The following is a 57190-nucleotide window of genomic DNA, read 5'->3' as shown; positions in this document are numbered from 1 at the left end:
CCGCCCCAAGGCGGGCGAGGTCACGCTCACCCGCGGCCTCACCGAGGACAACAGCTTCGAGAAGTGGGTCAAGGACGCCCACTTCGGCAAGATGACCACGGCCCGCAAGGGCGGCGCGATCATCGTCTACGACTACGAAGGCGCCGCGATCAAGCGCTACAAGCTCACCAACGCCTGGCCGAAGAGCCTGGAGATCGGCTCGCTGAAGGCCGGCGACACGAGCGTGCTCACCGAGAAGCTCGTCATCACCTACGAGCAGATGGAAGTCGAGTGAGCCGATGCGCAGGGTGATGGCCTCGGCGCCGGAGGCTCCCGTCGCTCCGGACGAGCCGCGCGCCGAGCGGCCGAAGCTGCGGACGGAGTTCGCGTTCGAGCTCCCGCGCGGGTACGTCGACGACGAGGGCAAGGTGCACCACTCCGGGGTGATGCGCCTGGCCACCGCCCGCGACGAGCTGATCCCGCTGCGGGACGACCGGGTGCGCGAGAACTCGGCGTTCCTCACGGTGGTGCTGCTGGCCCGGGTGGTCACCCGGATCGGCGACATCACCGACGTGCACGCGGGGATCATCGAGAACCTGTTCGCCTCCGACCTGGCGTTCCTGCAGGACATGTACCGCCGGGTCAACAGCGAGGGCCACACCAGGGCGGGCGTGGCGTGCCCCGAGTGCGGCCACGGCTTCGTCGTCGACGTCGCCGGTGGCCGCCTGGGGGAATCGTGACGTACGCGGCCGACCGGCTGCACGAGGAAGTCGCGTACGTCGCCTACCACCTGCACTGGTCCCTCGACGACATCCTCGACCTCGAACACCCCGACCGGTTGACCTACGTCGCCGAGATCGCCCGGATCAACACCCGGATGAGCCAGGGACGGTGACGCTGGAATGTGGTTCCGCAGGAAGGCGCCTGCTACGCCTTCGCCTGTTTCGTTGCCCGTGACGCGGGGGGAGTGGCGGAGTGTGCCGCCGATCCAGCGGGTGCTGGCCGAGCACCCGCTGGTGAACCCGGTGCAGCGGTTCAGCGCGACGCTGACGTCGTGGCGGAGCCCGGGCTACCTGGAGCCCTTGGGGCACCGGGTGGGGCCGGCGGAGCCGGCGGGCGTCATCGGCGACCTGGTCCGGCCGGTCGGGGCGTCGGTGCAGCGGGTCGTGGCCCCGGCGGTGCAGAGGTCCGCGGAACCGCCCTCGATGCCGCTGGTGCTGCCGGTCGTGGCGAAGCGCCCGGTGGTGCAGCTGCTGACCTCGGCGGGGAGCGTGGACACCCCGCCGGTGCGCACGCTGCAGGCGATCGCGGAGCCGTCCCCTGTGGACACTCCGGCGGCCTCGGACACCTGGGACGCCCCGGTGGTGCCCGTGGCGACGCCGGAGCCGGTGGTGGCCGAACCGGAGCCGGTCGAGCCGCCGCGGCCGGAGCTGCCGCTGGTCCAGCGGACGGAGCAGGCGACACCCCGGCGGCTGGGACTCGGTGCGCCGATGCTGCCGGTCGCTCCGGGGTCGCCGCCTCGGGAGGCACGGGCAACCGGATCACCGCCGGTGAACAGCTTCCGCCCGCTGGAGCCGCCTGGGACACCGGGCGGCTCGACGAGCGTTTCCGAGCCGGTGGGTGGATCTCCGGAGCTGGTGGTTGCGGCGGAGACCTCGCTGGGGGCGGGCGAGCCTTCGATCTTGGCGCAAGGTTCCACGTCGGCGGCCGAGACACCGGGATCCTCTGGTGGGGCAGTGGTGCAGAGGTCCACGTTGCACGAGACCTCGGCGTTGCCGGTAGCGCAGGGGCCGTTGGCGCAAACGTCCTCACAGCCGGCAGCCGAGACCCAAGCTTCCGAGCTCCCGGTGGCGCAGAGGTCCCCGTCGGCCGGTCCGGTGGGGCAGGAGCCGCCACTTCCGGTGGTGCGAGCGACGGAGACTCCGACGGAAGCAACTCTCTCGGCGAATCTGCCCGGCGGGGGACCGCCGCTTCCGGTCGCTCGGGTGGACGAAGGCTCGTCCCCGGTGGGCAACTCCGAACCGCCCGCGGCCGATGACTCGGCCGGAGCGGGGACACTCCCGGTGGCCAAAGCGATTGAAACCTCGGGACTTTCCGCGGCTCGCTCGGGCGATGACTCCGCCGCGCCGATGGGCGGAGCAGGCACGCTGCCGGTGGCCAGGGTGATCGAGCCCCCTGGGCTCCCTGTTGATGGCTCGGCGACGGGAGCGACCTCGGCGCTCCCGGTGGTTCAACCCCTCGATGGCCCGGCGGCGGCAGCCTCCACGCTCCCGGTGGCGCGGGCGATCGAGACCTCGGCGCACTCCGGGGCGGGCGGCTCGGCGACCCAGGGGACGGGAGCTGCGCTGCCGGTGCTCCCGGTGGCAGGGTTCGTCGAGACCTCGGCGCACTCCGGGGCGGGTGGATCGGCCGCCCAGGGGACCGGAGCCGCACTACCGGTGGCGCGGGCGATCGAGACCCCCTCGCTCCCCGCGGCGGGCGGCTCGGCGGCCCAGGGGACGGGAGGCGCGCTGCCGGCGCTCCCGGTGGCACGGTCCGTCGAGACCTCGGCGCACCTCGCGGCTGGCGGCTCGGCCACCCACGGGACGGGAGCTGCGCTGCCGACACTTCCGGTGGCGCGGGCGATCGAGACCCCCTCGCTCCCCGCGGCGGGCGGCTCGGCGGCCCAGGGGACGGGAGGCGCGCTGCCGGCGCTCCCGGTGGCACGGTCCGTCGAGACCTCGGCGCACCTCGCGGCTGGCGGCTCGGCCACCCACGGGACGGGAGCTGCGCTGCCGACACTTCCGGTGGCGCGGGCGATCGAGACCCCCTCGCTCCCCGCGGCGGGCGGCTCGGCCGCCCAGGGAACCGGAGCCGCACTACCGTTGGCGCGGACGATTGAAACCCCGTCGCTCCCCGCGGCGGGCGGCTCGGCAATCCAGGGGACGGGAGCCGCGCTGCCGGTGGCGCGGGCGATCGAAACCCCGTCGCTCCCTGCGGCGGGCGGCTCGGCCGCCCAGGGAACCGGAGTCGCACTACCGGTGGCGCGGGCGATCGAGACCTCGTCGCTCCCTGCGGCGGGCGGCTCGGCAATCCAGGGAACCGGAGTCGCACTACCGGTGGCGCGGGCGATCGAAACCCCGTCGCACCCTGCGGCGGGCGGCTCGGCCACCCACGGGACGGGAGCCGCCCTGCCGACACTTCCGGTGGCACGGTCCCTCGATGCCTCGACAACCGCGGCGGAAACCGGACTGCCGCGGCGCGATGCCAATGGTTCGGCGCCCGTGGCGGGAGACGCAATACCGCTCACCGTCGCTCGCGCGGTCGACGGCTCGGGGCCTTCGACCAGAACCGGGCTGCCGCTCACCGTGGCTCGCGAGGCCGACGCCGCGGCCCCCGTGGCGGGAGCCGCGCTGCCGCTGCGCGAGACCGGTGGTTCCGTGGTGCCGCTCGAAACGCCAGCGGGGCTGCCGTCACGCCCTGCCACCCAGGGGACCAACGCCGTGCCGACGCGAACCCTCGCAGGCGGAGCCACTCCGCTGGCAACCGACGGGCTCCCGGTGGCGCGTTCCCTCGACAGCTCAACCCCTGCGCCCACCGCGGGAACCACACTGCCACCACTCCTGGTCACCCGGGCGACCAACACCCCCGAAGCCACCCAGGTCACAACGACGGAAGAGACCACCCCGCCGCTTCCCGTCGCCCGCGCGATCGACGTCTCACCACACAACGCCCCCGAAGCGCGGCCCCAGGCCGCCGCCGACCTGCCCGTCGCCAGGATCGCCGAACCGAGCCCACCGTCCACACCGGACCCACCACCCGCGCCGACACCCGCACCCGCACCCACCGTCACCACAGTCATCCAGCGGGACCCCACCCCAGCTCCCGCCACACCGCAACCGCCACCGCAGCCGGAAACCGAAGAGCTCGTCAAGAAGCTCTTCGACCCGCTCCTGCGCCGCCTCAAGACCGAACTTCGCCTCGACCGTGAGCGCCGGGGTGCGCTCACCGACCGCCCGCACTGAAGGAGGAGCCGCGATGCCGGACACCGAAGAGGCCGTTGCCGTCTGCTATGTCGTCAAGCTGGACGACAAGAACCTCGGCAACCTCGGCGCCTTCTCCAGCTGCGACGGCCTCGGCTGCGAATTCGTCATGGAACAGCGGGAAGAAGGCGGCAACAACGGCATGGTCTGGCAGCTGCCGACCCGGATCAAGTACTCGAACATCAAGCTCTCGCGCCCGGTCACCGAGGCCAGCTCGCAGATCACCAAGTGGTTCGCCAGCCTGGCGAGCGGGATCGAACGCAAGACCGCCACCATCGAGGCGCGCACCCTGGAAGGCAAGGTCATCGCCAGCTGGGCGCTCGAAGGCGTCGTCCCGGTGCGGTGGAGCGGGCCGCAGCTCTCGCCCGACTCACCCAAAGTCGCCACCGAGACCCTCGAACTGGCCCACCACGGCTTCCTCAGCCCGGCGAAGAAGGGCTGACCGATGTCCTCGCCCGTCACCTTCACCTCCGCCGGCTCCCAGCCGCCCGCCGCCTACGGGTCCGGGGAACCGGCGCCCAGCAACCTGCAGCGCGCCCTGCTCGAAGTGCGGAAGCCGCCGCAGTCCGGGGGGACCGGGCAGCCGCCCGGGGACAAGATGTTCGACATCAAGTTCCAGTTCAACCCCAAGGAACTGTCGGTCAGCAAGAACGCCAAGTGGGGCCGCGACGCGCAGCCGAACGCCAAGAAGAGCGCGCCGCCGCAGTTCAAGGGGTCCGATCCGGCCAAGCTGGCGCTCGAAATGTTCCTCGACGCCACCGACAAGATGGACGACGCCGTCGTCAAGAAGGTCGAGCAGCTGTTCACCTGCTGCGTGGCCACCGAGGACAGCCGCCAGCACAAGAAGCCCTCGCCGCCGTGGGTGATCTTCAAGTGGGGCGGGATGACCGGCTTCCCCGCCTACGTCGCCTCCGTCACCGCGAAGTACACGCTGTTCACGCCGTCGGGCACGCCGGTGCGCGCGGTCTGCACGGTCAACCTGGAGGAGATCTCCGGCGAGCTGGGCGGCCAGAACCCCACCTCCGGCGCGCTCGCCGCGCGGGACACGCACGTGCTCGTCGCCGGGGACTCGCTGCCCTCGGTCGCGTTCCGCGCCTACGGCGACGCCGGGAAGTGGCGCGAGATCGCCGACGCCAACGACATCGACGACCCGATGCGGCTGCGGCCCGGCACCCGGCTCCTGGTGCCCGCGCTGGAGGAGCTCGATGGCTAACGAGACCTTCACGAACACCCTCCTGGTCGAGGTCGAGGGCACCGCGCTGCCCGACGACGTCAAGGTGATGCTCAGCTACGCCTACGTCGACGACAGCCGGAACCTGCCGGACACCTTCGTGCTGCGCTTTCGCGACCCCGGGACCGTCGTGCTGGAGAAGGGCAAGTTCAAGGTCGGGGCCAAGATCCGGCTCAAGGTCCAGACGTCGGACCCGGAAGGCCCGCAGGACCTGCTCTCCGGCGAGGTCACCGCGGTCGCGATCGACCTCGACAGCCACGGCACCTTCACCGAGGTCCGCGGGTACGACCACGCGCACCGGCTGTTCCGCGGCCGCCGGGTCACCGCGTACCCGAACATGACCATCGCCGACGTCGTGCGCAAGGTCGCCCAGCGCGCGAACATCCCGGTCGGCAAGATCGACAACGTCAAGGGCTTCGGCGGCCGGCCGAACACCCAGCTGTCCCAGGACAACGTCAGCGACTGGGAGTTCCTGTCCCGGCTGGCCGACGCGGTGGGCGCGCAGATCGCCGTCCGGGACGGGAAGCTGAACTTCGAACTGCCGGAGCAGCCGTCCGGCGCCCCCTCGACCACCACCAAGGCCACCGCGGACCCGCTCGTCCTCGAGGCCCACGGCACGCTGCTCAACCTGCGTGCCAGCGTCACCGCGGCCGAGCAGGTCCCGGAAGTGCGGGTCACCGGCTGGGACTACGAGAACAAGCAGCCGATCAGCGCCACCGCCACCCCGAAGAACGCGGGCACCGACGTCCCCGGGGTGGACCCGGTGGCGCTGGCGGGCAAGTTCGCCAGCCCGCCCTTCCTCGACGCCGCCGCGCCCCGGCGCGCCCAGGGCGAGGCGGACGCGACCGCGAAGGCACTCGCCGACCGGTTCGGCAGCGCCTGCACCGAACTCGACGGCGTCGCCAAGGGCAACCCGAAGCTGCGTGCGGGCACCGCCGTCACGCTCACCGGCGTCGGCCGGCCCTTCTCCGGCAAGTACACGCTGACCAGCACGCGCCACCTGTTCAACGACGAGGTCGGCTACACCACCGAGTTCGCCGTGTCCGGCCGCCAGGAGCGCTCGCTCTACGGCCTGGTCGCGGGCGGGGCGAAGACCTCGGCGTGGCCCGGGGTCGTCCCCGCGCAGGTGACCGACCTCAAGGACCCGGCGAAGCTCGGCCGCGTCAAGCTCACGTTCCCGTGGCTGGACAAGGACTTCACGAGCACCTGGGCGCGCACGGTCCAGCCCGGGGCGGGCAAGGACCGCGGCGCGGTGGTCCTGCCGGAGGTCGGCGACGAGGTCCTGGTGGGCTTCGAACACGGCGACTTCGAAGCCCCCTACGTGCTCGGTGGCCTCTACAACACCAAGGACGCGGCGCCGTCGAAGTTCACCAAGGCGATCGTCGACGGCAACAGCGGGGAGGTGGCCCTGCGCGGGTTCGTCTCGCGGAAGGGCCACAAGCTCGAGTTCGCCGAGGACGACGGCATCATCCTGTCGTCGGGGGATGCGAAGTTCGTGGTCAAGATCGACCAGAAGAACCAGGTCATCGAGGTGACCAGCGGCAAGAGCGTCACGGTCAAGGCGCAGAACGGCGTGAGCATCGACGCCGGCACCGGGCCGCTGGAGCTCAAGGGCCAGAAGGTGTCCGTGAAGTCCCAGACCGACGCCAGCATCGAGGCGACCAGCCAGCTGAAGCTCGCCGGGACGGCCGGGGTGAAGGTCGAGGGCGCCACCGTTTCGGTCGCGGGCCAGGGCCAGACGGAGCTGACCGCGAGCGGTGTCGTCACCGTGCGCGGCAGCGTGGTCAAGATCAACTGACGGGGGAGTGCGCATGCCACCAGCCGCGAGGGTCGGCGACCCGACCGGGCACCCCGGCGTCATCGCCGGCCCGGGGGTGCCGACCGTGCTGATCGGCGGGATGCCCGCCGCGAACGTCGGGACGCTGCACACGTGCTCGTTCCCGCCGCCCGCGGTGCACCCGCCGACGCCGATCGCGCCGCCGGGCTGCCCGACGGTGCTCATCGGCGGCCTGCCCGCGGCCCGGATGGGCGACATGGCCGCCTGCGGCGCGCCGATCGTCATGGGCTGCCCGACCGTCCTGATCGGAGGCTGACGTGGACTTCCTGGGCCGGGGACTGGCGTTCCCGCTGCACACCGACGCGACCGGCTCGATCGCGCTGGTCGGCGGCGAGCGCGAGGTCGTCGAGAGCATCCGGCTGATCCTCGCGACGTCGCCGGGCGAACGCCCGATGCGCCCGGAGTTCGGCTGCGCGGTGCACGACCTCGTGTTCGCGCCCGCCGACGCGGCGACGGCCGGGCAGATCGCCTACGAGGTCCGGGTCGCGCTGGAGCGCTGGGAGCCGCGGATCACCCTCGACGACGTCGTCGTCAGCTTCGACGAAGCCGACCGAGGCACCCTGCTGATCGACATCCGCTACCGGTTGCGCGGCACCAACGACCCGCGCAACCTCGTCTTCCCCTTCTACGTCATCCCGCCGCACGAGTCCGTAGCGGACGGTGCGTGATGTCCCTGCCGATGCCCAACCTCGACGACCGCCGGTTCCAGGACCTGGTCGACGAAGCCAAGTACCTGGTCCAGCGCAACTGCCCGGAGTGGACCGACCACAACGTCTCCGACCCCGGCGTCACGCTGATCGAGACGTTCGCGCAGATGGTCGACCAGCTGCTCTACCGGCTCAACCGGGTGCCCGACCGGCACTACCTGCGGTTCCTCGACCTGATCGGGGTCCGGCTGTTCCCGCCGGCCGCGGCGCGGGCCGACGTGACGTTCTGGCTCTCGGCCGCCCGCGACGTCCCGGTGGTCGTCGCGAGCGGCAAGCAGGTCGCGAGCGTGCGCAACGAGGTCGAGGACCCGGTGGTCTTCACCGTGGAGCGGACGCTCACCATCGTGCCGTGCTCGCTCGCGCACCTGGCGACCAGCACCGCCGACACCGGCCTGCCGCCGGTCGACCGCACCGACGAACTGCTCGTCGGCGGCGGCCCCGCGGCCTTCTCCGAAACCCCGGCCCCCGGCGACGCGGTCCTCTTCGGACTGTCGGACGCCGTGCCCGGCTGCGCGGTGCTGCTGCGGATGAACTGCGAGGTCGAAGGCCAGGGTGTCGACCCGCGCGACCCGCCGTGGCTGTGGGAGGCCTGGGACGGCACCGGCTGGGCGGCGTGCGAGGTCGACCGCGACACCACCGGCGCGTTCAACCGGGCCGGCGACATCGTGGTGCACGTCCCGGACGGGCACGCGATGTCGGTGCTCGCGCGGCAGCGGGCCGGCTGGCTGCGGTGCCGGCTGGTCGAGGCCAAGCAGAACCAGCCGTTCTACCAGCGCCCGCCGCGGCTGCACGCGGTCGAGGCCGCCACCATCGGCGGCACGGTCGGGGCCGTGCACGCCGAGATCATCCGCAACGAGGTCGTCGGGACGTCGGACGGCACGCCGGGCCAGCGGTTCCCGCTCGGCCGGCCCCCGGTGGTCGTCGGGGAGGGCGAACTGGTCGTCGAGGTCTCGGGCCCGGACGGCTGGCAGCCGTGGACCGAGGTCCGCTCCTTCGCCGACTCCGGCCCGGACGACCGGCACGTCCTGCTCGACCGGGTCGGCGGGCAGGTCGAGTTCGGGCCCGCGGTGCGCCAGCCCGAGGGCGGCCTCCGGTACTACGGGGCGGTCCCGGCCAAGTCCGCCGCGATCCGCGTGCCCGAGTACCGCTCCGGCGGCGGGCGGCGCGGCAACGTCGCCCGCGAGGTCCTCGAGGTGCAGCGGGACCCCATCCCGTTCGTCAGCAGCGTGGTGAACCGCCGCCCGGCGATCGGCGGGGTCGACGGCGAATCGGTCCGGGACGCGGCGGTCCGCGGCCCGCTGCTGCTGCGCACCCGCGACCGCGCGGTGACCGCCGAGGACTACGAGCAGCTCGCCCGCGAGGCGGCACCGGAAGCGGCCCGGGTGCGCTGCATCCCGGCGCACGGGCCCGACGGCCGCGAGACCGGCGCGATCCGGGTGCTCGTCGTGCCCGCCGTGCCCGACACCGGCGAGCTCGCCTTCGCGACCTTGATGCTCGAAGCCGGCATGCGCGCCCGGATCGAGCGCCACCTCGGCGAACGCCGCTGCGTGGGCGCGCTCGTGTCCGTGGAACCGCCGTTCTACCAGGGGGTGACGGTGGTGGCGCGGCTGCGCGCCCGGCGCCGGACTACGGCGGGCACGCTGGGCGCCCGGGCGAGCCAGGCCCTCTACGACTACTTCAACCCGATCAGCGGCGGCCCCGACGGCGACGGCTGGCCCTTCGGCCGCCCGGTCCAGTCGGGCGAGGTGTTCGCGGTGCTGCAACGGCTTCCCGGCGTCGAGCTGGTGGAGGACGTGCGGCTGTTCGCGGCCAACCCGATCACGCGGGAACGCGGTGAGCAGGTGGACCGGCTGGACCTGCCGCCGAACGCGCTGGCGTTCTCGTTCGGGCACCAGGTGCGGGTGCGGGAGGCGGGCGCATGAGGACGGGCATCCCCGGGCTGCCGACCCCGCACCCGATCGGCGAGCAGCTGCCCGCGATCGGGCAGTGGCTTTCGCAGGTCGCGGGCGCTGGTGTCGCGAATGACTCATTCGGGACCTCCGACGTCGCGAATGAGTCATTCGAGACCTCTCACCGCGCACCCGCACCGGGTCGACACTCGCGGCACCACCGCCTAGAAAGCAGCGAGGCCCGACCCCGGAAGCTCCCTCGCCCTTCCCCGGGAGGGTTTCGGCAAAGTCGCGGTGGCGCGTCCGATGGCGGCGCGGTTCGTGTCCCGAATGAGTCATTGGAGACTTCAGACGTCCCGGATGACTCATTCGCGACGTTCCGATGCGGCTGCCGCACTCGACAGACAGCGGCGGCGCGACGCCGACCGGTCGACGCCCGGACGTGCCACTGCGACTTTGCCGGACCCCTGGTGCGGGAGGCGGGCGCATGAGGACGGGCATCCCCGGGCTGCCGACCCCGCACCCGATCGGCGAGCAGCTGCCCTCGGTGTACGCCGAGGACCGGTTCGTGCAGGGGTTCACCGGTGCACTCGACGAAGTGCTCGCGCCGGTCATCTCCACTTTGGACAACTTCTCGGGCTACCTCGACCCGGGGGTGGCGCCCGCCGACTTCGTCGGCTGGCTGGCCCACTGGGTCGCGTTGCGCGTCGACGAGAGCTGGAGCCCGGAACAGCTGCGGCAGCTCGTGACGCGGTCGGTCGACCTGCACCGGTGGCGCGGCACGCGGCGCGGCCTCACCGAACACGTGCGGCTGCTGACCGGTGGCGTGGTCGAGGTGACCGACAGCGGCGGGGTGGTCGCCGACCCGCAGCCGGGCGCACCCCTGCCGGACCCGGGGCCGCCGTGGGTGCGGGTGCTCGTGCGGGTGCCCGATCCGGCGCGGGTCGACGTGCGCCGGCTGACGGCGACGGTCGTGGATGCGGTGCCCGCCCACGTGCGGGTCACGGTGGAAGTGCTGGAGGGCTGACGGAGATGGTCATCTACGCGGAGTGCGGGCACCAGGGGCCCGCCGACGTCGAGTTCTGCGGCGAATGCGGCCGCTACTTGAAGTGGGACGACGACGGCCCGGTCGCGGTCAAGGCCCAGCCGGTGGTGCAGCAGCAGGTCGTGCAGCCCGCGGAGCCGATCGCTCCGGTCCGCCAGCCGGTGCAGCAGACCGTGGAGGAACAGGTCCTCAACCCGGGCGACCTGATCTGCGGCCGGTGCGGCAAGGGCAACGCGCCGACCCGCAACTTCTGCAACCGCTGCGGCGCGTCGCTGGCCGAGTCCGAGGTCGTCAAGACGTCGTGGTGGCGGCGGCTGTTCGGCCGCAAGCCGAAGGAGCACAAGGCGGGGGCGCGGCCGGGCAAGGACGGGGTCCGCCGCCGGACCGGCCGGGCCGGGGCCGCGCGCCGGACGGTCGGCAAGGTGATCCGCCGGGCCGTCGCGGTGGCGCTCATCTTCTCGGCGCTGATCTACGCGCTCTACCAGCCGTTCCGCAGCGCGATCAACACCGCGGCGGTGGGCCTGTGGAGCCAGGTGACCGGCATCTTCGAGGCCAAGCTGAACCCGGTCCACCCGATCAAGGTGACCGCGACCGCGCAGGCGAACGGCCACGCGGCCCCGCTGGTCGCCGACAACGCCAAGAACACGTTCTGGGCAGCCCCGGCCGACAAGGAACAGGTGCTGGTGTTCACCTTCGACCACCCGGCGGACCTGCGGAAGGCGATCGTGTACTCCGGCGACGCGGCGAACTTCCCGGCCGCGCACCGGCCGGAGAAGCTGCACCTGGTGTTCTCCACCGGCAAGACCTACGACATGGTGCTGGCCGACACGCCGGACTCCCAGGAAGTCCCGATCGAGAACAGCGAAGGCGCCACGAGCGTCGAGCTGCACGTGACCGGGCTGTACCGCTCGCTCGACGGCACCGACGTCGCGATCTCCGAGATCGAGCTGTTCGAAGCCGGCTGAGCACTCGAAGTCTTTTGGGGAGGACCGACCATGCGCGCGAACCGAGCGGTGGCGGGCATCGCGGTCGTCGCGGTGCTCGGCGGCTGGGCGATCAGCGGAGCGCTCTCGCCGACCGAAGCACAGGCACCGGCGCCGGTGGCCGCGCCGTACCGCGTGGGGTACGTCAGCGACGCCACCACCGGCCTCTACCAGGCCACGGGTGAAGGCGCGGCGCCCGCGTTGCCGGCCGGTGCCGGCAGCGTCGATTCCGACGCGTCCGCGAGCACCGGCGGCCTCGTGTGGGTGAGCCACCGCGCCGCCGCCGGGGGTGCCGAGCGGGACGGCGAGCTGTACTACCTCCCCGACGGCGCCCGGACGGCCGTGCCGCTGACGAACGACGACGCCGTCGACCTGCACCCGGCGCTGTCCCCGGACGGCCGCACGGTCGCGTTCGCCTCCGAACGCACCGGCAGCCGGAAGCTCTTCGTGATCGGCGTGGACGGCCGCGGCCTCCGCCAGGTGACGTCCGGCCCGGCCGCCGACGACTCCCCGAGCTGGTCGCCCGACGGCACCCGCCTGGCCTTCAGCAGCACCCGCGACGACCCGGCCGGGGACATCTACACCGTCCCGGCCGCCGGCGGGACGCCGACGCGCCTGACCGCCGACCCCGCCGCCGACACCCAGCCCGCGTGGGGCCCGGCGCGGATCGCGTTCACCACCACCCGCTTCCACCCGGCCGGCGACGTGGCGCTGGTCGCCGAAACCGGCGGCGCGGTCACCCGCGCGGTCCCCGACCCCGGGGACTCGGCGGAGCCGGCGTGGTCGCGCGACGGCGCCCGGCTGGCCTTCACGACCCGCGCGCAGGACCCGCTCGGCGACGTCAAGGAGATCGCGGGCGGCCGGATCTCGATCATCTCGGCGCTGCCGGACACCGGCGAGACCGAGCCGGCGTTCCGCCCCGACGGCCGTCCGGTGTTCACCGAGCTGCGCACGGGCAGTACCTCGGACATCTGGAGCGCGGACGCCACCGGCGGCGACCGCCGGGACATCACGAACCGCCCCGGCGCCGACGAGTTCGATCCCGCGTTCTCCGCCGACGGCTCCCAGCTGGCCTACTCCCAGGCCGATCCGGGTGAGTCCGTGCAGACCGAGGTCGTCGTGGCGAACGCCGACGGCAGCGCACCCCGCGCGCTGACCGGGCCGCGGGACGGGACCAAACGCGAACAGCACCCGGCCTGGTCGCCGGACGCCACGATGATCGCGTTCACCACCACCGCCATCCGCGGCGAAACCCGCTCCGACACCGTGCGGATCGCCCGCGTGGCGGACGGCCGGATCCTCGGCGAGATCCCGATTCCGCCGTACCTGACCGGCCGCGACACGCAGCCGGTGTGGTCGGCCGACGGCACGAAGATCACCCTGACGCGCGCGGCTTCGCGGATCGCGCCGCCGCCACCGGGGCGGGTGCAGCCGACGGTGGTGGACATGCCGGTCGGGCAGGGCAGTTCCGGCTCGGTGCCCAAGACGGTCCCGACGGACAAGGTCCCGGCGCAGCCGGACATCGTGCTGCTGATGGACCAGACGGGGTCGATGAGCGGGGTCATCGAGAACGTCAAGACGAACCTCGGCAAGGTCGTCGAGGAAGTGCAGAAGGTGCAACCGTCGGCGCACTTCGCGGTGGCCGCGTACGGCGACCGCGTGGACGACCACCCGGTCGAAGGCCCGCCGCCGAACCCGCCGCGGTCGTTCCACGTCCAGCAGCCGCTGACCCCGGCCGACACCGACGAGCAGCGCAAGCTGCTCACCGACGCCTTCGGCCGGATCACCGCCACCGGCGGCGACGACACCGCCGAAGACTGGTACGACGCCCTGGAGAAGGTCTCGACGGGCGCGATCGGTTTCCGCGACACCAGCAACCGGATCGTGGTGCTGGTCGGCGACGCCGCCAGCCACGAGTCGCCCGCCGACGACGAGCGGGGCACGTTCCCGACGACCGCGGCCGTCGTCGACGCGCTGAAGGCCGCGAAGATCCGGGTGGTCGCGGTCCCGGCCGTGACGAGCAGCGGCGGCTCGGAAGGCAGCCTCGCCGGAGAGAACGACGGAGCCCTCGACGGCCGCGGCCAGGCGAGCGCGATCACCAAGGCCACCGACGGCGTCCTGACCGAGAGCACCGACGTCGGCCAGATCAGCACCGCGATCGTCAAGGGGATCACCGATCTCCAGGTGAAGGTGCAGCCGGTGCCGTTCTGCGATCCGGGCCTGACGCTCACGTTCGACCCCGACGGGACGCCGCAGGTGCCCGGCGGCACGGACGCGCACTTCGTCGAGACCGCCACGGTTTCGCCGACCGCGCCGATCGGCGCTTTCCTGCACTGCCGGGTCGAGTTCCGGCTGAACGGCGAGTCCGCCGTCCGGCCCGGCTACACCGAAGACGTCACCGTGCGCGTCAAGGATCCGCGGCTGCCGCTGATCACCGTGCACGACCGGACCGTCACCGGGACCGCGCCCACGGTCATCGAGTACCCGGCGACCGCGATCGACGCCGACCGCGAAACACCGCTCACGCCGTTCTGCACGCCGTCGTCCGCGAGCCTCTTCCCGGTCGGCGCCACCACGGTGACGTGCACGGCGACCGGACGCGGCGGCACCGCGACCGAGACCGCCGTGATGTCCGTCGACCCCGGCGGGGACCGGCAGGAGCTGTGGCAGGTGTCGCTGACCGCCGGACCGGACAGCGTCGTCGCCGGCACCCAGCGGGACCTCTCGCCGTCGTTCGGGGAGCCGTGCGGCACCGGGCGGCAGGGCTCGGCGGACGTCTCGCCGGACGGCGCCGCGCTGGTGTTCCACAACGACCGCCGCCGGCTCTGCGTGGCCCCCGCCGACGGCGGGCCCGGGCGGGTTCTGGTGCAGGACACCGGAACCGTGGACGACCCGGCCTGGTCGCCGGACGGCACGCTCGTCGCCTTCGACAGCGCACCGCCGGAGTCCCGGCCGAGCGTCCGGACCGTGCCGTCGGCCGGCGGTGCGTCGACGGTCCTGATCGCCGGGCCGGGCGGCGCGTCGCAGCCGGCGTTCCAGCGGATCGCCGACGTCGGGGTGACCGCCACCGCCGTCCCGGCCACCATCCCGTTCTCCGGGCTGACGACGTTCGAGTTCGTGGTCACCAACCACGGCGTCGCCGCTTCGCCCGGTGTCGGGCTGTTCGTCCGGCTGACCGCCGGCCTGCGGCCGCAGGCGCCGATCACCAGCGCCGGCACCTGCACGCCGGACCTCGTCTGCAGCTTCGGCGCGCTCGCCCCGGGCGCGAGCGCGCGGGTGCGGTTCAGCGCCACCGGCACCGAACCGGGGGCCCAGGCCGCCACCGGCACGGTCACCACGGCCGGCCAGGACGCCGGCGCGCAGGACGACTCCGCCACGGCTGTGGTCACCGTCGGCCCGAAGCCGGTGCCCCCGGTCACGCCGGGCTCGCTGTCGGTGGGCCTGGCGGTGTCGGCCGTCCCGCTCTTCGTCGGCGGCGACGACGTCGTGCTGACCTTCCTGATGCACAACGGATCCGGGGCACCGATGCCGGACGTCCGCCTGATCACCCAGCTACCGCCGCAGCTGCCGGCCACGTCGGTGGCGACCGGGTGCACGCCGGGCGGCGGCAGCTGTGCGCTCGGGACGCTGGCCCCCGGCCAGACCGTCGAGATCCGGATCTCCCTGGCGGCCAAGGCCGCGGCCGACGCACCGGTGTCCGGCACGGTCGGCACCAGCGGGCCGGACAACAACCCCGGGGACAACACGGCCAGTGGGCGGGTGGTGTTCCGCCAGCCGGTGGTCGCCGTCGATCCGGGCATCGCCCCGCTGGGCTCGGTCCCGCGCGTGACGGGCACGGACTTCCCGCCGGGCGCGACGGTCCGGCTGGCCTGGTCGGACGGGATCTCCGAGACGCCGGGCCTGGCCACCGTGGGCGTCGACGGGCGGTTCGAGGCGCAGTTCCTGGTCTTCCACCACGACCTGATCGGCCCGCGCACGCTGTCGGTCACCTCGGTGAGCGGCCCGAAGTTCGGGACGGCGCAGTCGAGTCCGATCCTGGTGGTGCTGCGCACGGAACAACCACCGTTCATCTCGCGCGGCTGAGCCGCGCGGCGGCCCGCTGCCCGTAGGGGCAACCACCGGCGCACGAGCGCACACCCGTCCGCTGGTGCCGGATCCGCGACACGAAAGGGAGACTTCCGCGCATGGGAGCAACGGCGACGCTGTCCGAGGCCGGCCTGGTCGCGGAGCCCGGCCAGGAGACGAGCTGCACGGTGACCATCCGGAACGCCGGGCAGGTCGTCGACCAGTTCGCGATCGACGTCGTCGGCGACGCGAGTGGCTGGGCCACCGCGGAACCGGCGACGGTCAACCTCATGCCGGGGGAGACCGGGACGGTCACCGTGCGGTTCGCGCCGCCGCGGTCCTCCGACGTGCCCGCCGGGACGATTCCCTTCGGGGTGCGGGTGTTCTCGAGCGAGGACCCGGCCGGCTCGGTCGTCGAGGAAGGCACCGTCGAGCTGGGCGCCTTCACCGAGGTGACCGCCGAGATCGTGCCGGCCAAGGTCGAGGGCGGCTCCAAGGCCGACTTCGAGGTCGCCGTCGACAACCGCGGCAACCGGCCGGTGGCCGTCGAGCTGAGCCCGCTGGACCCGGAGGACGAGCTGGACTTCCGGCTCGAGCGCGACCGGGCCGAGCTGGCGCCGGGCACCGCCGCGTTCATCCGGATGCGGGCCAAGCCGCGGAAGCGCTTCCTGCGCGGGCAGTCCGTCCGGCACCGCTTCCAGGTGTTCGTCACCGCCGAGGGGGCCGAGCCGCTCAAGACCGAAGGCACCATGGTGCAGCGGCAGCTGCTGCCGAAGTGGCTGCTGCCCGCGCTCGCCGCGCTGCTCGTCCTCCTGCTGGCCCTGGTGACGCTGTGGTTCACCGTGTTGCGGCCCGCCGTGAAGTCGGCCGCCCGCGAGGCCGCGCAGGAACAGAACCAGGAGATCGTGAAGGCGGCGCAGGACGCCGGCGCCGGGGCCGACCAGGCGAAGAAGAACGCCGATCAGGCCAAGCAGAACTCCGAGCAGGCGATGAAGGCCGTCGGCCTCACCCCGCCGGGCGACAACCCCGCGCCGCCGGGCTCGGGCCCGGGCGGCACGCCGCCGACCCGCGTCTCGAACGCCGCCGCCGACGGCACGCCGACGGACTTCCGGGTGGCCGCGGACGCGAAGATCGACTCGAACGTCAACCGGTTCGCCGAGTTCCCCTACACGCTGCCGGACCCGGACAAGACGCTGGTGGTCACCGACCTGATTCTGCAGAACCCGCGTGGTGACACCGGAACCCTGCGCCTGCTGCGGGACGCCGGTGGCACCAAGACGGTCCTGCTGGAGGTCGGCCTCTCGAACTTCCGCGACCTCGACCACCACTGGCTGCAGGCCTGGCGGTTCCAGCCGGGGGAGAAGATCGTGCTCGCGGTCAGCTGCCAGAACCCGCCGGACCGCGGCCGCTGCACCCCGTCGGTCTCCTTCTCCGGCCGGGTCGAGTAGACCGTGCCGGCCGCGGCAGACCATCTGGCCGGGCCGCGGTCGACGCGGTTCGGCCACGCGGCACTAGATGAGCCCTTCGCGCATGGCGAACGCCACCGCGTGGGCGCGGTTGCGGAGCTGGAAGCGGTTGGTGATGTCGTGCAGAATCGACTTCACCGTCCGCTCCGAGTAGCTGAGCTGGTCGGCGATCTCCTTGGTCTCGAAGCCGTCGGCGACCAGCCGCAGCACCCGGGTCTCCCGCTGGGACATCCCGGCGAGGTCCCACCCGTTCGGGCGCAGCACGTCCCGCTGCAGCCGGGACACCCGCGACAGCAGGCGGCCGAGCAGGTCGGGCGGCAGCGCACCTTCGCCGACGGCCGCGGCCTTCACCAGCCGCACCAACGTGTCCGGGGTGGCGTCGGCGCGGCGGATGATCGCCGAGACGCCGTTGCCGACGACGTCCAGCAGTTCCGAGTCCTCCACCTCGCCGGCGACCAGGACGACACCCGCGTGGCCGGCGCACTGGAGGCTGCGCAGGAGCTGCCGGGCCTCTTCGTTGAGCCGCTCCACGATGACCAGCACCACCGCGGGCTCGCCGGACTCTTCGTCGGCGAACCGGATTTCGGGACGTGACCGCAGCGCGGCCGTGACGCCCGCGTGGGTGATGGTGTCGGTGGCGTGCAGCAGCACCGGAACCTGGTCGGTGATCATGGGTGTGGCCCTCCCTCGAACGACGTCGGATCGCTCCACCCCCAAGGATCGGGGTGCGGACGCTCGCCGAACAGGGACACGGAGTCCCGATTCGTCCCGCTTTTCGTTACTCCGATCGGGCAATGCCGGCCTCTTTGGCCTTGGCGATGGCCTGGGTGCGGTCGGTGACCCGGAGCTTGCGGAAGATGTGGGACACGTGGTTGCGCACGGTCTTCTGGCTCAGCACCAGCTCTTCGGCGATCGAGGCGTTGCCCATACCCTGGGCGACCAGCCGCAGGATCTCCTTCTCCCGCAACGTCAGCCGCGGGAACGACTCGTCACGCGGGGTCGCCGTCCCGAGCAGCGACAGCACCCGGGTGGCGATCGCCGGGCTGAAGATGGCCTCGCCGTCGCCGATCACCCGGACCGCGCGGATGATCTGCTCGTTGCGCGCGCCCTTGAGCAGGTAGCCGCGGGCGCCCGCGCGCATGGCGGCGAACACCGCGGCCTCGTTCTCGAACATGGTCAGCATGAGGACGCCGGTGTGCGGGCTCGCGCTCACGATCCGCCGCGTCGCCTCGACGCCGTCGAGGTCGGGCAGGTTGAGGTCCATCAGGATGACGTCGGGCTCCAGCCGGCCCGCGTCGGCGACCGCGGTCAGGCCGTCGGCCGCTTCACCGGCGACCTCCAGCCCATCGGTGGCGTCGATCATCGCGCACAGCGCCGCCCGGAAGACGGGGTGGTCGTCCACCACGAGGACGCGCACGGACCCGAACACGGCTCACTTGCCCGCGGCGAGCGGGAGCCAGGCGGCGATCCGCGTGCCCCCGGAGGAAACCGGCTCGACCCGGCAGCCGCCGCCGAGGTCGCCGGCGCGTTCGCGCATCGACCGCAGCCCGGTCCCGCCCACCGCGGGCAGGGCTTCACCGTCGGTGCCGACACCGTCGTCGACGATCTCCACGTGCAGGTCGCCGTCCCGCGGCCAGAGGTGCACGGTGCACTCGCGGGCCCCGGAGTGGCGGGCGACGTTCACCAGTGCCTCGCGGATGATCCGGTAGGCGGTCACCTCGACCTCGGCCGACAGGGGCGGCAGCTCGCCGCGCACCTCGACGGTCACGCGCAGCGGCCCGTGCTCGGCGGGCACGCGCCCGGTGAGCGTGGCGGCGTACCGGCGCACGGCCAGCACCAGCCCGGCCTCGTCGAGCGCGGGCGGCCGCGCGTCGGCCACGATCCGCCGCAGGTCCGTGATCGCGCCGTAGAGCTCGTCTTCGAGCCGGGCCAGCAGGTGCTCGGTGCCCGCCCGGTCCCGCGCGATTAGGTCCCGGGCGGCGCGCAGGCCGAGCACGGCGGCGGTGAGCGTCGGCCCGAGCCCGTCGTGCAGATCGTGGAGCACCCGTTTCAGCCGGTCTTCGTACCCCGCGGGACGACCGAAGTCGGCGACCACGAATGTCCGGCGCATTTTCTCCCCGTCCGCCAGAAATGGTCCGGAACCCCCTGGTGAACCGGGGGAACCAGTTCTCGTGCGGGTAGCCCAGCCGGCTGCTCCGTTTCGTGTAGCGGGATGGTCACCCGCTGTACTAATCGCCGCATCCGGCCCCGGTGTTTCAGCGGGGACCCCCGCGTCAGGTAACGGTATGGTCCCGATGCGGAAACGCTCGTAACGGCGCTGGTCGCGGGGATGATCCGTTCGGCTCAGCAGGTCCGGCCCGGGAACAACGATTCATGAACTGCGCGGTGAACCGGTGGAAATTCGACAGAGCCGAGACGCTGCACTTTCGGGAAGTCGCACGGCGGATGGCGCAAAAGGGCGATGACAATTGGCGGAATGGCAACAGCGCCATTCGCTGTCGTCGTGGTTGAGCCTGTCGCAGGGAGTGCCGGCGTGGCTCAGAGGCCCAGGTCGAGCAGGGCGCCGAGCAGTTCTTCGGGCGTTTCGACCTGCGGCAGGTGGCCGGTCCGGGGGAGCAGGGTGAAGGTCGAGCGCGGGATCGCGGCGGCGTAGGCCTTCCCGTACTCCGGGCCGGCGATGCCGTCGCTCTCGCCCCAGATCACGTGCACCGGGATCCCGATCTCGCCGAGCCGCCCGGCGAGCGCCGGGTCGGCCATCGTGGGGCCGGTGTAGCCGATCAGGGCGCGCACGTCCGGGCTCGGCCCGGTGCCCCCGCCGGCCGGCGGGACCGGGGCCTGGCCGGGGTCGTGGAAGGACAAGGCCCGGATCTCGGGGAGGGACATGCCGCTGATGTCGGTGATCGGGTGCCCTTCGACCTCGATGCCGATCCCGTCGACGATCACCGCGCCGCTGACGCGCGGGCTCTTGAGCAGGGCGATTTCGGCGGCCAGCCAGCCGCCGAAGGAGTTGCCGACCACCGTGACGTCCACGAGGCCGACCCGGTCCAGCAGTTCGACGTACAGCCGGGCCAGTGCGGTCACGCCGGTGAGCGTGTCGGCCTTCGGGGTGCCGGCGAAGCCTGGGTGGGTGGGCAGCAGGACCCGGGAGTGGGTGCGTTCGGCGAGCAGGTCGGCGAACCCGGCCATGGTCGCGACGCCGCCACCTCCGTGCAGGAGCAGGAAAGTGCGGGTGCGGTCGCGGTCGGCGACGGTCACCTCGGCGGCGCCGAGGGAGTGGGTTCCGGTGCGGGTGGGCCGGAGCGAGCCGGCGGCGGGGAGAGTCGTCATGGTTCCTTCTTGGTCTCGACTACCTAAGGAACCTTATATAAGGTTCCTTAGATAAGCAACCTGACTTCGATGGGTTAGGGTGACGGCATGAAGTACCGCCCCGGCGACGTCTCCTTGGCCGTGAAGCGCCTGCAGTACCGCCACCACCGGGCGCTCACCCGGGCGCTGGCGCCGCTGGGCCTTTCGCTCGTGCAGTGGGACACCCTGCGCCACCTGCACCGCAAGCCGGACGCCTCCCTGCACGAACTGGCGGTGCTCACCTTCCAGACCGACCAGTCCTTCGGCTCGCTCGCGACCCGGATGGCGGAGCGCGGGCTGATCGAACGCGTCCCCGGACCGGGGCGGGCCGTGCGGCACCGGCTGACCGACGAGGGCGCCCGCCTGCGGGCCGAGGGCCAGGACCTCGTCGACGGCGTCGTCGAGTCGTCCTTCCGCGACCTGTCGGAGGCCCAGGTCGATCAGCTGGGCGAGCTGCTGGACCGCGCACTGGGACCCGATCCGACCGCATAGGGCGAAAGCGGCCCGGTTTCGCCGGCGGTTGTGCGCGGTGGAAGGCGAAGCGGGCGCCCAGTCCTCATCGACGGGCTGCTCGTCCACCTGCGGACCAGCATGGGCTGCCTCGCGATCGGCACGGTCGCGGGCCCGCTCCTGCCCCTGCGGACCGGCGGCTGAAGAAGCGTCGCCTTGCGGACAAGTCCTGGCCTATATCGCGGTTAGCGTGACGTCACCGACTCGCGAAAGGGACCCACGATGACTGCCAGCCCCGACGGCTACACCTCGGTCGCCCCCTGGATCGTCACCAAGGACACCGGTGCGCTGCTGGACTTCGTCACCGCGGCCTTCGACGGCGTCGAACTGGGCCGGGTGCCGCTGGAGGACGGCAGCATCGGGCACGCCGAAATCCGGATCGGCGACACCGTCGTGCTCGCGTTCGACCAGCACGACGACTGGCCGGACCTGCCGTCGCTGCTGCGCGTCTTCGTGCCCGATGCCGACGTCGCGTTCACGGCCGCGCTGAAGGCGGGCGGTCGGGAGGTGACCGCGTTGTCGGACAACGCCTTCGGCCAGCGCGGCGGCCGGATCCGCGACCCCTTCGGCAACATCTGGTGGATCACCGCGGCCGTCGAAACCGTCGCCCCGGAAGAAGGCATGCGCCGGCTGGAGGAACCCCGGTACCAGAACCAGATGCGGTTCGCCCAGGAAACTCTCGACGCCGAGCTCAGCGGCCGGGCGCGGGGACGGGCCAGCGCGGTGCTCCGGTAACGGCCCGCCTCAGCGTGGGCTGGGCGGCGGGAACGGCGGCGCGGCCACCTTGACCCGGGCCAGTGCCAGCCGCGGATCCGACCGGGCCACCGAGCGGGCCGCCTGCCCGTCCACGACGATGTGCGCTTCCCGGCCGGAATCGAGCTCCTTGGCCGCGACCCGGACGCTGTCGTCGACCTCGACGTCGATGGTCACCTCGATCCGGGGCACTCCGCGTGCGGCGGGGACGAGTCCGCCCAGCGTGAAGGTGGCCAGCTTCCGGGTGCGGGCCGCCGCCTTCCCGTCGCCTTCGTGCAGGTGGATCTGCACTTCGGACTGGTTGTCGTGCGTCGTCGTGAAGATCTCCGAGCGTTTGGCCGGGACGGTGGTGTTCCGCTCGATGAGGGTGGTGAGCTCGCCGTCGGTCGTTTCGATGGCGAGTGACCACGAAGTGGCGTCGACCAGCAACGTGTCCCGGGTCTCGCCGCGGACGATCGCGGCCTGGATCGCCGCGCCGAGGGCGACGCCGTCCGGGATCAGGCCGCGGCGCGGCACGGTGCCGGTCAGCTCGGCGACGAGGGTGCCGATCGCGGGCATCCGGCTGGCGCCGCCGACCAGCAGGACCTGGTCGAGCTCCGCGATCCGGACTTCGGCGTCGCGCAGCGCCGTCTCGATGGGCTGCTTGACGCGGGCGAGCAGATCACCGGTCAGCTGCTCGAAGTGCGCGCGCGTCAGCTGTTCCTCCAGCGAGAGACCGCCGGCCAGGTAGGGCACGCTGATCGTGGTGACCCGCGCGGCGGACAACTCGATCTTCGCTCGCTCGGCGGCCTCGCGCAGGCGCCGCATCGCCGCTTCGTCGGAAGCCGGGTCGATGCCGTGCGCGGTCCGGAAGCGGGCGGCCAGCCAGTCGGTGATCCGGGCGTCCCAATCGTCGCCGCCCAGCCGGTCGTCGCCGCTGCCGGCCGCCACGTCGGCGATGACCGTGCTGTCCGGGGACCACTCGTCGGGCGGGACGAACTCGACGCTCAGCACCGAGACGTCGAAGGTCCCGCCGCCGAGGTCGACGACCAGGACGGTCTGGCTGGTGACGTCCTTGTCCAGGCCGTACGCCAGTGCCGCCGCGTTCGGTTCGTTCAGGACCCGCCGCACGGTCAGCCCGGCCGTCCGCGCCGCGTCCACGAGCGCCCGCCGTTCGAGAAGCCCGAAGTGGGCGGGCACGGTGAGGGCGACCTCGTCGATGGTGCCGCGCAGGACGCGCTCGGCGTCCTGTTTGAGGTGGGCGAGGATGACGCCGGCGATGTCCTCGGCGGTGAGCCGGCGGCCGTCGACCTCGGTGGACCAGCCGGTGCCGAGCCGGAGCTTGATCGACGAGAACGTCCGCGCGGGGTTCGTCACGGCCTGGTTCTTCGCGCGCTCGCCGACCAGCCACTCGCCGCCCGCGGTCAGGGCCGCGACGCTCGGGGTCGTCCGGTGGCCGAATTCGTTCGGCACGATCCGGCATTCCCCGTCGGTGAAGACGGCGACCGACGAGTTGGTGGTGCCGAAGTCGATGCCGACCGCGCGGTAGTGCTCGGTCCAGGTCTCCGGCACCGACGGCAGCCGCAGTTCGCCGAGCCCGCGCTCGAACCACATCGTCCGGGCCTGCCCGGCGACCCCGGGATCGGGATCGGTGGCGAGCCGGGCGAGCAGCTCTTCGGCGGCGGAGCGGACTTCCTCCCGCCGGCTGGCGAGCAGGTTCTCCAGTTCGTGGACGACCCCGATCCGCTGCCAGGGCAGCGGGCTGAGACTCGCCTGCACGAGCTCGGCGGGCAGCCGGGCCCCGGCGACGCGAGCGTTGTGGGCCAGCATGATCGTGCCTTCGGCACTGGACACGCTGCGGGTGGGCGTCTGGTTCGGCTGCCGCGCGCGGACTTCGCGGTAGACGTAGTCGTAGAGTTCGTCGACGCTGATCCGGCCGTCGCGGTCGAGGTCGGCGTCCCCGGTGGCCAGGCCGTCCACGATCGCGCGGGTGAAGATCGACGGCTCGGCCGTGTCCCGGCTCGTCGCCATCGATTCGTGGCTGAACTGCAGGGCGTTGGCGGCGGTGATCACCACCCGGCCCTTGCCGCCGAACGCCTCGGCCACGTCGACCGAGTCGTCACCCGCGCGGGTGCGCAGGCCGCGGCTGTAGGCGCCGCTGTAGCAGCAGTCCAGGAAGACGACGACCTGACCGGACCGGCAGCTCTCGACCTGATCGCTGACGAAGGTGCAGTCGACGCCGGTCGAGGCCAGGTACTCGCGTTCGGTGTCGGACCCGACGAGGAACAGCCGGTTGTCCCGGTTCTTCATGCCGTGGCAGGACAGGTGCAGCCAGAGCAGGTCTTCGCGCTCGGCCTGCTGGAAGAAGGCCTCGATCGCACGCCGGAACGCGGTGCCGCCGGCGTCGCGCAGGACGGTGACCTCGAAACCGCCGATCCCGGGCTGCGTGAGGACGTCGGACAGCGCGGTGGCGTCCTCGGCCGCCCCGGGCAGCTCGGCGAACAGCGGGTCCTGGTAGTGCTGGTTGGCGACGATCAGGCAGCGGCGGGCCATGTCAGCTCTCGGTGTGCCGATCCAGGAACGCCCGCACGAGCGCGTCCTGCTGCGCGCGGCTCGCCGCGGTGAGTTCGATGCTGTCCTCGCCGCACTTGATGGTCACCGAGCCGCGCTTCTGCCGTTCCAGCCAGCTCTTGACGACATCGACGACCGCGCGGAGCACCACGGGCGAAGAAACGAGCCCGACGAGCGTCCCGACGGCGGCAGCGGTACCGCTGCGCGTGCCGGGCTCGGCCGCGGTGCCGGGCCGGCCGAGCCGGTCGAAGTCGAGCAGGCCCAGTTCGTCCTGGAGACGGTCACTCGCGTCCGAGATCTCCGCGAGGTCGCCGTCCCACCCACCGACGACCAGTTCGATCTCGTGCTGTGCCACGGCTGCTCCCTACGTTCCGCGAGGATCCGCTCGACGGTGAAGTCGGCCGTGTCCCGGGGGCGTTACGCCGCAGCGGTGCCGTTGCTGTCCGGCTTTCGGCCGAGCCGCTCAGAGCGCGGGCACCACCACCTCCCGGCACCAGGTCCGGAAGCTCGTCGGCGCGATCGCCGCCGTGGCCCAGTCGGCGTCGTAGATGCCCTCGTCCTGGGCCGCGAACATTTCGACCGCGTCCGCGACCACCCGCTCGCTCGCGCCCTGGGTGCGGCGCAGGGCGGCGAACTCGGCCAGGGTGAGGCGCTGGTAGGCGACCGGCCGGCCGAGCTCCTCGCTCAGCACCCCGGCCATGCCGTCGGGGGTGAGCCGGTCCGGGCCGAACAGCGGAACGTCGGTCTGCCCGGTCCAGGAGAGGTCCGCCAGCAGGCCGGCGGCGGTGGCGGCGATGTCGCGGGTTGCGATCGTGGCGAGCGGCTGGTCGCCGGCGCAGGTCAGGGCGAACGTGCCGCGTTCGCGGATTGCGGCGAGCTGCCCGAGCAGGTTCTCCATGTAGAAGGGCGGGGACACGGCCCGGTAGGCCGCGCCCGAGCTCCGGAGCTCGGTGTCCATGGCGAAGGCCGCGGAAAGGACGCCCGCCGGCTTGGGCCAGCCGTGTCCGGCGCTGCTGACCGCGACGACGTGCCTGACGTCGTGGCGGCGGACCGCCGCGGCGCCGGCCCGGGCGAAGGCGAGGTAGTGGTCTTCCGCGCTCGCCGCGGCGGGATCCGGCGGCACCAGCCAGAACAGCGCGTCGGCGCCGGACAGTGCCGCGTCGAGCACGGCCGGGTCGTCGTGGGCCCCCTCGACCACGTCGACCTGCTCGCGGACGTCGTCGTCCAGGCGGGCGGCGTTCCGGACGACGACCTCGACCTTGCTGCCCCCGGCGAGCAGGTGCCGGACGAGCCGGCGGCCGACCTTGCCGGTCGGGGTGGTCACGACGATCATGGAGGCTCCTAAGCTGAAGATGAATTCCGGTTCCGAATATAGCCTGGAAGCCGGCGTCGTCAAGTACGCTGAGGCGACCATGACCGCTTCCCGACGTGTGCTGCGCGCCGACGCCCGGCGCAACCGCGACGCCATCCTCGACGCCGCCGGCGAGCTGTTCGCCCAGCGCGGCGACGCCGTCCAGATGGAGGAGATCGCCGAGCGCGCCGGGCTGGGCGTCGGCACCCTTTACCGGCACTTCGCCGACAAGCAAGCCCTGCGTGCGGCGATCATCGGCCGCCGGTTCGAGGAGATGACCTTCCTCGCCGAGGCCGCCGAAGCAGCGGCGGACCCCTGGGCGGCGTTCGAGGCGCTGCTCTACGGCTACCTGGAAGCGGCCGAGCCCGACGCCGCGTTCCGGTTCGCCATCCTCGGCCCGGACGAACCGAGCTGGGCCGACATCGAGGAACAGAAGGCGGTGTTCTCGGCGATCGTCGGCCGCATCGTGCGACGCGCGGTCGAAGCCGGCCGGCTGCGCGCCGACTTCGGCCCCGGGGACTTCGTCCTCATCACCCGCGCGGCCATGGCCAACATGGCGGGCGACGGCCGGTGGCGCCGGCTGCTCGACCTCCAGCTGGAGGGGATCCGCGCCTGAACACGCGGCGAGGGCGCGGCACCCGCGTGCCGCGCCCTCGTGGTGTGTTACGCGTCCAGGTCCCGGGCGATCAGCTCGGCCAGCGCGTCCACCGACGTCCGGGCCTGGTCGCCCTCGGCGCTCAGCTCCACCTCGTCCCCGAAACCCGCGCCCAGTGTCATGAGGCCCAGGACACTCGCGGCGTCGACGGCGTCACCCACGACCCCGTCACTGACCTTCGCGATCCGGACCTTCACGGGCTGGTCGGCCGCGGTCCGGGCGACCAGGCCCGCGGGCCGGGCGTGGAGCCCGACGCTGCTGGCGACGAGCGTACGGCGTTGGTACACAATGGACTCCTTCACGCGTTGACGGGCTGACCGGACACAGCGGCGGAACGTTCGACAGCACGGAATCGGACCTGCTTCAGCGCGATCACCGACCCCGCCGCGACCAGCGTCCCGGCGATCAGCGCCACCAGGAACAGCAGCGGGTTGCCGATCAGCGGGAGCACGAAGATCCCGCCGTGCGGGGCGCGCAGCGTCGCCCCGAAGGCCATCGACAGCGAACCCGTGACCGCCGAACCGAGCATGATCGAGGGGATCACGCGGAACGGGTCCGCCGCGGCGAACGGGATCGCGCCCTCGGTGATGAACGACGCCCCGAGCAGCCAGGCCGCGCGGCCGTTCTCGCGCTCGGCCTCGGTGAACAGCTTCTTGCGGACCGTCGAGGCCAGTGCGAGCGCCAGCGGCGGCACCATGCCGGCCGCCATCACCGCGGCCATGATCTGCAATGAGCCCGTGGCACCGGTGGTCAGGCCGCCGACGGCGAAGGTGTACGCCGCCTTGTTGACCGGGCCGCCCATGTCGAACGCCATCATCAGGCCCAGCAGCGCGCCCAGCAGCAGGGCACTGGCGCCGCTGAGGCTGTTGAGCCAGTTCGTCAGCCCGCTCGTCGCGGCCGCCATCGGCTTGCCGACCACGACGTACATCAGCACACCGACCACAATGGACCCGAGCAGCGGGTAGACGACCACCGGCATGATCCCGCGCATCGCCTTCGGCACCTGGATCTTCTTCAGCGCCAGCACCACACCGCCGGCCAGCAGACCGGCGACCAGGCCGCCGAGGAACCCGGCACCCACGGTGACGGCGATCGCGCCGCCCACGAAACCGGGGGCGATCGCCGGGCGGTCGGCCATCGCGAACGCGATGAACCCGGCCAGCACCGGCACCAGGAAGTCGAACGCGGCACTGCCGATCTGGAACATCAGCGCGGCCCAGCCGGCCACCGACCCCGCGTCGAAGTGCTCGGTGACCTTCGGCGCGTCGACGATCTTGTAGCCACCCAGGGCGAAGCTCAGCGCGATGAGCAGGCCACCCGCGGCGACGAACGGGATCAGGTAGCTGACACCGGTCATCAGCCACTGCCGGACCTTGGTCCCGGCCTTGTCGTTCGCGCCGACCTTCGAGGTCAGCTCCGGGGCGGCCGGCGCGGCGGGCGCGGGCTCCCGGGCCGCGGCCTTGGCGCGCTCGAACAGCCCGGCCGCGTCGTTGATCGCGGCCTTGACCGGCGCCTCGACGATCGGCTTCCCGGCGAACCGGTCCCGGCCCTGCACCGCGAGGTCCGCGGCGAAGATGACGGCGTCCGCGCTCGCGATGTCTTCGGCGGACAACGGCTCGGACCCGGCCGAACCCTGCGTCTCGACGACGATCTCGTCGCCGTTGGCCTTGGCGGTCTGCTCCAGGGACTCGGCCGCCATGTAGGTGTGGGCGATCCCGGTGGGACAGGCGGTGATGGCGACGAACTTCACGAGGGGGACACCTCCTGGCGGATGTAGCCGGCGACGGCCGCGGCGTCGGTGGCGTCCAGCAGGTGCTGCTTGAACTCCGCCCGGACGAGCCGCCGGGCGAGGGCGGCCAGGACCTTGAGGTGGTCGCTGCCGCCGCCTTCCGGCGCGGCGATGAGGAAGATCAGCTTCGCCGGGCCGTCCGGCGCGCCGAAGTCGATGCCCGCGTCGCTGCGGCCGAAACCCAGCGTCGGCGCGGTGACCGCGGCCGAGCGGCAGTGCGGGATGCCGATGCCGCCTTCGAGCCCGGTGGCCATCTGCGCCTCGCGGGCGGCGACGTCCTCGAGGAACAGGTCGAGGTCGGTCACCCGCCCGGCGGAGACGAGCCGCTCGGCGAGCGCGCGGACGGCTCCGTGGGAGTCGGTCGCGGCCAGGCCGAGGTCGACCAGGTCGGCGGTGATCAGGTCTGGGGTGGTCATGCGGCGGCTCCGCTGAGGGTGAAGGTGGGATCGGCGTCGAGCACGCGCACCAGATCGGGGTGCACGTCCTCCGGCGTGGGCATGCGGCTGCCCTCCTGCGTGACCGCGGCGGTGCCGTAGGCGACCGCGGTCCGCAGGGCTTGGGGGCCGGTTCCTCCCGCGTGGAGGAACCCGGCGAGTGCGGCGTCTCCGGCGCCGACGGTGCTGCGCACGGCCACCAGCGGGCCGAGCGCGTGGTGCGTCGCGGACTCCTCGACGAGCACCGCGCCGCGCGCGCCCAGGCTGACCAGCACGCGGCCGACGCCGCCGGTGATCAGCTCCCGGCAGAAGGTGACGACGTCGCCAAGCAGCGGAAGCGGGCGGCCGGCGAGCTCGATCAGCTCGTCGAGGTTCGGCTTGAGCAGGTCCGGGCCGCTCGCGCAGGCGGCGGCGAGTGACGCGCCGGAGGAGTCGACGGCGACCTTCGCCCCGGCTTCGCGGGCGAGCTTCGTCAGCCGCGCGTACAAGTCGTCGGGCACACCGGCCGGGAGGCTTCCGCAGCACACCAGCCATTCGCCGCGCGCGGCCAGTTCGACGGCGCGGCGTTCGAGGGTGGCGAGCTCGGCGGGGGAGAACTCCGGGCCCGGCTCGTTGATCTTGGTCGTGGTCCCGTCGGCCTCGACGAGCGTGATGTTGCTGCGGGTCGACCCGGCGATCGGCACGGCGACGACCGGGACGCCTTCGGGGGCGAGCAGGTCGGACAGCCGCTCGCCGACCGGGCCGCCGGCGGGCAGCAGCGCGACGGTCGGGGTCCCGGCGGCGGCCAGCGCGCGGGCGACGTTCACGCCTTTGCCGCCGGGGTCGAGCCGGACGCCTTCGGCCCGGTTGACTTCGCCGCGGTGCAGGCCGGTCAGCCGCAACGTCCGGTCGAGGCTGGGGTTGGGGGTGACGGTGACGATCACGCCAGCACCACCTCCGGGCCCGCTTCTTCGAGTTCGGCCACCGCGCCGGCGTCGATGCCGCTGTCGGTGACCAGCACGTCGATCTCGGCCAGCCGCGCGAACCGGCTGAGCTGGTCGGTGCCGTACTTGCTGTGGTCGGCCAGCAGCACCCGCTTGCGCGCCGCGGCGACGACGGCGGCCTTCACGGCGGACTCGGCCATGTCCGGCGTCGTGCAGCCGTGCTCGGCGGAAAAGCCGTTGGCGCCGAGGAAAGCGACGTCGACGAGCAGGTCTTCGAGCGCGCGCAGCGTCCAGGCTTCGACCGCCGCGAGCGTGGTCCCGCGGACCCGGCCGCCCAGGATGTGGAGCGTGATGCCCGGGCGGGTGGCGAGGATCGAGGCGACCGGGATCGAGTTGGTGATCACCGTCAGCTCGCGGTCGGCCGGCAGCAGCGTCGCGAGCCTGCTGGTGGTGGTGCCCGCGTCGAGCAGGATGGAGCCGCGGTCGGGCACCAGGTCGAGTGCGGCCCGGGCGATCGCGTCCTTTTCCGCGGCGTTGGTCTGGTCCCGCTGCGCGACCTCGGGTTCGAAGTCGAGCCGCTCGACCGCGACCGCGCCGCCGTACACGCGGCGGACCACGCCCTGGCGTTCGAGGACGCCGAGGTCGCGGCGGATGGTCTCGGGGGCGACACCGAGTTCGGCGGCGACGTCACCGACGTCGACGCGGCCGTCACGTCGTGCGCGTTGCGCCAGGAGCTGATGCCGTTCGGCGGCGTACATGCCCGTTCCTCTCCGATGTTTGCCCGTTGCCGTTTGATTGTGCCCGTTGTTACCGTACTGTCAATCCCCAGTTACGAGATCCTTTGCTCCTGGAGGTCCTGCAATGCCGCTGTCCGGAGTCGGAGTGAGCCCTGGCCGGGTCGACGGCCCGCGCGTCCTCGTGGCCGCTGACCTGCCCGAACCCGCTTCCACACCCGCTCCGGCGGATCTCGAAGCCGAAGCGGGCAAGATCGGGCAGGCAGCGGCTTCGGTGGCGGCCGCGTTGTCCGATCGTGCCCGTTCCGTGTCCGGAGATGCCCGATCGGTGCTGGCAACGACGGCCGCGATGGCCGCCGACCCGGCGTTGACCGCGTCCGCCGAGAAGCTCGTCCGCACACGCTCACTTCCGGCGACGCGGGCCGTGTGGGAAGCGGCGGGGGAGTTCATGACGGCGCTGCAGGCCGCGGGCGGCTACCTGGCCGAACGCGCCCGGGACGTCGCCGACGTCCGAGACCGGATCATCGCGGCCCTGCTCGGCGTGGCCCCGCCCGGCGTGCCCGACCTGACGTCGCCGAGCGTCCTGGTGGCCCGCGACCTCGCCCCGGCCGACACGGCCGGCCTCGACCCCGACCTGGTCCTGGCGCTGGTGACGGCGGAAGGCGGCCCGACGAGCCACACCGCGATCCTGGCCCGGGCGCTGGGCATTCCCGCCGTGGTGGCGTGCGCCGGAGTGCTGGAGCTGGACAGCCCGGGCCTCGCGGTCGACGGGACGGCGGGCACGGTGACGCCGTCGGACGGCACGGTCCGGGCGCCGGCCCGGACGTCCCGCCCGGAGTGGGACGGCATCGGCCGCCTCGCCGACGGCCACCGCGTCAAGCTGCTGGCCAACGTGGGCTCGGCGGCGGACGCCTCGGCTGCGGCCGCGGCCGGCGCCGAGGGTGTCGGGCTGTTCCGCACCGAATTCTGTTACCTCACCGCGGCTTCCGAGCCGACGGAGGCCGAGCAGCGGGCGGCGTACGCGGCGGTGCTGGCCCCGTTCGCGGGCCAGCCGGTCGTCGTCCGCACGCTGGACGCGGGGTCCGACAAGCCGCTGGCGTTCCTGCCGATGGGCGAGGAACCCAACCCGGCATTGGGTGTCCGCGGCCTGCGCGTGGCCTTCGACCGCCCGGACCTGCTGGACCGCCAGCTGTCGGCGATCGCGGCGGCGGCCGGGGACACAGGGGTGGAGCTGTCGGTGATGGTCCCGATGGTGGCCACGGCGGCGGAGGCGGCGTGGTTCGCCACGCGCGCCCGCGCGGCGGGGATCACCCGGGTGGGCGTGATGATCGAGATCCCGGCGGCGGCGTTGTGCGCGCAGGAGATTCTCGCGGAGGTCGACTTCGTCTCGCTGGGAACGAACGACCTGGCCCAGTACGTGTTCGCGGCGGACCGCCAGCTGGGCGCGGTGGCGGCGTTGAACGACCCGCACCAGCCGGCGTTGCTGCGCCTGGTGGGAATGGTCACGCGGGCCGGAGCGGAGGCGGGCAAACCGGTGGGGGTGTGCGGCGAGGCGGCGGCGGACCCGACGCTGGCGCCGGTACTGGTGGGGCTGGGCGTGACGTCGCTGTCGATGAACGCGGTAGCCCTGGCGGGCGTGGGCGCGGCGTTGCGCGAGGTGGACCTCGAGACGTGCCGCGTCAGGTCACGGTCGGATCGCCCAGACCCAGCTCGGGTGGCCGGGCGTTCCGCGGGGTGACGACGACGGCCGCGGAACGAAGCGGTGACGCCTGTTGCGGCCGGGACAGCTCCACCCGCAACAGGCGGGCGCCGGTCACCTCCAGGTCGATGACGGCGGGTTTCCCGGCCGAGACGTCGTGTTCGGACCGCGGGGTCCCGTCGAGCACCACGCGGACCCGGCCGACCTGGAACGCGTCCGCGGCGTCGTCGAGCACCCCGGCGACGGTGGTGAACCGCCGGTAGTTGCCGCCGAGGTCCAGTTCGACGAACCCCGGGCCGGTGACCGACGGCGAACCCGGCCGCAAGACGATGCTCTGTTCGTAGCGCACGCCGCCGATGTCCGCGGCCGCGCGTTTCACGCCGTTGCTGGCGCACAGCCACGGCAGCTCGCCAACCGGAACGTGCCGTTCCTCGCGGGCCCCGCCCAGCCAGGCGCCGCGCCGGGGCATCGGATACTGGCCCTGCCCGGTGATCGCCGTCAGCAGGTCGGCCACGCCGGCCGGCGTGAATTCGGAGACCTCGTACCGGGTCGTCGAGTGGGCGTTGAGGAAGGACGGGATCTCGTCGATCGAGCGGCCGGGCAGCACGACCGGCAGCACCCGTTCGGTCTGGCGACGCAGGTCCCGGGTCAGGTTGTCCCGGATGATCGCCGCCTCGAACTGGGCGCCCCGCCCTTCGTGGGGCAGCGCGGTGCCGTCGGCGCGGCGCTTGTAGTCGGGGGAGGCGATGACCAGGATGAAGTCCGCCTTTTCGAGGTTTTCCGTGGCCCACAACGACCAATCCCGGCGCACGGAGTCGTACCATGCGTCGAGGTGCACGTCCAGGCCGATCTGCGTGCGCAGGAACGCCGCGAACCGGTGCACGAGTTCCTTGTGCTCCGGGGTGTCGTGCGAGTAGGTCACGAACACCCGGGGCGCGGAACGGTCGGGCATTGGCGCCCCTTCGCGTCGAGTCGGTGAATAACCGATTCCACTGATCGGCCATTCGGGAAGCTGCCCTGTCATTTATCGGTCACATGTGCGTTTGTCAAGCTTTTCGGAGCGGGCGGCGACATTGTCCGCCGGTGGCCAGGTATTGGCATCTTTCTGTCCGGTTTCGAGCCTTCTCGCAGCGTGCGGGACCGGCCTAGGATGGGCCGTTGCCTGGTGGGGAGCGGTGAAGGAGCGAAGGCACGCGTGTACGAGTACGACGTGTTCATCAGCTATCAACGCGCCGGCCGGGACATTTCGGCGTGGGTGAAGAATCATTTCCGGCCCCGGCTGGCCGAAGTGCTCGACAACAACTTCTACCGGGACGTCCGGATTTTCTGCGACGACCAGGTCCGCACCGGCGCGAGCTGGGCGGGGGAGGTGCGCACCGCGTTGCTGCGCACCCGGGTGCTGGTGCCGGTGTGCTCACCCAAGTACTTCCGGGACGAATGGTGCCTGGCCGAGTGGCATTCCATGGCCAAGCGGGAAGCGCTGACCACGCGCACGCGGCCGCTGATCTACCCGGTGATCTTCTGCGATTCCCGGAACTTCCCGGGGTGGGCCCACGAGCGGCGCATGCGTGACCTGCAGCAGTGGAACCACCCCTTCGAACACTTCCAGGCCGCGCCGGCGTACCTCGACTTCAACCGCAAGATCACCGAGATCGCCGACGAGCTCGAGGAACTCATCGAACGGGCGCCGGACTGGCGGGAGGACTGGCCGGTGCACACCCCGGCTCCCGAGCCGTCCCCCACGGCGCGGATGCCGAGGTTCTGACGGATGCCGGGGTCGGTGTTCACCTTCTACTCCTACAAGGGCGGCGTCGGCCGCAGCTTCACGTTGGCCAACATCGCCGTGCTGCTCGCCCGCTGGGGGCACCGGGTGCTCTGCCTGGACTGGGACCTGGAAGCCCCCGGCCTCGGCGACTACTTCCGGCCGCGGCTGCCCGGCAAGCCCCGCGGCGGCGTGGTGGACCTCGTCACCGGCTTCCGGGAAGGCCGGTTCGCCCCGGAAGCCCACGTGCTGAGACTGCGGAGGGCCGGCGCGCTCGACTTCATCGCCGCCGGGCGCGAGGACGACGGCTACATCGGGCAGGTCCAGGCGATCGACTGGGAAGGCCTGTACGACGAGGGGTTCGGCGAATACCTCGAGAAGTGCCGCGAGCAGTGGACGAACGACTACGACTTCGTGCTCATCGACAGCCGCACCGGGATCTCCGACATCGGCAGCATCTGCACCGCGCACCTGCCGGACCACCTCGTGGTGCTGTTCACGGCGAACCAGCAGAGCATCCGCGGGGCGATGGACCTCGCCGGACGCGCGGACGAGGCGCGGAACCTGCTGCCCTACGACCGCTCGCGGCTAACGGTGCTGCCGGTCCTGTCGCGCTTCGACAGCCGGGAGGAGTACGGCCGGTCGGAGGAGTGGCGGAAGACGGTCGTCGCGGAGACGGCCGAGCTGTACCGGGCGTGGCTCGACCAGGGTGTCGCACCGGAGACGATGTCGCGGCACCTGACGCTGCCGTACGTGTCGTACTGGAGTTTCGGCGAGCAATTGCCGGTGCTGTCGGAGAAGACGCCGAGCGCGGACCAGATCGGCTTCGCCCTCGAAACCGTGGCGGCGGTGATCGCCTACCGCCTCGACCGCACGGAACTGCTGGCGGAGAACCGCGATGCCTACGTGGCGGCCGTGCGCGCGAGCCATCGGAAGTTCAAGCACGAACTGCGGGTCAGCATCCCGCGGCCGTTCGTCCAGCCCGGCGGCGAGCTGATCGCGGAACTGGGGAAGCTGGGCGTCCGGGCGGTGAAGTCGCTGTCGGGCGACCAGTCGCTGCTGGAACGGACCGAGGACGACGCCCGGCACCTGTGCCTGATCGTCGACGGCAAGGTGAGCCGCTGGCAGCAGGCCGAAGTCGAGCTCTTCCTGCAGCGGTCGCTCGGCCAGGACCGCCGCGTGATCCCGATCCTGACGCCGGGCACCGAGGCCGCCGGACTCTCCGGGTACGTGGGCAACCTCCGCTACCTGCGCCTCGGCGCCCGTGGCCCGGCCGGCGTCGCCCAGGACCTGGTCGCCCAGCTCCGCGGCGGGCCCCCGCAGGCGGACGACGATTCCCCGCTTCCGGCACTCCTCGCCCAGGTCCGCGGAGCACGGCTGAGCCCATCCCGCTGGGGCCTGGTCGAAGAGCTGGTGGCGGACCTGCAGGCGACGGCCGAAGCGGGCGACGACCGCCACCTGAGCGAATTGGCCGCGGACCTGGCGGCGGCGGCCAGGCCCCGTTCCCGGGCCGGCGTCCAAACGCCGATCCTCGCGCACACCCGCGGGTCGATCGACTTGCTGCTGCGCACGCTCGCCCAGACCGCGACGAAGGCGAATCACCGGAAGGATGTCGGATGACCGACCGCTTGGGACACAAACAGACCGCGGCGATGTTCACGCTGATGGTCCTGGGCCGCGAAGTACCCAATCCGGAGCTGAAGGAGCTGGTGGGGTTCACCCTCACCGGCAAGGAACGCACGCAGCTGAAAGACGCCGGGTACATCACCAGTGAGCAGGTCGGCCGTCCGTTCGTCCACGAGCTGACCGACCGCGGCTGGGCCTGGTGCGAGAAGGAGCTCGGGGCGAAGACCCCACCGCCGCCCCGGCCGCAGAGCACCCTCTGCTCGGTGCTGTACCTCGTCCTCGGTGGCTTCGACGAGTTCCGCCGCCATCGGAACCTGCACCTGGCCGACATTTTCGGGGCGCCGACGGCGCCCGAACCGGTCGAAGACCTCGAAACCCGCATCCGGGTCGCCTACCGCGAACTCGTGAAGGAGCCGCGCGGCTGGGTCGGGCTGGTCGACCTGCGGCCGAAACTCGGCGCGCCGGCCGCGGAAGTCGATGCGGTGCTCAAGGAACTGAGCCGCACCGGGAAGGTGCACCTGGTCCCGGAGGACAACCGCAAGGCCCTCAAGCCGGCCGACCACGAGGCGGCGATCCGCATCGGCGGCGAAGACAACCACTTCGTTTCGTTCGAGGCGTGATCATGGACGAGCTCAAAGCACTCGCGACGCTGAGCTTCGACTGGGCGGACACCCCCGACCACGTCTGGCGGGACTCTCCCTACCACGTGGACGGCCTGCACGCCGAGGCGCTCGCCGCCCTCGACACGGGCATCCGCGATGCCGTCGCCAGTGACGGGCCCAGTCCGATCGGGCTCGTCATGCGCGGGCTGAAGGGAGTCGGCAAGACCCACCTGCTCGGTCTCGTCCGGCGCCAGGTCCACCGCGCGCGAGGGTACTTCTTCCTCGACGACGTCACCGCGGCCGAGGCGTTCTGGGAGAACACGGCCGAGGCGCTGCGCCGCGGGCTGGCCCGGCCGGACGACTCGGGAGAGTCGCAACTGCGGCGATTCCTGCTCAGGGTGTGCCTTCGCGCCCACGTCGACGTCGAAGTCGAGGCGAGGATCCGGCGCGGCCGCGGGCTGACCGCCGAGGACGTGGAGGCCTTCGTCGACGGGGTCGCGTCGCTGAACGAGGTGGTCGCCGACGAATGCGGGGACACCGCGCGGGCCCTCGTGCTCATCGCGAGCCGGGACCGCGGCGCCAAGTACATCGGCGAGGACTACCTCGACGGCGACACCGAACTGACCTCCGAAGCCCGGCAGTGGAACATCTACTCGCGGCCGAAGCCCGCCCGGGTCCTCGTCCAGGAGATCACGCGGCTGCTCGCTCTGACCGGGCCGGTCGTGATCGCCGTCGACCAGCTCGACACGCTGGTCGCGCGGTCGAAGCAGGGCATGCTGGGGGATGGCGTCGGCGACGATCTGCTCGTGGCGCAGATCGCCGACGGGCTGATGGGGCTGCGCGAAGTCACCCACAAGACCCTCACCGTACTGGCCTGCCTGCCGTCCACCTGGGAACAGATCCGGTCGAAGGCGGCGGGCACCGTCCCCGACCGCTTCCGGGAAACGGTGACGCTGGGCCGGATCACCGCTGCCGCACTGGGCCGGGCGCTGGTGGAGAAGCGGCTCGGGGTGGCGTACGAGTCGATGGGCTTCACCCCGCCGCACCCGACCTGGCCGGTGGCGCCGGTGGCGTTCGAGGGTCCCTGGGAACAATGGACCCCCCGGGAACTGCTCAAGCGCATCGGCGCCCACATCGACGGGTGCCTGCGGGCCGGGCAGGTCCGGGAGCTCACCTCCTTCGACGAGAAGGCTCCGGTGCCGGTCGCGCCCATGCGCACCGAGGTCGAGAACGACCGGTTCGCCGAGCTGGACGCCGAGTTCGAGAAGCTGCAAGCGGAAGTCGATCCCGGGAAGCTGCTCGGCGAGTCGATCGTGGACCGGATGATGCCGGGGCTGCTGTCGGCCGCCCTGCGGTGCTGGGTCACCGAGGTCGGCGACGACGACATGGAGTGGTCCTGTGAGCGCCAGGCCGGGCTGAGTGAGGTGCACGCCTGGCTGACCCGGACCCTCGACGAAACCGCGGACCTGCAGGAGCACTGGGTGTTCCGGGCGATCGCGGCCCGCGACCCGCGGGCGGCGCTGAGCAGGTTCCGTAAGGCGCGTTCAGAGGCGGGACAGCGCCAGGGCGTGGACAACCGGCACCTCGTCATCCTCCGGGACGCCTGGGGACGCGGGGCCAAGACCCGCGAAGAGGTCGAGAAGTTCACGGCCGCCGGCGGCCGGACGATCCGGCTGTCCGACGCCGACGTGCGGACCTTCTGGGCGCTGCAGAAGATGCTCGGCAACGGTGGCCGCGAACTGCACGAGTGGCTGTTCGACCGGCGGCCCGCCAGCCGGTCCGAGCTGCTGTCCGCCGTCTTGCCCGAGAAGCCGGGCGAAAAACAGCCCGGTGAAGCCACCCACCCGCCGCCCGCCGAAGGGGAGATCACACTCGGGACCGTCGTCGGCTCCGGAGAGCCCGTGCGGATCGAACTCTCCGCCCTGCGCAAGCACGCCGCCGTCTTCGCCGGTTCGGGATCCGGGAAAACCGTGCTGCTGCGGCGGATCATCGAGGAATGCGCCCTCCTCGGCGTCTCGGCGATCGTCCTGGACCCCAACAACGACCTCGCGCGCCTCGGGGACGCCTGGCCCGAGCCGCCGGGTGGCTGGCGGAACGGTGACGCCGAGCTCGCCAAGCAGTACCTCGCCGAGACCGACGTCGTCGTCTGGACGCCGGGGCGGGCGACCGGGCGGCCGCTGGCCTTCCGGCCCCTGCCCGACTTCGCCGGGGTTCTCGACGACACCGACGAGTTCACCGCCGCCGTCGAGGTGGCGGTGGCGACGCTGGCCCCGCAGGCGCGCCTCACCGGGAGCACCGCGAAGGCCGATATCGGGCTCGCGGTGCTCCGGCAGGCCGTCGTCCACCACGCGCGGACCGGGTCGCGCAGCCTGCCGGACCTCGTCGGGCTCCTGTCCGACCTGCCCGAGGACGTCAGCACCCTCAACGACGCCAAGCGGATCGCCGCCGACCTGGCGGAAGTGCTCAAGGCCGCGATGGTCAACGATCCACTGTTCGCCGGTGGTGGCGAGCCCGTCGATCCGGGCACGCTGCTCACCCCGGCCGAGGGAAAACGGGCTCGCGTCTCCGTGATCAGCTTCGTCGGGCTGCCCGCCGAAGAACAGCGGCAGAACTTCGTCAACCAGCTGCAGATGGAACTGTTCGCCTGGATCAAACGCCGCCCCGCGGGCGACCGGCCCCTGGGCGCGCTGTTCGTCATGGACGAAGCCCAGACGCTGGCGTCGTCGGGGAGTCTCACGGCGAGCACCCGCAGCACGATCGTCCTCGCCTCCCAGGCCCGCAAGTACGGCCTCGGCCTGCTGTTCGCCACCCAGGCCCCCAAAGGGCTGCACAACCAGGTGGTCGGCAACGCGATGACGCAGTTCTTCGGCCGGCTCAACAGCCCGGCCCAGATCGCGGCCGCCAACGAGCTGGCCCGCGCGAAGGGCAGTCCGGTCGCGGACATCTCGCGGCTCGAGCGAGCGCAGTTCTACGTGGCGGGGGAGGCGTTCGGGTTCCGCCAGGTGGCGACCCCGCTGTGCCTGTCCCACCACCCGGCCAGCCCGCTGCGCCTGGAGGAGGTGATCGCGCGGGCTGTCGATCCGGACGGGGCTCGTTCGACGCGTCGGTAGTGAAACCGACCCGAGGAGTTCCCGATGATCCGCCTCTACATGACCATGTCCCTCGACGGCTTCGTGGCCGGGCCGGATGATCGGCCCGGTCAGGAGCTGGGGCGCGGTGGTGGCCGGCTGTTCGACTGGCTGGACCACCGGCATGGGGACGGCGCCAGCGCGCAGATCTACCGGGAGGCACTGGCGACCGGCGCGCTCATCTCCGGCCGGCGGACCTTCGAGCTGGCCGGCCGGTGGGGCGGCGACCACCACGACGGGGTGCCGATCCACGTGCTGACCCACCACATCGATCCCGCCGACACCCCACCGGGCAGCGCGCGGTTCTTCACCGACGTCACCGCCGCGGCGGAGGAAGCCCGCACCGCGGCGGGCGATCGCGCGGTGATGGTGCACGGGGCCGGGGCCGCGCAGGCGTTGCTGGCCGCGGGTTTGCTGGACGAGCTGGAACTCCACGTCGTCCCGGTGCTCCTCGGCGAGGGACGGCGGTTGTTCGACGGCACCAAGGCGGAACTCGAGCTCGTCCGGCGCCTCGAAGACCAGGACGTCCTCCACCTGCGCTACCGGGTCCGGTGACGCGGGTGGCTCCGGCGCGGAGCCGGAGCCACCCTCAGCTCAGCCGTGGCGGAAGCACAACGTGCCCCACTGGAAGCCGGCGCCGATGGACGACACCACGTACGTGTCGCCCGGACGCACCTCGCCCGTGGCGAACCGGGCGTGCAGGGCCGTGAACACCCCCGCCGATCCCGTGTTGCCCAGGCTGTCCACCGTGATCGGGGCACGGGACCGGGACACGCCCAGTTTGTCCAGCGCCGCCTTCAGGATGTTCAGGTTCGCCTGGTGCAGGAAGAAGTGCGTGACCTCGTCCACCGGCACGTGCGCGTCGTCCAGCGCGCGCAGGATGCTGTCCGGCAGGCAGCGCGTCGCCGTGTCCCACACCGCCCGGCCGTTCATCTTCAGGTAGGCGCCGGGCGCCGGGATCTCCACCTCGTAGGACAGTTCCGCGCCGAAGTCCCAGCCCAGCAGGCCGGCGCCCGGGGCGGCCCGGGTGAGGACCGCCGCTCCCGCCGCGTCGCCGAAGAACACCCTCGTCGTGCGGTCCGCCGGGTCCGTCACGCGGGACGCGCAGTCCGCCGCCACCACCAGGACCGTGCGGGCCGCCGAGGTCTGCAGCAGGTGCGCGGCCAGGAACAGGGCCTGGACCCCGTTGGCGCACGCCGCCTGGGTGATGTCGAGGGCGAGGGCCCGGTCGGCGCCCAGCAGCTCCTTGACGATCAGCGCCGTCGAGGGCAACGGCTGGTCGGGGGTGTACGTCCCGACGATGACCGCATCGACGTCGCGGGCGGAGACGCCGGCCGCCATGAGCGCCGGGCGGGCGGCGGCCGCGCACATGTCCGAGGTCGTGCGGTCCGCGGCCAGGCGGCGGCGGGTCCGGATCCCGGTGCGGCCGACGATCCACTCGTCCGAGGTGTCCAGCGTCGCCGTCAGTTCGGCGTTGGTGACGACCTCCGGCGGCAGGTGCACGCCGGTGCCCGTGATCGCCAGCGGAACGGCCAGCGCGCTCACGCCGTCCCGCCCGCGTAGACGTTGCGCGACGGGTGCAGCTGCTGTTCGAGATCGGTGTAGAAGCGGCCGGACTCGCACGGCAGGCCCAGCAGGATGCGGCGGGCGGCCTCGCCGCACAACGCGCCGCCGAGGGCCACCCCGGACGCGAGCTGGGGCCAGCTGCTCAGCGTGCGGCCCAGTTCGCCGAACGACGCCGCCAGCTCCGGGCTGATCCGGCCCGCGTCCACCATGGCCAGGATCAGCTCGGTCCTGGCCGCCGGCGCCAGGTCCAGCAGATCGACCGACTTCACGTCGCCGAGCAGTCCGTGCAGCAGGGGCCGGTCGGGCTCGCGGTCGAAGCGCTCGACGTCGAGCATGCCGCGGTCGTTGCAGTCCATCACGACCGGGATGCCGAGGTCGCGTGCGTACTCGCGGGCCGCGACCTTCACCCACGGCGTGTCGCACTCTTCGACGAGGAGGTCGAGACCACCGGCGAAGAACCGCTCGATGGTCTCCGGGGTCAGCCCGGCCGGTTCGATTTCGACGTCGAGGTACGGGTCGATCTCGGCCAGCTGCCGGGCCGACAGCACCGCCTTGTTGACGCCGAGTTCGTGCACCCCGCCGCGCAACCGGTTCAGGTTGGACAAGCCGAAGTCGTCGAAGTCGGCGAGCCGGAACGCCCCGCCGATGCCTTCGAGCGCCAACGTCAGCGCCGCGCTGTTGCCGACCGACAGGCCGATGACGCCGATCCGCTTGCCGAACAGCCGCCGCTGGTCGGGCCGTTCGATGCGGCCCCGGTTGCGGTCGGTGCGGACCAGCCGGAACTCCTCGCGCGGCAGGAGGTGCACCAGCCGCCCCGACCACGGGTACCACGCCCACGTGCCGTACTCCCACAGCGGCGCGCCGTCCAGCTGCTCCCGCTTCTTCCGTTCGATTTCGCCGCTGTCGCGGCACGCCGGTTCGCGGCTGCGGACCAGCTCGGTGAGCTGGTCGTCGATCGTGTCGTGCAGTTCGCGGACGTTCCCGGACGCGAGCAGCGCCCCGGCGTCGGCGGCGGTGTGCAGGACCGGCCGGTACGTCTTCCGGTCGGGCGAGGCGGTGCCGGACGGGGTGACCGGTGCCGCGCGGCGCACCGGCGGCGCCGGCAGCAGCGGGGCCGCGCCCGCCGCCGCGATGACCGGGAATTCGTCGCGCAGCCGGGTGACCAGGTCGTGGTGCCGCCCGCCGCCGTCGGCGACGCGGTGCAGCATGATCACGACGTCTTCGGTGTACTGCGGGACGTACCGGCGGGTGCCGGTGACGGGCCGGAACCCGAACCGTTCGTGGAACCGGTCCTGGCCGTCCTTCGTGCCGGAGGTGCCGATCATCGCCCGGGCGCCCAGGTGGTGGGCCGCGCCGATCGCCAGCGCGTTGAGGTGGAGCCCGAGACCGAGCTTGCGGGCGCGGTGCTCGACGACGAGCCTGCTGTGCTCGAACACCTCCCCGGCGGCGAAGCCCTCGGCCGCCAGGAGTTCCTCGTAGCGCTCGTCGCCGAGGAAGCCGCGGGACTGGAACAGCACGCCCGAGTCCGGTGTGGACAGGCGGATGTACCCCAGCGGCGGGCCGCCGGGGCTGCGCCGCGCGATGAAGTGCCAGGCGCCGAAGTCCAGCTCCTGGTCGTCGGTGTGGGTGCCGTCCGGGCGGAGGAACGCCGGACGGCGGCCGTGGTCGAACAGGATGCGGGCACGCAGCGCGCGGACGGCGTCGAGCAGCGGGTGGCCGTCTTCGCCCGGCTGCGGTGCGCGGAACGCGGTGACGTGCCAGTCGGGCGTTTCCGGCGCGGGCGCGCCGGGGTGGTTCAGCGGGGTCAACTGTCGCCTTTTCTCCGGAAGTGCCGGACGGCAACGGAAAGCCGCCCGGGAGTGGCCTTGGCCGAGGCGTGGGTGGGGACGCCGACCAGGGCGGCGGAACGGTAACAGCGCCCGGGGGTACCGGTCCGATAACGGCGGCAGGGGCCGAGAAAACCTTTACCGAGCCGGGAAGATCGACTTCGCGTGACCACGGAGCCCGCTTCCGGTGAAGCGCGGCCGCGGTGACCCACACGAACGAGTGGCAGCGTGATGCCCGTACGCAATCGGGCGGAGGAACGCCGGAGTCCCCGGGGCGGCGTGATCGGAACGCTTCACCCCGGCGGGGGAGCCGGGCGGCCGCTCCGGGGGCCCGGTCCCGCGTCCGGGACCGGGCACCGCGGGGATCAGTCCGCTTCGGGGAAGTGGATGTCGGTGACGTGGACGTCGACGACCTCGACGTCGAGGCCCAGGTACTGCTCGACCGCGTCGATCACCGCGACGCGGATCTGCTCGCCCAGCGCCTTGACCGCGTGGCCGAACTCGACCACCACGGGGATGGTGACCCAGGCGACGTCGTCGGCGAGCTCGACCGTGATGCCGTCCTCGGCGACGCTGTGCACGCCTTCGGTCTGCGCGGCGATCCGCACGACGATCTTGCCGACGACGCCGTCGGCGATCGTGGTGCTGCCGCGGCTGCCCGCGGCGGGCCGGGCCGCGGCCGCTTCGGTCTCCGCGGCCGGCACGACCGGGGCGGCTTCGGCCACCGGCTCGGTCTCCGCCACCGGCTCGGCCTCGACGGTCTCGGCCACCGGCTCGACTACAACAGTCTCCGAAACCGGCTCAGCCGCAACGGTCTCGGCCACCGGCTCGGTCTCCGCGACCGGCTCGGCTTCGGCGGCGTCCTCGACCGCGTCCGAGTCGCCGTCCGAGTCGGTGTCGTCCCCTTCGGTGTCCTCGGCGGCCGCCTCCTCGTCGGTCCCGGTGACGTCCTCGTCGCTCTCGTCGGCCTCGGCCGCGTCGGCTTCGGACTCCTCGGCGGACTCGGCCTGGTCGCTGTCAGCGGCTTCGTCTTCGGCGGTTTCCGCGGCGGCTTCGTTCTCGGCTGCGGAATCCGCCTCCTCGACGACCGTCGCCTCGTCGGTCTCGGGAGCGCTTTCGGCGACCTCCGGGGCGGGCTCGACCGTGCCGTAGGAGTACCCGCCCGCGCCGGCGGTTTCGTTCTTGGGGCGGCCGAAGATGCTGTTGATGACGTCGGACATGTTTTCCCTTTCCGGGAGCGACGACTACCTGTGGGGACAGCAGACGGGCGACATGTTAGGGGACGGCCCGTGACGTGCGTCACGGGCCCCCGTCTTCGAGACTCGCTTGTGTCCCAACAGATATCCGGCCGATCACCGTCCGTCAGGCCGCGTTCGGCGGTCGGTGATCACGCGGCGGGAATTACGTCCTGGAATTGTCTTCTTTTTGGCCCTTGACCATTTCTACCGGTCATTCCGGAAAAGGCCGGCCGGAACGCTGGAACCGAGGGCCTGGTAGCCCGCCGGGTTGAGGTGCAGGTGGTCGCCGACGTCGTAGGCGGGCAGCAGCTGGGACGGCTTCGCCGGGTCGCGGGCCACCTTGTCGAAGTCCAGCAGCGCGTCGAAGTGGCCCGGCTGGCGGATCCACGCGTTCACGCGCTGACGGGCTTCTTCCCGGGCCGGGTCGTCGTAGCCGGTGTTGCCGCCGAACGGCGTGATCGTTGCGCCGTACACCTGGATGTCCTGGGCGTGGGCGCGGACGAGGATCTGGTCGTAGGCGTCGATCAGCTGCGCGGCAACGTCGGCGGCGGCCGCCGGGGTGGCCGTGCCGATGTCGTTGACGCCCTCGAACACGATGGCCCAGGAAACCCCGCTGGTGGACAGCAGATCGCGGTCGAGGCGGGCCAGCACGTTCGGGCCGAGGCCGTCCTGCAGGACGCGGTTGCCGCCCGCCGCCTGGTTCACCACGGACACCCCGTGCAGGCGCGCGGCGAGGACGTTCGGCCAGCGGTCGTTGCCGTTGGTCGTCGAGCCGCGGCCGTCGGAGATCGAGTCGCCGATCACCGCCACCGCGGACGCCGGGGACAGCACCTCGATGCCGCTGAGGAAGTACCAGTGGTCGACCGGGGTCGCGCCCGGCAGTTCGAGGTCGGAGACGTGGTTGCCGGAAAGGAGGTACGACGTCGTGCGCGAGCCCGGGTGCGAGGTGATCGACGTCGAGGCCTGGCCGTGCGCCAGGTACGCCGTCACCGCGATGTTCTCCAGCGACCGCACCGGGAACGGCAGCGGGTCCGACACGACCTGCGCGCCCTGCGGCACCGTGGTCGACGGCTTGCCGTGGAAGGTCACCGGGAGGACGCTGCCCGGCACCACGGAGGAGACGCCCGCCGCGCCGGCGACCGGGCGCGCCACCGACACCGCGGTCAGCGGCAGCGGCGCCCCGCCGAAGGCGTTGGAGAACCGCAGCCGGATCCGCGGGCCGCCCACCGTCACCTGCGCCGTCTCGCGCAGGGATGCGTTGTCGAGCACGCGGTCGGTGCCGGTGAAGGGCGCCGGCGGCAGGTTGCCCGGCTCGGTCAGCTGGGGCATCGACGTCCACGTCGCCACCCAGCCCGACGGTGCCGGGCGGCCGGAAGCGCCGACGAAGAGCACGGTGAGCACGGCCAGGCAGAAGATCACCAAAGGACGTTTCACAACGAGAACTCCGGGGTCAGGACCCGGTCCGCGCCGACGACGCGGCGTGCCCCGGTCAGCGTGCAGTGCAGGGTCGTGACGATCTGCTCGCTCGACGTGCCCACCCGCAGCTCGACATCGCCGGGGTCGACCTGGCGCTGCCGCGCGCGGCCGGTGTAGGACGTCAGGTCGGCGTGCAGGGCGATCTCCAGGACACAGGTTTCGCCCGGGGGCAGGGAAACCCGGCGGGCCGCGATGAGCTGGCGCTCCGGCCGGGCCACCTCGGCCACCGGGTCGTGCAGGTAGACCTGGACGACTTCGGAGGCCTCGCGCCCGTGCTCGTTGCGCAGCGTCACCCGGACCCGGCAGACGCCGTCGGTCGGCCACAGCGAGCCCGTCGCGCTGACGTCGAGCCAGGTCACCGGTGCGTAGGACAGCCCGTGCCCGAACGGGAACAGCGGCGAAGGATCCACTGTGGACACTTCGCTGCGCCGGCCGAGCGGCGCGGCCAGGTAGGTCGAGGGCTGGCTCGCCCCGGCCGCGGGGAAGCTCACCGGCAGCCGGCCGGCCGGGTCGAGCCGGCCGCTGAGGACGTCGGCCAGCGCGCCCGCGCCTTCTTCGCCGGGGTAGAAGCCGCAGACGACCGCGGCCAGCCGCGGCAGCTGGCGGGACAGTTCGTACGGCCGTCCCGAGAGCAGCACGACGACCACCGGCTTGCCCGTGTCGAGCAGCGCGTCCAGGAGTTCCTCCTGGCGGCCCGGTAGCCGCAGGTCCGCCGCGTCGCAGCCTTCGCCGGACGTCCCGCCGCCGAACAGCCCGGCGCGGTCGCCCAGCACGGCCACGCACACCGCCGCGTCCTCGCACGCGGCCACGGCCTGCGCGATCCCGTCGTCGTCGCCACCGGTGACCGGGCAGCCCAGTGCGTAGGTCACGTCGTAGGTGGAGCTCAGCGCCTCGAGCACGGTCGGCACCGAGACCCCGAACGGGACGTCGGGGTGGTGGACGCCGACGTGCAGCGGGAACGAGTAGCAGCCGAGCATCGCGCCGGGGGTGTCCGCGCGCGGCCCGACCACGGCGACGCGGGTGCCGGGGGAGAGCGGAAGCGTGCCGTCGTTGTGCAGCAGCACGATGGACCGCTCGGCGACCTCGCGGGCCAGCGCCCGCGATTCGGCGTCGTCGAGGTCGATCTCCTCGGGGACCTCGGGTGCCCAGTCCGCGTCGAGCAGGCCGAGTTCGCACTTCTGGCGCAGCACGCGTTCGAGGGCGCGGTCGACGGCGGCGACATCGACCGCGCCCCCTTCCACCGCGGCGAGCAGCGGCTCGCCGTAGCAGTCCATGGTCGGCAGCTCGACGTCGATGCCCGCGGTGAGCGCCTGCCGGGCGGCGTCGGCGCGGTCGGCCGCGACACCGTGCAGGCGGTGCAGGAACGCCACCGAGAAGTAGTCGGCGACCACCGTGCCGTCGAAGCCGTAGGTGTCCCGCAGCAGATCGGTCAGCAGGGCCGGGTCGGCGGCCCCCGGCACGCCGTCGACGTCGGTATAGGTGTTCATCACCGACCGGGCGCCGGCCCGCAGGGCCTGTTCGAACGGCGGGAGCAGGACGTCGGCGATTTCGCGCGGGCCGGCCGAAACCGGGGCCAGGTTGCGCCCGGCGCGCGAGGCGGAGTACCCGACGAAGTGCTTCAGCGTGGCGACGATGCCGGCCGATTCGAGCCCGGCGACGTACGCGCTGCCGATCGTCCCGACCAGGTAGGGGTCCTCGCCGATGGTCTCCTCGACCCGCCCCCAGCGCAGGTCGCGGGCCACGTCGAGGACCGGCGCGAGGCCTTGGTGCACCCCGATCTCCCGCATGGTCCGCCCGATCTTCTCCGCCATCCGGCGGATCAGGTCCGGGTCGAAGGTCGCGCCCCACGACAGCGGGGCGGGGAAGATCGTCGCCTGCCACGCGGCCAGCCCGGTCAAGCACTCTTCGTGCACCACTGCGGGAATGCCGAACCGGCTGCTGGTGACGATCTGCCGCTGGGTGCGCGCGAGGCTGTGCGCGCCGATCACCGGGTCGACCGGCCGGGTGCCGAACGCGCGGGTCAGCTGCCCGATGCCGTGCCGGACCAGGTCGTCGAGGTCGACCGCCGCGTCGACGAAGTCGTGCTGGTGCGGCGCCATTTCGCCGCCGGAGTCGATGCCGACCCAGACCCCGTAGAGCTGGGCGAGCTTCTCGCGCAGGGTCATCCGGGCCATCAGGGCGCGGACGCGTTCGCCCGGGTCGGCCGCGGGGTCGCGCCACGGCTCTCCGGCCGTGGTGGGCTGCGTGGTCAAGGCTGGTCCGCCCTTCGTCTGGGGAGGAGTGAGGAGGAGGTTCAGGGGAGGGCGCGGGTGGAGTGCCGCACCACCAGGCCGGTGTCGAGCGTGACGTGGGTCCGCTCGACCTCGTCGCCGTTGATCAGCGCGATGAGCATCCGGATGGCCCGGTGCCCCATCTCGCGGATCGGCTGGTCCACTGTGGTCAGTGGCGGGCTGCAGAGCGCCGACTCGGGCACGTTGTCGAAGCCCACCACGGAAAGGTCGTCGGGCACGGCGAGCCCGAGTTCGCGGGCGGCGCCCACGGTCGCGATGGCGGAGATGTCGTTCGCGGCGAACACCGCGGTCGGCCGGTCCGGGCCGGTCAGCAGGGCGTGCGCCGAGGCCGCGGAGATCTCCGGGTCGTAGGCGCCGATCCGGATCAGGTCCTCGTCCGGCGTGATGCCCGCCGCCGTCAGGGCCCGCAGGTACCCGGTCTTCCGCAGTTCGGCCGACTGCAGGTCGGGCCGGCCGGCGAGGAACGCGATCCGCCGGTGGCCCAGGTCGAGGAGGTGCTCGGTGGCCAGCTGGGCGCCGCGCAGGTTGTCCGAGTCGATGGTCGGCAGGTGCGACGGCCCGGTGTGCGGGTCGACGGCGACGACCGGCGTGCCCGGCACGGCTTCCAGCGAGACGGCGGGGGTGACCAGCACGGCGCCGTCGACGAGGGTGCCGCTCAGCCGGGAGAGGTAGCGCTTCTCCCAGCCCACCGGATCTCCGGTGCGCCCGCCCGCGGAGTAGACGACGAGTTCGAAGCCGCTGCCGCGGATGGCGTCCGCGGCTCCCTTGAGCAGCTCGGTCGAGAACGGTTCGAGGTCGGCGACCAGGATGCCGATGACGTTCGTCCGGTGGTTTCTCAGGCTCTGCGCCACCAGGCTCGCTTCGTAACCGAGCTCTTCGATCACGGCGCGGACTCGCGCGAGCGTCGCGGCGGAGACGCCGTAGCGCTCGTTGATCACCTTCGAAACCGTGGCCACCGAGACGCCGGCCCGGGCGGCGACGTCACGGATGGTCACCCTGGAACTGGGCTGCATCGGCTCAGACTAGCCATAGAAAACGTTATCGACAACGATTGACACGGCATTTGTCCCGGGAGCAGACTCTTCGCCAACCCGGGCGCGGAAGCCGCCCCGTCCAACTCGGCCGAAGCTGTCAGGAGTGGACCCACGATGTTTGTGAAACGCCGGATCACCGTTCTCGCCGCCCTCGCGGCCATTGCCCCGCTGGCGCTCTCCGCGTGCAGCGGGGGGAGCGAAGCCCCCGCTCAGCCGAGCGGCCCGGTCACCTTGACCTGGTGGCACAACGGCACCACCGACCCGATCAAGTCGGTCTGGGCCCAGGTCGTCGCCGACTACCAGAAGGCGCACCCCGACGTCACGATCAAGGCCCAGCCGCTGCAGAACGAGGACTTCAACACGAAGGTGCCCCTTGCTCTGCAGTCGCCCGAGCCGCCGGACATCTACCAGTCCTGGGGCGCGGGCGACCTGTCCGGGCAGATCACTTCGGGCAAGGTCGCCGACATCACCGACGACACGAAGTCGTGGATCGAGCAGGCCACCGGCAAGTTCGGCGAGAAGTGGCAGGTCGACGGCAAGCAGTACGGTGTGCCGTTCACGCAGCACTTCGTCGGCTTCTGGTACCGGAAGGACCTGTTCCAGCAAGCGGGGATCACCACCCCGCCGAAGACCATGGACGAGCTGAACGCCGCCGTCACCGCGCTGAAGGCCAAGAACATCGCGCCGATCTCCGTCGGCGGCAAGGACCGCTGGCCGGATGCCTTCTACTTCAACTACTTCGCCATCCGCGAATGCTCGACCGCGGTGCTCCAGCAGTCGGTGAAGGCGGTCAAGCTCGAGGACCCGTGCTGGACGAAAGCCGGGCAGGACCTCAAGAACTTCCTGGCCACCGAACCGTTCCAGACCGGGTTCGCCGGCACACCCGCCCAGCAGGGCGCGGGCAGCTCCGCCGGCCTCGTCGCCAACGGCAAGGCCGCGATGGAACTGCAGGGCGACTGGGAGCCCGGCACGATGTCATCCCTGACCGAGGACAAGGACCTGGACTCGAAGCTCGGCTGGTTCCCGTTCCCGACCGTGGCGGGCGGGCAGGGCGACCCGGCGGCCGCGCTCGGCGGCGGTGACGGTTTCGCTTGCACGACCCGCGCGTACAAGGCTTGCACGGCCTTCCTGCAGTACCTGGTCAGCGAGCCGGTGCAGACCGAGCTCGCCGCGAAGGGGACCGGCCTGCCCGTGAACGCCGCGGCCGCGAAGTCGCTGAAGACCGACGTGCTCCGGCAGGTCAACGACTACGGCACGAAGGCGCCGTACGTGCAGATGTACTTCGACCGGGCGTTCCCGACGGCGGTCGGTGCCGCGCTGAACGACGCGGTGGCCAACATGTTCGCCGGCCAGGGCACCCCGGAAGGCATCGTGACCGCCGTCAACCAGGCCGCGGCGGGCAACAAGTGACCACGGCGACGACTCCGGCGCGGGCGGCGGCGCGGCCGCCCGCGCCGGCGGTCCGCGCCCGGGCGAAACGCTCCGGCCTCGGTAAGCGCCTGGAGCTGGTGGTGCTGCTCGGGCCGGCCCTGCTGGTGTTCATCGGGTTCGTCCTGGTGCCGATCGGGATCGCCGCCTTCTACAGCCTGTTCAAGTGGAACGGCTTCGGCGCGCTCGACGACTTCGTGGGCTTCGACAACTACGCCGACGCGTTCAGCGGCACGGTGTTCCAGAGCGCCATCGTGCACAACCTGATCATCGCCGGGTTGTCGATCGTGGTGCAGCTGCCGCTGTCGATCGGGCTGGCGATGCTGCTCAACCGGAAGCTGAAGGGCCGCGCCGTGCTGCGCGCCCTGGTGTTCGCCCCCTACGTGCTGTCCGAGGCGATCACCGCGGTCATCTGGTCGCTCATGCTGCAGCCGAACAGCTTCGCCGACCAGGTGCTCAAGAGCGCCGGGCTCGGCGGGCTGATCCACAACTGGCTGGCCGACCCGGGCATCGTGCTCTACACGCTGTTCGCGGTGATCACCTGGAAGTACATCGGCTTCGGCATCATCCTGCTGCTCGCCGGCCTGCAGGGCGTGCCCGCCGAACTGCGCGAAGCCGCGGCGCTCGACGGCGCGTCGGCGTGGCAGACGACCCGGCACGTGGTGCTGCCGCTGCTCGGCCCGACCATCCGGATCTGGATCTTCCTGTCGGTGATCGGCTCGCTCCAGCTGTTCGACATCGTCTGGATCATGACCACCGGCGGTCCGGCGAACGCCTCGACGACGATGGCGACCTACCTGATCGACCACGGCTTCAAGCGCTACGAGTTCGGGTTCGGTTCGGCGGTGGCGGTGATCCTGTTCGTCATCTGCTTCCTGTTCGCCCTGCTGTACCAGCGGTTCGCGCTCCGCCGGGACACCCAGGGCGCCCTGACCAGGATGGTGGGCTGATGCGGTCCGGCAAGTTCGGCCTGTCGATGGGCTACCTCGCGGCGATCGTCATCGTCGGCGTGACGGTCGTGCCGTTGCTGTTCGTCGTGCTCGGCGGGTTCCGCACCAACGCCCAGATCAACACCGATCCGGCCGGGCTGCCCGGCCCGTGGGTGACCGACAACTACGCCTCGGTCCTGGGCTCGAGCGCGTTCTGGACGTTCCTGGGCAACAGCGCACTGATCGCCGTGATCGCGACCGCGGTCGCGGTCGCGCTCGGGTCGATGGCCGGGTACGCCTTGTCGCGGTACCAGTTCAAGGGCCGCGAGGCGTTGTACACGCTGTTCACCATCGGTCTGCTGTTCCCGCTGACGGTGGCGACGCTGCCGCTGTACCTGTGGCTGCGCCAGCTGGGCATGCTCGAGAGCTTCTGGGGGGTGGCGATCCCCGAGGCGGCGTTCTCGCTGCCGGTGACGATCGTGATCCTGCGGCCGTTCATGCACGCGATCCCGGGCGAGATCGAGGACGCGGCGGTGCTCGACGGCGCTACCCGGCTCGGGTTCTTCTGGCGGATCCTGCTGCCGCTGTCGACGCCCGCGCTGACCACGGTCGCCGTGCTGGCCTTCGTCACCAGCTGGAACGCCTACCTGCTGCCGCTGCTGGTGTTCAACGACTCCGGGCACTTCACGCTCCCGCTCGGCGTCGCGATGTTCCAGTCCCAGTTCTCCCAGGACACCGCCAGGGTGCTCGCGTTCACCGCCCTGTCGGCGATCCCGGCGCTCGCGTTCTTCGTGCTCGCCGAACGGCGCATCGTCGGCGGGCTGACCGGATCCGTGAAGGGCTGACTCAGGAGGTCTGCCGTGCCGTCCGAGGTACACCGCCGTGCCTTCCTGCAACTACTCGCCGTGGCCGGAGCGGCGGGGTCCGTCACCGTGCCGGGCCTCGCCGAGGCCGGGACCGGCTTCCCGTTGGTGGCACGGGGGAAGGCCGCGACGATCGTGGTCGGCTCGGGCGACCTCCCCGGCGTGCGGCGGGTCGTGGGCGACCTGGCCGCCGACATCGAGCGAGTGACCGGCGTGCGGCCCGCGGTGTCGGCCGACGTCGTGCCCGCGCACGGCCCGGTCGTCGTGGTCGGCACGCTGGGGCACAGCCCGCTGGTCGACGACCTGGTCGCGGCGGGCAAGCTCGACGTCACCGGGATCGCCGGGAAGTGGGAGACGTCGCTGAGCCAGGTCGTCGACGGCCGGCTCGTGCTCACCGGCAGCGATCAGCGCGGCGTGATCTACGGCGTCTACGAGGTGTCCCGGCGCATCGGCGTCTCGCCCTGGTACTGGTGGGCGGACGTGCCGCCGCGCAAGCAGGCGGAGCTGCACCTGCCGGGCGAGCGGTTCAGCCTCGGCACCCCGCACGTGAAGTACCGCGGGTTCTTCATCAACGACGAGAACCCGGCGCTCGGCACCTGGGCCCCGGCCTACTTCGGCCCGGGCAAGGCGCCCGGGTTCCCGAACGGCTTCAACCACCTGTTCTTCGCGAAGGTCTTCGAGACCATGCTCCGGTTGCGGGCCAACTACCTGTGGCCGGCGGTGTGGGGGCGGGCGTTCGCCGAGGACGACCCGCTCAACCACGCGACGGCCAAGGAGTACGGCATCGTGATGGGCACCTCGCACGAGGCGCCGATGATGCGCGGGATCGAGGAGTGGAACCGGCACGCGGTACCCGCGGTCCGCGACGCGGCCGGGAACATCACCACGCCGGGCCACGACCCGTACGGCGGCACGGGGGAGTGGAGCTTCCGCCGCAACGGCGAGGCGATCAAGGCCTACTGGACCGACGGCATCCGCCGGATGGCCCGCGAGGACTTCGAAGGCGTCGTCACGCTCGGCATGCGCGGCAACGGCGACGTCGGCCTGCCCGACGGCGACGGCATCGAGCTGATGCGCGAGATCATCGCCACCGAGCGGGAGATCCTCGCGCGCGAGCTCTCGACGGACGTCCCGCAGGTCTGGACGCTCTACAAGGAAGTCCAGCGGTACTGGGCGAAGGGCCTGCGCCCGCCGGACGACGTCATCGTCGTGTTCACCGACGACAATTGGGGCAACATCCGCAAGATGCCGGACCTGTCCCTGCCGCCGCACCCCGGCGGCTACGGGCTGTACTACCACTTCGACTACGTCGGCGGCGGCCGCAACTACAAGTGGGTCGACACCGCGCTGCTGGCGAACACCTGGGAGCAGCTGCACCAGGCGTTTGCCTACGGCAACGACCGGCTGTGGGTGGCCAACGTCGGGGACATGAAGGGCAACGAGCTGCCGCTGCAGTTCTTCCTCGACTACGCCTGGGACCCCGCTTCGCTGCCGGTCGAGCGACTGTCCACCTGGGAGCGCTCGTTCGCTTCGGAGAACTTCGGTCCGGCCCTGGCCGGGGAGGTCGCCGGGGTGCTGCACGACTACGGGCGCCTGCAGTCCCGCCGCAAGCCGGAGCTGCTGAACCGGCGGATCACGGTCGACCCGGCCGGGACGATCACCTACGACGACCAGATGACGCCGTTCAGCCGCGTCAACTACCGCGAGCTGGACCGGGTCACGCAGGAGTGGCAGGACCTCTCGGCCCGCGCCGAGAAGATCTCCACGCGGCTGCCCGCGGCCTACCGGGACGCCTTCTACGAGCTGGCGCTCTACGCGACGAAGGCGACGGCGAACCTGTACGCGCTGCGGCGCGCCGAATTCACCAACCTGCTCTACGCCGCGCAGGGCCGCGCTTCGGCGAACGGCCTCGCTGCCGTCACGGAGGCCCGCTTCGCCGACGACCTCGCGCTGGCGGAGAAGTACAACACCGGGATCGCGGGCGGGAAGTGGCAGGGGTTCCAAACCCAGCCGCACATCGACTACGGCGACGTCGAGCGCTACGGGCCGAACGCGCCGTGGCAGCAGCCGGAGAAGGACAACGTGGCCCTGCCGGATGTGATCTTCCCGGCGGTGAAACGCCTCGACCTGCCGTCGGCGGCGTCGCTGGGGGTCGCCGTCGACGGCTCCGAGCAGGCGTGGCCCGGTGCGCCCGGGCGTCCGGTGCTGCCGGAGTTCAGCCCGTACCAGAGTGCGCCGCCGCAGTACGTCGACGTCTTCAATCGCGGCCGGGAACCGTTCCGCTGCACGGTTTCCGCCGGAGCGCCGTGGGTGCTGATCGAGCCGCGCGGCGGCCGGGTGACCGAGGAGCTGCGGATGACCGTCCGGATCGACTGGGCCCGGGCCCCGAAGGGCGCCACGACGGTCCCGATCACGGTGTCGGGCGCGGGCGGTTCGGTGGTGGTGGACGCGGTGGTGCGCAACCCGGCGCTGCCGCCGTCGTGGCGGCGCGGGTTCGTCGAGGCCGGCGGGTACGTGTCGATGGAGGCCGAGCACTGCAGCGCCACCGTCGGGACGGCGGACGCCGCCTGGCGGCGCATCCCGGACATCGGACGGACGGGCGCGGGGATGACCCCGTTCCCGGTGACGGCGGGGAGCCGCACACCGGGAACGGGGCCGCGCCTGGAGTACCGGGCGACGCTGTTCACGGCGGGGCCGGTGACGGTGTGGGCGTACCTGTCCCCGCGCAGCAACGTGCTGCCGGGCGACGGGCTGAGGTACGCGATCTCGTTCGACGACGCGGAACCGCAGGTCGTCAACATCACGACGGCCACGGGCGCGGACGACACGTCCATGAACCGGCAGTGGGAACGGACCACTTCGGACAACGTGAACCTGACCTCGACGCGCCACACGATCGCGGCAGCGGGCCCGCACGTGCTGAAGTTCTGGATGGTCGACCCGGCGGTGGTCCTGCAGAAGCTGGTGATCGACACCGGCGGGCTGAGGCCGAGTTACCTGGGGCCGCCGGAGAGCACACGGTGGCCGTGGTGAGCGGGAGTGGCCCGGGTCCGCGCCGGTGGGGAAACCTGCCGGACGCCCGCTCGAGCGCCCGCCCGCCGGGGGCGCCCCCCGAATTCCACTCTACCGGTGGGCACCGACAGTTCCGGGGCCCGGAAGCCGCTGATCGACCGGCGCCGCGCCCGCCGGCCGTGGAGCAGCCGCGATCGTCAGCTCGCGCCGCCCGTCAGCACCCGGTAACCCCGGTGGGCCGGCGCCGCCGTGCTGTGCCGGACGACCAGGCTGGTCGCCAGCTCCAGGCGGTGGCTTTCCGGATCGACCCCGCGGGCCAGCGAAATCGCCAGCCGGGCGCCGGCCGCCGCCATCTCCTGCAGGGGCTGGCGGACCGTCGTCAGCTCCGGGGTCAGCCAGCGGGCGATCGGCAGGTCGTCGAAGCCCACCACGGAAAGGTCGTCCGGGATGCGCAGCCCCGCGTCGCGCGCCGCCTCGTACACGCCGAGGGCCTGCAGGTCGCTGCCGGCGAACACCGCCGTCGGCCGGTCCGGGAGGGTGAGCAGTGAAGCCAGTTCCCGGTAACCGGCCCGGACGTGGAAGTCGCCGCGGCGCACCAGCGCCGGGTCGAAGGCCAGGCCGGCCGTCTCCAGTGCCGTGCGGTACCCGTCGATCCGGGCCCGGCTGCACAGCACCCCCTCCGGGCCGCCGATCATCGCGATCCGGCGGTGCCCCAGGTCGATCAGGTGCCGGGTGGCCGTCAGCCCGCCCTGCCAGTTCGTCGCCCCGATCGAGGGCGTCTCCGGCCCCGGCGCACCGGCCGGGTCGACCACGACCAGCGGGATGTCCCGGGCCCGGAGCTTCGCCAGCTGCCCGCCGGTGAAGTCCGAGCACACCGAGACGATGCCGACCGGCCGCCGGGCGAGGACGCTCTCCAGCCAGCTCTGCCCGGGCGTGTGCCGGCCCGACGATTCCGCCAGCACGACCGCCATTCCGTTTTCGCGGGCGACGCACTCGACGCCGCGGATGATTTCAAGAGCCCAGGTGCTTTCGAGTTCGTGGAACATCAGTTCCAGGAGCCGGGAACGGCGGGAACGTTCGTCGGCACGGCGCCGGTACCCGTATTTCCCGATGACGGCTTCGACGCGGGCGCGCGTGCTTTCGGCGACGTCGGGACGCCCGTTCAACACTTTCGAAACTGTCGGGACGGAGACACCGGTCTCGGCGGCGATCCGGGCGATGGTCACCCGGGACTCGGTCGGCTCGAGCTCGTCAGACTTCGTTGTCATGGAGGAGATTCTAGGTCATCGAAACCTGATTTGAAACGGTTGGAAAGTTTCGGAGCACCATTGTCTCGCGGAGGATGAAGATGCTGGGAAGAATTCCTAAGAAACAGGCCGTCGCCGCGGTCGCCGCCGTCATGGGTATTGCCGTGTGGCAGGCCCCTGCCGCTTCGGCGGGGGCACACTCGGTGCCGCTGCAATACACCACGAACCGTTACGTCGGCAGCGCGGTGGCCGCCACGTACCTGGCTTCGGAAACCGATTACCGGGCGGTGCTCACCCGCGAATTCGACAACGTGACGCCGGAAAACGAGATGAAGTGGGGCACGATCGAAGCCGTGCGGGGCCAGTACGACTGGTCCGGCGCCGACGCGATCGTCAAGTATGCGCAGCAACACCACAAGACCGTCCGCGGGCACACGCTGGTCTGGCACTCCCAGCTCCCGGACTGGGTCGGCGCGCTGCCCGCCGACGAGCTGCGCCGGGTGCTGCGCGACCACATCACCACGGAAGTCAAGCGGTACAAGGGAAAGATCCGCGCCTGGGACGTCGTCAACGAGATCTTCAACGAGGACGGCACCCGGCGTGACACGGTCTTCCGGCAGAAGCTCGGCGACGGCTTCGTCGCCGACGTCTTCCGCTGGGCGCACGCGGCCGACCCGCACGCGAAGCTCTACATCAACGACTACAACATCGAAGGGATCAACCCGAAGAGCGACGCGGTGTACGACCTGGTGAAGACGCTGCGCCGGCAGGGCGTGCCGATCGACGGCGTCGGCATCCAGGGGCACCTGTCGATCCAGTACGGCTTCCCCGGCCAGTACCGCGAGAACCTGGCCCGCTTCGCCAAGATCGGCGTGGAGACCGCGGTCACCGAGGCGGACGTCCGGATCCCGACCCCGGCCGACCCGGCCAAGCTCGCCACCCAGGCGAGCTACTTCGGGCAGCTGTGGGACGGCTGCCACGCGGTCCGCAAGTGCGTCGAGTTCACGACGTGGGGGTTCACCGACCGGCACTCGTGGGTCCCGGACGTCTTCCCGGGCGAAGGGGCGGCCTGCCTCTTCGACGAGAACCTGCGCCCGAAGCCGGCGTACTTCGCCCTCAACCCCTGACCCGCGTCCGGTCGCCGGTGCCGCGAATGACTCATTCGGGACCTCCGAGGTCCCGAATGAGTCATTCG

49 protein-coding genes (1 of these 49 cut by a window edge) are annotated in these 57190 nt (G+C 72.1%); 28 read left to right on the top strand and 21 right to left on the bottom strand.

Translation table 11 applies throughout. From position 1 onward, the window contains the following. The 3 genes in view from ACWDN5_RS17680 to ACWDN5_RS17670 are tightly spaced (at most 4 nt apart) and all read left to right on the top strand, a layout consistent with a single transcriptional unit that may run on beyond the window. Nucleotides 1–274: the 3' portion of a phage tail protein gene (locus ACWDN5_RS17680; RefSeq protein WP_043785975.1), read on the top strand. It extends 170 nt beyond the left edge of the window; 274 of the gene's 444 nt are visible here — the last part of the coding sequence; its start codon lies off the left edge, out of view; the stop codon is at nucleotides 272–274. A 4-nt stretch (nucleotides 275–278) separates the two neighbouring features. Further along, a complete protein-coding gene (locus tag ACWDN5_RS17675; protein WP_449677061.1) occupies nucleotides 279–719 on the top strand; it encodes a hypothetical protein in 441 nt (146 codons plus the stop codon). Further along, entirely contained in the window at nucleotides 716–874 is a 159-nt protein-coding gene (locus ACWDN5_RS17670) for a DUF6760 family protein (protein ID WP_003098516.1), read from the top strand. The genes ACWDN5_RS17675 and ACWDN5_RS17670 overlap by 4 nt, the downstream gene beginning before the upstream one ends. Before the next feature lie 174 nt (nucleotides 875–1048). Here the strand turns inward: ACWDN5_RS17670 and ACWDN5_RS17665 are convergent, their stop codons facing one another. Continuing rightward, the gene (locus tag ACWDN5_RS17665; RefSeq protein WP_449677060.1) at nucleotides 1049–1678 is read right to left on the bottom strand and encodes a hypothetical protein; all 630 of its coding nucleotides are present in this window, start codon (nucleotides 1676–1678) and stop codon (nucleotides 1049–1051) included. A gap of 364 nt (nucleotides 1679–2042) precedes the next feature. On the opposite strand from ACWDN5_RS17665, the gene ACWDN5_RS17660 reads away from it, so the two are divergent. The 11 genes from ACWDN5_RS17660 to ACWDN5_RS17610 all read left to right on the top strand — a co-directional run bounded on the left by ACWDN5_RS17660 (nucleotide 2043) and on the right by ACWDN5_RS17610 (nucleotide 17206). Beyond that, a complete protein-coding gene (locus tag ACWDN5_RS17660; RefSeq protein ID WP_449677059.1) occupies nucleotides 2043–3983 on the top strand; it encodes a hypothetical protein in 1941 nt (646 codons plus the stop codon). Between the two features lie 13 nt (nucleotides 3984–3996). Continuing rightward, nucleotides 3997–4443, top strand: a complete 447-nt coding sequence (locus ACWDN5_RS17655; protein ID WP_003098522.1) for a phage tail protein — start codon at nucleotides 3997–3999, stop codon at nucleotides 4441–4443. A gap of 3 nt (nucleotides 4444–4446) precedes the next feature. Further along, nucleotides 4447–5214 carry a CIS tube protein gene (locus ACWDN5_RS17650; RefSeq protein WP_043785963.1) on the top strand — a complete coding sequence of 256 codons (768 nt, stop codon included), beginning with the start codon at nucleotides 4447–4449 and terminating at the stop codon, nucleotides 5212–5214. Then, nucleotides 5207–7030, top strand: a complete 1824-nt coding sequence (locus tag ACWDN5_RS17645; protein WP_310972883.1) for a VgrG-related protein — start codon at nucleotides 5207–5209, stop codon at nucleotides 7028–7030. Before ACWDN5_RS17650 ends, ACWDN5_RS17645 begins: the two co-directional genes overlap by 8 nt. A 13-nt stretch (nucleotides 7031–7043) precedes the next feature. Beyond that, nucleotides 7044–7325: a PAAR domain-containing protein gene (locus ACWDN5_RS17640; RefSeq protein WP_310972882.1), complete on the top strand. Its 282-nt coding sequence runs from the start codon at nucleotides 7044–7046 to the stop codon at nucleotides 7323–7325. A 1-nt stretch (nucleotide 7326) separates the two neighbouring features. Further along, nucleotides 7327–7737, top strand: a complete 411-nt coding sequence (locus tag ACWDN5_RS17635) for a GPW/gp25 family protein (protein ID WP_449677058.1) — start codon at nucleotides 7327–7329, stop codon at nucleotides 7735–7737. Then, nucleotides 7737–9698: a putative baseplate assembly protein gene (locus tag ACWDN5_RS17630; RefSeq protein ID WP_449677057.1), complete on the top strand. Its 1962-nt coding sequence runs from the start codon at nucleotides 7737–7739 to the stop codon at nucleotides 9696–9698. Before ACWDN5_RS17635 ends, ACWDN5_RS17630 begins: the two co-directional genes overlap by 1 nt. Nucleotides 9699–10152: 454 nt before the next feature. Continuing rightward, nucleotides 10153–10692 carry a phage tail protein gene (locus tag ACWDN5_RS17625; protein WP_449677056.1) on the top strand — a complete coding sequence of 180 codons (540 nt, stop codon included), beginning with the start codon at nucleotides 10153–10155 and terminating at the stop codon, nucleotides 10690–10692. Between the two features lie 5 nt (nucleotides 10693–10697). Beyond that, nucleotides 10698–11675, top strand: coding sequence for a zinc ribbon domain-containing protein (locus ACWDN5_RS17620; RefSeq protein ID WP_449677055.1), 978 nt, complete (start codon nucleotides 10698–10700; stop codon nucleotides 11673–11675). A 30-nt stretch (nucleotides 11676–11705) separates the two neighbouring features. Further along, nucleotides 11706–15776, top strand: a complete 4071-nt coding sequence (locus tag ACWDN5_RS17615) for a VWA domain-containing protein (protein ID WP_449677054.1) — start codon at nucleotides 11706–11708, stop codon at nucleotides 15774–15776. Between the two features lie 101 nt (nucleotides 15777–15877). After that, nucleotides 15878–17206, top strand: a complete 1329-nt coding sequence (locus tag ACWDN5_RS17610; protein ID WP_310972876.1) for a COG1470 family protein — start codon at nucleotides 15878–15880, stop codon at nucleotides 17204–17206. A 63-nt stretch (nucleotides 17207–17269) separates the two neighbouring features. Here ACWDN5_RS17610 and ACWDN5_RS17605 read toward each other — a convergent pair whose 3' ends face one another. From ACWDN5_RS17605 to ACWDN5_RS17590, 4 genes are all read right to left on the bottom strand, one after another. Further along, complete coding sequence (locus ACWDN5_RS17605) at nucleotides 17270–17896, bottom strand: response regulator transcription factor (RefSeq protein ID WP_310972875.1); 627 nt, start codon at nucleotides 17894–17896, stop codon at nucleotides 17270–17272. Between the two features lie 106 nt (nucleotides 17897–18002). After that, complete coding sequence (locus tag ACWDN5_RS17600; RefSeq protein WP_310972874.1) at nucleotides 18003–18653, bottom strand: response regulator transcription factor; 651 nt, start codon at nucleotides 18651–18653, stop codon at nucleotides 18003–18005. 3 nt (nucleotides 18654–18656) lie between these two features. Beyond that, a complete protein-coding gene (locus ACWDN5_RS17595) occupies nucleotides 18657–19334 on the bottom strand; it encodes a sensor histidine kinase (protein ID WP_310972873.1) in 678 nt (225 codons plus the stop codon). 428 nt (nucleotides 19335–19762) lie between these two features. After that, nucleotides 19763–20551 (bottom strand): alpha/beta fold hydrolase, encoded by a 789-nt coding sequence (locus ACWDN5_RS17590; protein WP_449677053.1) that lies wholly within the window; start codon nucleotides 20549–20551, stop codon nucleotides 19763–19765. 87 nt (nucleotides 20552–20638) lie between these two features. Between ACWDN5_RS17590 and ACWDN5_RS17585 the strand changes: the two genes are divergently transcribed. Together ACWDN5_RS17585 and ACWDN5_RS17580 are read left to right on the top strand one after the other, a co-directional pair. Continuing rightward, nucleotides 20639–21061 (top strand): MarR family winged helix-turn-helix transcriptional regulator, encoded by a 423-nt coding sequence (locus ACWDN5_RS17585; RefSeq protein WP_310972871.1) that lies wholly within the window; start codon nucleotides 20639–20641, stop codon nucleotides 21059–21061. Nucleotides 21062–21301: 240 nt separating this feature from the next. Then, nucleotides 21302–21814, top strand: a complete 513-nt coding sequence (locus tag ACWDN5_RS17580; RefSeq protein WP_449677052.1) for a VOC family protein — start codon at nucleotides 21302–21304, stop codon at nucleotides 21812–21814. A 9-nt stretch (nucleotides 21815–21823) separates the two neighbouring features. On the opposite strand, the gene ACWDN5_RS17575 is transcribed toward ACWDN5_RS17580, so the two are convergent. The 3 genes from ACWDN5_RS17575 to ACWDN5_RS17565 form a co-directional block, all read right to left on the bottom strand. Further along, on the bottom strand, nucleotides 21824–24364 hold the full coding sequence (locus ACWDN5_RS17575) for a caspase, EACC1-associated type (protein ID WP_449677051.1): 2541 nt from the start codon (nucleotides 24362–24364) through the stop codon (nucleotides 21824–21826). A 1-nt stretch (nucleotide 24365) separates the two neighbouring features. Then, complete coding sequence (locus tag ACWDN5_RS17570) at nucleotides 24366–24737, bottom strand: effector-associated constant component EACC1 (RefSeq protein WP_310972868.1); 372 nt, start codon at nucleotides 24735–24737, stop codon at nucleotides 24366–24368. Between the two features lie 108 nt (nucleotides 24738–24845). Beyond that, nucleotides 24846–25715, bottom strand: a complete 870-nt coding sequence (locus ACWDN5_RS17565) for an NAD(P)H-binding protein (protein ID WP_449677050.1) — start codon at nucleotides 25713–25715, stop codon at nucleotides 24846–24848. A gap of 79 nt (nucleotides 25716–25794) precedes the next feature. Here ACWDN5_RS17565 and ACWDN5_RS17560 point away from each other — a divergent pair, with 79 nt between their 5' ends. Beyond that, nucleotides 25795–26349, top strand: coding sequence for a TetR/AcrR family transcriptional regulator (locus tag ACWDN5_RS17560; protein ID WP_449677049.1), 555 nt, complete (start codon nucleotides 25795–25797; stop codon nucleotides 26347–26349). Between the two features lie 47 nt (nucleotides 26350–26396). Here ACWDN5_RS17560 and ACWDN5_RS17555 read toward each other — a convergent pair whose 3' ends face one another. The 5 genes from ACWDN5_RS17555 to ACWDN5_RS17535 are packed head-to-tail and all read right to left on the bottom strand — an operon-like array spanning nucleotide 26397 to nucleotide 30292. Then, nucleotides 26397–26675, bottom strand: coding sequence for an HPr family phosphocarrier protein (locus ACWDN5_RS17555; RefSeq protein ID WP_310972865.1), 279 nt, complete (start codon nucleotides 26673–26675; stop codon nucleotides 26397–26399). A gap of 11 nt (nucleotides 26676–26686) precedes the next feature. Further along, nucleotides 26687–28138 carry a PTS fructose transporter subunit IIC gene (locus ACWDN5_RS17550; protein ID WP_449677048.1) on the bottom strand — a complete coding sequence of 484 codons (1452 nt, stop codon included), beginning with the start codon at nucleotides 28136–28138 and terminating at the stop codon, nucleotides 26687–26689. After that, nucleotides 28135–28593, bottom strand: coding sequence for a PTS sugar transporter subunit IIA (locus ACWDN5_RS17545; RefSeq protein ID WP_449677047.1), 459 nt, complete (start codon nucleotides 28591–28593; stop codon nucleotides 28135–28137). Before ACWDN5_RS17545 ends, ACWDN5_RS17550 begins: the two co-directional genes overlap by 4 nt. Then, the gene (gene pfkB / locus ACWDN5_RS17540) at nucleotides 28590–29534 is read right to left on the bottom strand and encodes a 1-phosphofructokinase (protein ID WP_449677046.1); all 945 of its coding nucleotides are present in this window, start codon (nucleotides 29532–29534) and stop codon (nucleotides 28590–28592) included. Before pfkB ends, ACWDN5_RS17545 begins: the two co-directional genes overlap by 4 nt. Then, nucleotides 29531–30292, bottom strand: coding sequence for a DeoR/GlpR family DNA-binding transcription regulator (locus ACWDN5_RS17535; RefSeq protein ID WP_449677045.1), 762 nt, complete (start codon nucleotides 30290–30292; stop codon nucleotides 29531–29533). Before ACWDN5_RS17535 ends, pfkB begins: the two co-directional genes overlap by 4 nt. Nucleotides 30293–30395: 103 nt before the next feature. On the opposite strand from ACWDN5_RS17535, the gene ptsP reads away from it, so the two are divergent. Beyond that, nucleotides 30396–32006, top strand: a complete 1611-nt coding sequence (gene ptsP / locus ACWDN5_RS17530; RefSeq protein WP_449677044.1) for a phosphoenolpyruvate--protein phosphotransferase — start codon at nucleotides 30396–30398, stop codon at nucleotides 32004–32006. On the opposite strand, the gene ACWDN5_RS17525 is transcribed toward ptsP, so the two are convergent. Then, on the bottom strand, nucleotides 31948–32919 hold the full coding sequence (locus ACWDN5_RS17525) for an SEFIR domain-containing protein (protein ID WP_449677043.1): 972 nt from the start codon (nucleotides 32917–32919) through the stop codon (nucleotides 31948–31950). The genes ptsP and ACWDN5_RS17525 overlap by 59 nt on opposite strands. 243 nt (nucleotides 32920–33162) lie before the next feature. On the opposite strand from ACWDN5_RS17525, the gene ACWDN5_RS17520 reads away from it, so the two are divergent. From ACWDN5_RS17520 to ACWDN5_RS17500, 5 genes are read left to right on the top strand one after another with little or no spacing between them, the layout of a single operon-like run. Further along, entirely contained in the window at nucleotides 33163–33732 is a 570-nt protein-coding gene (locus tag ACWDN5_RS17520) for a TIR domain-containing protein (protein WP_449677042.1), read from the top strand. Nucleotides 33733–33735: 3 nt separating this feature from the next. Beyond that, nucleotides 33736–35349 carry a CATRA system-associated protein gene (locus ACWDN5_RS17515; RefSeq protein WP_449677041.1) on the top strand — a complete coding sequence of 538 codons (1614 nt, stop codon included), beginning with the start codon at nucleotides 33736–33738 and terminating at the stop codon, nucleotides 35347–35349. Next, nucleotides 35346–35975, top strand: coding sequence for a hypothetical protein (locus ACWDN5_RS17510; protein ID WP_449677040.1), 630 nt, complete (start codon nucleotides 35346–35348; stop codon nucleotides 35973–35975). The genes ACWDN5_RS17515 and ACWDN5_RS17510 overlap by 4 nt, the downstream gene beginning before the upstream one ends. Nucleotides 35976–35977: 2 nt before the next feature. Further along, a complete protein-coding gene (locus ACWDN5_RS17505; RefSeq protein ID WP_449677039.1) occupies nucleotides 35978–39067 on the top strand; it encodes an ATP-binding protein in 3090 nt (1029 codons plus the stop codon). A gap of 24 nt (nucleotides 39068–39091) precedes the next feature. Then, nucleotides 39092–39640 (top strand): dihydrofolate reductase family protein, encoded by a 549-nt coding sequence (locus tag ACWDN5_RS17500; protein ID WP_310972859.1) that lies wholly within the window; start codon nucleotides 39092–39094, stop codon nucleotides 39638–39640. A gap of 39 nt (nucleotides 39641–39679) precedes the next feature. On the opposite strand, the gene ACWDN5_RS17495 is transcribed toward ACWDN5_RS17500, so the two are convergent. From ACWDN5_RS17495 to ACWDN5_RS17470, 6 genes are all read right to left on the bottom strand, one after another. Continuing rightward, entirely contained in the window at nucleotides 39680–40630 is a 951-nt protein-coding gene (locus tag ACWDN5_RS17495) for a 3-oxoacyl-ACP synthase III family protein (protein ID WP_449677038.1), read from the bottom strand. Then, on the bottom strand, nucleotides 40627–42459 hold the full coding sequence (locus ACWDN5_RS17490) for a ThiF family adenylyltransferase (RefSeq protein ID WP_449677037.1): 1833 nt from the start codon (nucleotides 42457–42459) through the stop codon (nucleotides 40627–40629). The genes ACWDN5_RS17495 and ACWDN5_RS17490 overlap by 4 nt, the downstream gene beginning before the upstream one ends. A 383-nt stretch (nucleotides 42460–42842) precedes the next feature. After that, complete coding sequence (locus ACWDN5_RS17485) at nucleotides 42843–43697, bottom strand: Asp23/Gls24 family envelope stress response protein (protein ID WP_449677036.1); 855 nt, start codon at nucleotides 43695–43697, stop codon at nucleotides 42843–42845. Nucleotides 43698–43919: 222 nt separating this feature from the next. Beyond that, nucleotides 43920–45149 carry an SGNH/GDSL hydrolase family protein gene (locus tag ACWDN5_RS17480; RefSeq protein WP_449677035.1) on the bottom strand — a complete coding sequence of 410 codons (1230 nt, stop codon included), beginning with the start codon at nucleotides 45147–45149 and terminating at the stop codon, nucleotides 43920–43922. Continuing rightward, a complete protein-coding gene (locus ACWDN5_RS17475) occupies nucleotides 45146–47443 on the bottom strand; it encodes a beta-xylosidase/alpha-l-arabinosidase (RefSeq protein ID WP_449677034.1) in 2298 nt (765 codons plus the stop codon). The genes ACWDN5_RS17480 and ACWDN5_RS17475 overlap by 4 nt, the downstream gene beginning before the upstream one ends. A gap of 41 nt (nucleotides 47444–47484) precedes the next feature. After that, nucleotides 47485–48495 carry a LacI family DNA-binding transcriptional regulator gene (locus tag ACWDN5_RS17470; protein WP_310972853.1) on the bottom strand — a complete coding sequence of 337 codons (1011 nt, stop codon included), beginning with the start codon at nucleotides 48493–48495 and terminating at the stop codon, nucleotides 47485–47487. Nucleotides 48496–48630: 135 nt separating this feature from the next. Here ACWDN5_RS17470 and ACWDN5_RS17465 point away from each other — a divergent pair, with 135 nt between their 5' ends. The 4 genes from ACWDN5_RS17465 to ACWDN5_RS17450 are packed head-to-tail and all read left to right on the top strand — an operon-like array spanning nucleotide 48631 to nucleotide 54769. Further along, nucleotides 48631–49926, top strand: a complete 1296-nt coding sequence (locus tag ACWDN5_RS17465; RefSeq protein ID WP_310972852.1) for an extracellular solute-binding protein — start codon at nucleotides 48631–48633, stop codon at nucleotides 49924–49926. Next, complete coding sequence (locus ACWDN5_RS17460) at nucleotides 49923–50894, top strand: carbohydrate ABC transporter permease (RefSeq protein WP_310972851.1); 972 nt, start codon at nucleotides 49923–49925, stop codon at nucleotides 50892–50894. Before ACWDN5_RS17465 ends, ACWDN5_RS17460 begins: the two co-directional genes overlap by 4 nt. Then, entirely contained in the window at nucleotides 50894–51718 is an 825-nt protein-coding gene (locus tag ACWDN5_RS17455) for a carbohydrate ABC transporter permease (RefSeq protein ID WP_449677033.1), read from the top strand. The genes ACWDN5_RS17460 and ACWDN5_RS17455 overlap by 1 nt, the downstream gene beginning before the upstream one ends. A gap of 15 nt (nucleotides 51719–51733) precedes the next feature. After that, complete coding sequence (locus tag ACWDN5_RS17450; protein ID WP_449677032.1) at nucleotides 51734–54769, top strand: glycosyl hydrolase 115 family protein; 3036 nt, start codon at nucleotides 51734–51736, stop codon at nucleotides 54767–54769. A 176-nt stretch (nucleotides 54770–54945) separates the two neighbouring features. Here the strand turns inward: ACWDN5_RS17450 and ACWDN5_RS17445 are convergent, their stop codons facing one another. Further along, a complete protein-coding gene (locus ACWDN5_RS17445) occupies nucleotides 54946–56016 on the bottom strand; it encodes a LacI family DNA-binding transcriptional regulator (RefSeq protein ID WP_310972848.1) in 1071 nt (356 codons plus the stop codon). 80 nt (nucleotides 56017–56096) lie between these two features. On the opposite strand from ACWDN5_RS17445, the gene ACWDN5_RS17440 reads away from it, so the two are divergent. Further along, entirely contained in the window at nucleotides 56097–57122 is a 1026-nt protein-coding gene (locus ACWDN5_RS17440; protein ID WP_449677031.1) for an endo-1,4-beta-xylanase, read from the top strand. Nucleotides 57123–57190: the final 68 nt, after the last annotated feature.

It is taken from the genome of Amycolatopsis sp. NPDC003731, from assembly GCF_053586895.1.
Note: the sequence above shows the minus strand (reverse complement) of the source record. Positions and strands in the feature narration are given on the sequence as shown.

Excerpts from the sequence above, each read along its gene's own strand:
- ACWDN5_RS17675 (WP_449677061.1), top strand. The coding sequence starts at position 279 with ATGCGCAGGGTGATGGCCTCGGCGCCGGAGGCTCCCGTCGCTCCGGAC.
- ACWDN5_RS17655 (WP_003098522.1), top strand. The coding sequence starts at position 3,997 with ATGCCGGACACCGAAGAGGCCGTTGCCGTCTGCTATGTCGTCAAGCTG.
- ACWDN5_RS17650 (WP_043785963.1), top strand. The coding sequence starts at position 4,447 with ATGTCCTCGCCCGTCACCTTCACCTCCGCCGGCTCCCAGCCGCCCGCC.
- ACWDN5_RS17645 (WP_310972883.1), top strand. The coding sequence starts at position 5,207 with ATGGCTAACGAGACCTTCACGAACACCCTCCTGGTCGAGGTCGAGGGC.
- ACWDN5_RS17640 (WP_310972882.1), top strand. The coding sequence starts at position 7,044 with ATGCCACCAGCCGCGAGGGTCGGCGACCCGACCGGGCACCCCGGCGTC.
- ACWDN5_RS17630 (WP_449677057.1), top strand. The coding sequence starts at position 7,737 with ATGTCCCTGCCGATGCCCAACCTCGACGACCGCCGGTTCCAGGACCTG.
- ACWDN5_RS17625 (WP_449677056.1), top strand. The coding sequence starts at position 10,153 with ATGAGGACGGGCATCCCCGGGCTGCCGACCCCGCACCCGATCGGCGAG.
- ACWDN5_RS17620 (WP_449677055.1), top strand. The coding sequence starts at position 10,698 with ATGGTCATCTACGCGGAGTGCGGGCACCAGGGGCCCGCCGACGTCGAG.
- ACWDN5_RS17615 (WP_449677054.1), top strand. The coding sequence starts at position 11,706 with ATGCGCGCGAACCGAGCGGTGGCGGGCATCGCGGTCGTCGCGGTGCTC.
- ACWDN5_RS17610 (WP_310972876.1), top strand. The coding sequence starts at position 15,878 with ATGGGAGCAACGGCGACGCTGTCCGAGGCCGGCCTGGTCGCGGAGCCC.
- ACWDN5_RS17605 (WP_310972875.1), bottom strand. The coding sequence starts at position 17,896 with ATGATCACCGACCAGGTTCCGGTGCTGCTGCACGCCACCGACACCATC.
- ACWDN5_RS17595 (WP_310972873.1), bottom strand. The coding sequence starts at position 19,334 with ATGCGCCGGACATTCGTGGTCGCCGACTTCGGTCGTCCCGCGGGGTAC.
- ACWDN5_RS17590 (WP_449677053.1), bottom strand. The coding sequence starts at position 20,551 with ATGACGACTCTCCCCGCCGCCGGCTCGCTCCGGCCCACCCGCACCGGA.
- ACWDN5_RS17585 (WP_310972871.1), top strand. The coding sequence starts at position 20,639 with ATGAAGTACCGCCCCGGCGACGTCTCCTTGGCCGTGAAGCGCCTGCAG.
- ACWDN5_RS17580 (WP_449677052.1), top strand. The coding sequence starts at position 21,302 with ATGACTGCCAGCCCCGACGGCTACACCTCGGTCGCCCCCTGGATCGTC.
- ACWDN5_RS17575 (WP_449677051.1), bottom strand. The coding sequence starts at position 24,364 with ATGGCCCGCCGCTGCCTGATCGTCGCCAACCAGCACTACCAGGACCCG.
- ACWDN5_RS17565 (WP_449677050.1), bottom strand. The coding sequence starts at position 25,715 with ATGATCGTCGTGACCACCCCGACCGGCAAGGTCGGCCGCCGGCTCGTC.
- ACWDN5_RS17560 (WP_449677049.1), top strand. The coding sequence starts at position 25,795 with ATGACCGCTTCCCGACGTGTGCTGCGCGCCGACGCCCGGCGCAACCGC.
- ACWDN5_RS17545 (WP_449677047.1), bottom strand. The coding sequence starts at position 28,593 with ATGACCACCCCAGACCTGATCACCGCCGACCTGGTCGACCTCGGCCTG.
- ACWDN5_RS17535 (WP_449677045.1), bottom strand. The coding sequence starts at position 30,292 with ATGTACGCCGCCGAACGGCATCAGCTCCTGGCGCAACGCGCACGACGT.
- ptsP (WP_449677044.1), top strand. The coding sequence starts at position 30,396 with ATGCCGCTGTCCGGAGTCGGAGTGAGCCCTGGCCGGGTCGACGGCCCG.
- ACWDN5_RS17525 (WP_449677043.1), bottom strand. The coding sequence starts at position 32,919 with ATGCCCGACCGTTCCGCGCCCCGGGTGTTCGTGACCTACTCGCACGAC.
- ACWDN5_RS17515 (WP_449677041.1), top strand. The coding sequence starts at position 33,736 with ATGCCGGGGTCGGTGTTCACCTTCTACTCCTACAAGGGCGGCGTCGGC.
- ACWDN5_RS17510 (WP_449677040.1), top strand. The coding sequence starts at position 35,346 with ATGACCGACCGCTTGGGACACAAACAGACCGCGGCGATGTTCACGCTG.
- ACWDN5_RS17505 (WP_449677039.1), top strand. The coding sequence starts at position 35,978 with ATGGACGAGCTCAAAGCACTCGCGACGCTGAGCTTCGACTGGGCGGAC.
- ACWDN5_RS17500 (WP_310972859.1), top strand. The coding sequence starts at position 39,092 with ATGATCCGCCTCTACATGACCATGTCCCTCGACGGCTTCGTGGCCGGG.
- ACWDN5_RS17485 (WP_449677036.1), bottom strand. The coding sequence starts at position 43,697 with ATGTCCGACGTCATCAACAGCATCTTCGGCCGCCCCAAGAACGAAACC.
- ACWDN5_RS17470 (WP_310972853.1), bottom strand. The coding sequence starts at position 48,495 with ATGCAGCCCAGTTCCAGGGTGACCATCCGTGACGTCGCCGCCCGGGCC.
- ACWDN5_RS17465 (WP_310972852.1), top strand. The coding sequence starts at position 48,631 with ATGTTTGTGAAACGCCGGATCACCGTTCTCGCCGCCCTCGCGGCCATT.
- ACWDN5_RS17455 (WP_449677033.1), top strand. The coding sequence starts at position 50,894 with ATGCGGTCCGGCAAGTTCGGCCTGTCGATGGGCTACCTCGCGGCGATC.
- ACWDN5_RS17445 (WP_310972848.1), bottom strand. The coding sequence starts at position 56,016 with ATGACAACGAAGTCTGACGAGCTCGAGCCGACCGAGTCCCGGGTGACC.
- ACWDN5_RS17440 (WP_449677031.1), top strand. The coding sequence starts at position 56,097 with ATGCTGGGAAGAATTCCTAAGAAACAGGCCGTCGCCGCGGTCGCCGCC.